Annotated in this window: 51 protein-coding genes and 1 tRNA gene (2 of these 52 cut by a window edge); 14 read left to right on the top strand and 38 right to left on the bottom strand. The window is 41.9% G+C overall.

All coding sequences use genetic code 11. The features are described from left to right. On the bottom strand, positions 1–57 hold the 5' end (the start) of the coding sequence (locus tag ACTJKG_RS09195) for a BlaI/MecI/CopY family transcriptional regulator (RefSeq protein ID WP_172335141.1). The gene continues 321 nt to the left of window position 1, outside the view; the window shows 57 of its 378 coding nt (coding positions 1–57); it begins with the start codon at positions 55–57; the stop codon falls past the left edge of the window. A gap of 187 nt (positions 58–244) precedes the next feature. Between ACTJKG_RS09195 and dprA the strand changes: the two genes are divergently transcribed. Then, on the top strand, positions 245–1,342 hold the full coding sequence (gene dprA, locus ACTJKG_RS09190) for a DNA-processing protein DprA (RefSeq protein WP_172335140.1): 1,098 nt from the start codon (positions 245–247) through the stop codon (positions 1,340–1,342). Between the two features lie 14 nt (positions 1,343–1,356). On the opposite strand, the gene ACTJKG_RS09185 is transcribed toward dprA, so the two are convergent. The 7 genes from ACTJKG_RS09185 to sppA form a co-directional block, all read right to left on the bottom strand. Beyond that, on the bottom strand, positions 1,357–1,833 hold the full coding sequence (locus ACTJKG_RS09185) for a SixA phosphatase family protein (protein WP_172335139.1): 477 nt from the start codon (positions 1,831–1,833) through the stop codon (positions 1,357–1,359). Positions 1,834–1,953: 120 nt separating this feature from the next. Continuing rightward, on the bottom strand, positions 1,954–2,574 hold the full coding sequence (locus ACTJKG_RS09180) for a porin family protein (protein ID WP_440739009.1): 621 nt from the start codon (positions 2,572–2,574) through the stop codon (positions 1,954–1,956). Positions 2,575–2,683: 109 nt separating this feature from the next. Further along, entirely contained in the window at positions 2,684–3,649 is a 966-nt protein-coding gene (locus tag ACTJKG_RS09175) for a glycosyltransferase family 9 protein (protein ID WP_172335137.1), read from the bottom strand. 66 nt (positions 3,650–3,715) lie between these two features. Further along, on the bottom strand, positions 3,716–5,401 hold the full coding sequence (locus ACTJKG_RS09170; RefSeq protein WP_172335136.1) for a DNA polymerase/3'-5' exonuclease PolX: 1,686 nt from the start codon (positions 5,399–5,401) through the stop codon (positions 3,716–3,718). 470 nt (positions 5,402–5,871) lie between these two features. Further along, positions 5,872–6,345 (bottom strand): hypothetical protein, encoded by a 474-nt coding sequence (locus ACTJKG_RS09165; RefSeq protein ID WP_172335135.1) that lies wholly within the window; start codon positions 6,343–6,345, stop codon positions 5,872–5,874. Between the two features lie 101 nt (positions 6,346–6,446). Further along, positions 6,447–7,868 (bottom strand): outer membrane protein assembly factor BamB family protein, encoded by a 1,422-nt coding sequence (locus ACTJKG_RS09160; RefSeq protein WP_172335134.1) that lies wholly within the window; start codon positions 7,866–7,868, stop codon positions 6,447–6,449. A gap of 156 nt (positions 7,869–8,024) precedes the next feature. After that, a complete protein-coding gene (gene sppA / locus ACTJKG_RS09155; RefSeq protein WP_172335133.1) occupies positions 8,025–9,812 on the bottom strand; it encodes a signal peptide peptidase SppA in 1,788 nt (595 codons plus the stop codon). Positions 9,813–9,898: 86 nt separating this feature from the next. Here sppA and folK point away from each other — a divergent pair, with 86 nt between their 5' ends. Both folK and ACTJKG_RS09145 read left to right on the top strand, forming a co-directional pair. After that, the gene (folK, locus tag ACTJKG_RS09150; protein WP_172335132.1) at positions 9,899–10,393 is read left to right on the top strand and encodes a 2-amino-4-hydroxy-6-hydroxymethyldihydropteridine diphosphokinase; all 495 of its coding nucleotides are present in this window, start codon (positions 9,899–9,901) and stop codon (positions 10,391–10,393) included. A gap of 93 nt (positions 10,394–10,486) precedes the next feature. Then, positions 10,487–10,864 carry an Hpt domain-containing protein gene (locus ACTJKG_RS09145; protein WP_172335131.1) on the top strand — a complete coding sequence of 126 codons (378 nt, stop codon included), beginning with the start codon at positions 10,487–10,489 and terminating at the stop codon, positions 10,862–10,864. A 175-nt stretch (positions 10,865–11,039) separates the two neighbouring features. On the opposite strand, the gene purS is transcribed toward ACTJKG_RS09145, so the two are convergent. The 3 genes from purS to rho form a co-directional block, all read right to left on the bottom strand. Continuing rightward, positions 11,040–11,294 (bottom strand): phosphoribosylformylglycinamidine synthase subunit PurS, encoded by a 255-nt coding sequence (purS, locus tag ACTJKG_RS09140; RefSeq protein WP_166093972.1) that lies wholly within the window; start codon positions 11,292–11,294, stop codon positions 11,040–11,042. Further along, the gene (gene pssA / locus ACTJKG_RS09135; RefSeq protein ID WP_172335130.1) at positions 11,275–11,997 is read right to left on the bottom strand and encodes a CDP-diacylglycerol--serine O-phosphatidyltransferase; all 723 of its coding nucleotides are present in this window, start codon (positions 11,995–11,997) and stop codon (positions 11,275–11,277) included. Before pssA ends, purS begins: the two co-directional genes overlap by 20 nt. Positions 11,998–12,200: 203 nt before the next feature. Then, a complete protein-coding gene (gene rho, locus ACTJKG_RS09130) occupies positions 12,201–13,826 on the bottom strand; it encodes a transcription termination factor Rho (protein WP_440739008.1) in 1,626 nt (541 codons plus the stop codon). A 341-nt stretch (positions 13,827–14,167) separates the two neighbouring features. On the opposite strand from rho, the gene pyrF reads away from it, so the two are divergent. From pyrF to ACTJKG_RS09110, 4 genes are all read left to right on the top strand, one after another. Next, positions 14,168–14,998 carry an orotidine-5'-phosphate decarboxylase gene (pyrF, locus tag ACTJKG_RS09125; protein ID WP_172335335.1) on the top strand — a complete coding sequence of 277 codons (831 nt, stop codon included), beginning with the start codon at positions 14,168–14,170 and terminating at the stop codon, positions 14,996–14,998. 214 nt (positions 14,999–15,212) lie between these two features. Further along, positions 15,213–17,186 carry a prolyl oligopeptidase family serine peptidase gene (locus ACTJKG_RS09120; RefSeq protein ID WP_440739007.1) on the top strand — a complete coding sequence of 658 codons (1,974 nt, stop codon included), beginning with the start codon at positions 15,213–15,215 and terminating at the stop codon, positions 17,184–17,186. 70 nt (positions 17,187–17,256) lie between these two features. After that, positions 17,257–19,248 (top strand): prolyl oligopeptidase family serine peptidase, encoded by a 1,992-nt coding sequence (locus tag ACTJKG_RS09115; protein WP_440739006.1) that lies wholly within the window; start codon positions 17,257–17,259, stop codon positions 19,246–19,248. Positions 19,249–19,430: 182 nt separating this feature from the next. Further along, positions 19,431–20,009 carry a C40 family peptidase gene (locus ACTJKG_RS09110; protein WP_440739005.1) on the top strand — a complete coding sequence of 193 codons (579 nt, stop codon included), beginning with the start codon at positions 19,431–19,433 and terminating at the stop codon, positions 20,007–20,009. A gap of 9 nt (positions 20,010–20,018) precedes the next feature. Here ACTJKG_RS09110 and ACTJKG_RS09105 read toward each other — a convergent pair whose 3' ends face one another. Beyond that, the gene (locus tag ACTJKG_RS09105) at positions 20,019–20,774 is read right to left on the bottom strand and encodes a TMEM175 family protein (RefSeq protein WP_172335125.1); all 756 of its coding nucleotides are present in this window, start codon (positions 20,772–20,774) and stop codon (positions 20,019–20,021) included. 45 nt (positions 20,775–20,819) lie between these two features. On the opposite strand from ACTJKG_RS09105, the gene ACTJKG_RS09100 reads away from it, so the two are divergent. Then, the gene (locus tag ACTJKG_RS09100) at positions 20,820–20,948 is read left to right on the top strand and encodes a hypothetical protein (protein ID WP_256367780.1); all 129 of its coding nucleotides are present in this window, start codon (positions 20,820–20,822) and stop codon (positions 20,946–20,948) included. Here ACTJKG_RS09100 and ACTJKG_RS09095 read toward each other — a convergent pair. Both ACTJKG_RS09095 and ACTJKG_RS09090 read right to left on the bottom strand, forming a co-directional pair. Further along, positions 20,935–22,845, bottom strand: coding sequence for a DUF3857 domain-containing protein (locus tag ACTJKG_RS09095; RefSeq protein WP_440739004.1), 1,911 nt, complete (start codon positions 22,843–22,845; stop codon positions 20,935–20,937). The genes ACTJKG_RS09100 and ACTJKG_RS09095 overlap by 14 nt on opposite strands. Next, positions 22,845–24,818 carry a DUF3857 domain-containing protein gene (locus ACTJKG_RS09090; RefSeq protein WP_440739003.1) on the bottom strand — a complete coding sequence of 658 codons (1,974 nt, stop codon included), beginning with the start codon at positions 24,816–24,818 and terminating at the stop codon, positions 22,845–22,847. Before ACTJKG_RS09090 ends, ACTJKG_RS09095 begins: the two co-directional genes overlap by 1 nt. Positions 24,819–24,953: 135 nt before the next feature. On the opposite strand from ACTJKG_RS09090, the gene ACTJKG_RS09085 reads away from it, so the two are divergent. Next, positions 24,954–25,982 carry an exonuclease domain-containing protein gene (locus ACTJKG_RS09085; protein ID WP_440739002.1) on the top strand — a complete coding sequence of 343 codons (1,029 nt, stop codon included), beginning with the start codon at positions 24,954–24,956 and terminating at the stop codon, positions 25,980–25,982. Between the two features lie 143 nt (positions 25,983–26,125). Here the strand turns inward: ACTJKG_RS09085 and queG are convergent, their stop codons facing one another. Next, positions 26,126–27,058 carry a tRNA epoxyqueuosine(34) reductase QueG gene (queG, locus tag ACTJKG_RS09080; RefSeq protein WP_172335121.1) on the bottom strand — a complete coding sequence of 311 codons (933 nt, stop codon included), beginning with the start codon at positions 27,056–27,058 and terminating at the stop codon, positions 26,126–26,128. Between the two features lie 162 nt (positions 27,059–27,220). Between queG and ACTJKG_RS09075 the strand changes: the two genes are divergently transcribed. Beyond that, on the top strand, positions 27,221–27,586 hold the full coding sequence (locus ACTJKG_RS09075) for an STAS/SEC14 domain-containing protein (protein ID WP_440739001.1): 366 nt from the start codon (positions 27,221–27,223) through the stop codon (positions 27,584–27,586). Positions 27,587–27,656: 70 nt separating this feature from the next. Here ACTJKG_RS09075 and ACTJKG_RS09070 read toward each other — a convergent pair whose 3' ends face one another. From ACTJKG_RS09070 to ACTJKG_RS09015, 12 genes are all read right to left on the bottom strand, one after another. Beyond that, the gene (locus ACTJKG_RS09070) at positions 27,657–28,487 is read right to left on the bottom strand and encodes a polysaccharide deacetylase family protein (RefSeq protein WP_440739000.1); all 831 of its coding nucleotides are present in this window, start codon (positions 28,485–28,487) and stop codon (positions 27,657–27,659) included. 29 nt (positions 28,488–28,516) lie between these two features. Beyond that, positions 28,517–29,407 carry a polysaccharide deacetylase family protein gene (locus tag ACTJKG_RS09065; protein WP_172335118.1) on the bottom strand — a complete coding sequence of 297 codons (891 nt, stop codon included), beginning with the start codon at positions 29,405–29,407 and terminating at the stop codon, positions 28,517–28,519. Positions 29,408–29,501: 94 nt separating this feature from the next. Beyond that, positions 29,502–30,680 (bottom strand): Gfo/Idh/MocA family protein, encoded by a 1,179-nt coding sequence (locus ACTJKG_RS09060; RefSeq protein WP_172335117.1) that lies wholly within the window; start codon positions 30,678–30,680, stop codon positions 29,502–29,504. A gap of 27 nt (positions 30,681–30,707) precedes the next feature. Continuing rightward, positions 30,708–31,730 (bottom strand): Holliday junction branch migration DNA helicase RuvB, encoded by a 1,023-nt coding sequence (gene ruvB / locus ACTJKG_RS09055; RefSeq protein ID WP_166094004.1) that lies wholly within the window; start codon positions 31,728–31,730, stop codon positions 30,708–30,710. Between the two features lie 181 nt (positions 31,731–31,911). Continuing rightward, entirely contained in the window at positions 31,912–32,643 is a 732-nt protein-coding gene (locus tag ACTJKG_RS09050; RefSeq protein ID WP_172335116.1) for a polyprenol monophosphomannose synthase, read from the bottom strand. A 114-nt stretch (positions 32,644–32,757) separates the two neighbouring features. Then, positions 32,758–34,245, bottom strand: a complete 1,488-nt coding sequence (locus ACTJKG_RS09045) for a POT-type proton-dependent oligopeptide transporter (RefSeq protein WP_440738999.1) — start codon at positions 34,243–34,245, stop codon at positions 32,758–32,760. 98 nt (positions 34,246–34,343) lie between these two features. Further along, entirely contained in the window at positions 34,344–35,258 is a 915-nt protein-coding gene (locus ACTJKG_RS09040; RefSeq protein WP_440738998.1) for a hypothetical protein, read from the bottom strand. A 97-nt stretch (positions 35,259–35,355) separates the two neighbouring features. Continuing rightward, positions 35,356–36,534, bottom strand: a complete 1,179-nt coding sequence (locus ACTJKG_RS09035) for an acetyl-CoA C-acyltransferase (RefSeq protein ID WP_440738997.1) — start codon at positions 36,532–36,534, stop codon at positions 35,356–35,358. 215 nt (positions 36,535–36,749) lie between these two features. Continuing rightward, on the bottom strand, positions 36,750–37,277 hold the full coding sequence (locus tag ACTJKG_RS09030; protein ID WP_440738996.1) for a hypothetical protein: 528 nt from the start codon (positions 37,275–37,277) through the stop codon (positions 36,750–36,752). 69 nt (positions 37,278–37,346) lie between these two features. Further along, positions 37,347–37,520 carry an Arc family DNA binding domain-containing protein gene (locus ACTJKG_RS09025; RefSeq protein ID WP_172335111.1) on the bottom strand — a complete coding sequence of 58 codons (174 nt, stop codon included), beginning with the start codon at positions 37,518–37,520 and terminating at the stop codon, positions 37,347–37,349. Position 37,521: 1 nt separating this feature from the next. Beyond that, a complete protein-coding gene (locus ACTJKG_RS09020; protein ID WP_440738995.1) occupies positions 37,522–38,058 on the bottom strand; it encodes a hypothetical protein in 537 nt (178 codons plus the stop codon). Between the two features lie 4 nt (positions 38,059–38,062). Beyond that, positions 38,063–38,920 (bottom strand): SPFH domain-containing protein, encoded by an 858-nt coding sequence (locus tag ACTJKG_RS09015; protein WP_172335109.1) that lies wholly within the window; start codon positions 38,918–38,920, stop codon positions 38,063–38,065. Between the two features lie 201 nt (positions 38,921–39,121). Here ACTJKG_RS09015 and ACTJKG_RS09010 point away from each other — a divergent pair, with 201 nt between their 5' ends. Next, a complete protein-coding gene (locus ACTJKG_RS09010) occupies positions 39,122–41,188 on the top strand; it encodes an HD family phosphohydrolase (protein WP_172335108.1) in 2,067 nt (688 codons plus the stop codon). An 82-nt stretch (positions 41,189–41,270) separates the two neighbouring features. Continuing rightward, a tRNA-Ser gene (locus tag ACTJKG_RS09005) sits at positions 41,271–41,357 on the top strand. 103 nt (positions 41,358–41,460) lie between these two features. Here the strand turns inward: ACTJKG_RS09005 and ACTJKG_RS09000 are convergent. The 4 genes from ACTJKG_RS09000 to ACTJKG_RS08985 form a co-directional block, all read right to left on the bottom strand. Then, positions 41,461–43,479 (bottom strand): M13 family metallopeptidase, encoded by a 2,019-nt coding sequence (locus ACTJKG_RS09000; RefSeq protein ID WP_440738994.1) that lies wholly within the window; start codon positions 43,477–43,479, stop codon positions 41,461–41,463. A 469-nt stretch (positions 43,480–43,948) separates the two neighbouring features. Continuing rightward, entirely contained in the window at positions 43,949–45,412 is a 1,464-nt protein-coding gene (locus ACTJKG_RS08995; RefSeq protein ID WP_440738993.1) for a family 43 glycosylhydrolase, read from the bottom strand. 502 nt (positions 45,413–45,914) lie between these two features. Continuing rightward, positions 45,915–47,288 carry a right-handed parallel beta-helix repeat-containing protein gene (locus ACTJKG_RS08990; protein ID WP_440738992.1) on the bottom strand — a complete coding sequence of 458 codons (1,374 nt, stop codon included), beginning with the start codon at positions 47,286–47,288 and terminating at the stop codon, positions 45,915–45,917. Positions 47,289–47,538: 250 nt separating this feature from the next. Next, positions 47,539–48,711: a metallophosphoesterase gene (locus ACTJKG_RS08985; RefSeq protein ID WP_172335104.1), complete on the bottom strand. Its 1,173-nt coding sequence runs from the start codon at positions 48,709–48,711 to the stop codon at positions 47,539–47,541. A gap of 152 nt (positions 48,712–48,863) precedes the next feature. Between ACTJKG_RS08985 and ACTJKG_RS08980 the strand changes: the two genes are divergently transcribed. Together ACTJKG_RS08980 and ACTJKG_RS08975 are read left to right on the top strand one after the other, a co-directional pair. Next, positions 48,864–51,314 (top strand): outer membrane beta-barrel protein, encoded by a 2,451-nt coding sequence (locus tag ACTJKG_RS08980; protein WP_440738991.1) that lies wholly within the window; start codon positions 48,864–48,866, stop codon positions 51,312–51,314. Between the two features lie 95 nt (positions 51,315–51,409). Then, positions 51,410–51,883, top strand: a complete 474-nt coding sequence (locus ACTJKG_RS08975) for a hypothetical protein (protein ID WP_172335102.1) — start codon at positions 51,410–51,412, stop codon at positions 51,881–51,883. A gap of 26 nt (positions 51,884–51,909) precedes the next feature. On the opposite strand, the gene ACTJKG_RS08970 is transcribed toward ACTJKG_RS08975, so the two are convergent. The 7 genes from ACTJKG_RS08970 to ACTJKG_RS08940 all read right to left on the bottom strand — a co-directional run. Continuing rightward, positions 51,910–52,185 carry a DUF4342 domain-containing protein gene (locus tag ACTJKG_RS08970; RefSeq protein WP_172335101.1) on the bottom strand — a complete coding sequence of 92 codons (276 nt, stop codon included), beginning with the start codon at positions 52,183–52,185 and terminating at the stop codon, positions 51,910–51,912. A 98-nt stretch (positions 52,186–52,283) separates the two neighbouring features. Further along, a complete protein-coding gene (locus tag ACTJKG_RS08965; protein WP_440738990.1) occupies positions 52,284–53,276 on the bottom strand; it encodes an NADP-dependent oxidoreductase in 993 nt (330 codons plus the stop codon). Between the two features lie 65 nt (positions 53,277–53,341). Further along, positions 53,342–53,800 (bottom strand): MarR family winged helix-turn-helix transcriptional regulator, encoded by a 459-nt coding sequence (locus ACTJKG_RS08960; RefSeq protein WP_172335099.1) that lies wholly within the window; start codon positions 53,798–53,800, stop codon positions 53,342–53,344. A gap of 68 nt (positions 53,801–53,868) precedes the next feature. Further along, on the bottom strand, positions 53,869–55,509 hold the full coding sequence (locus tag ACTJKG_RS08955; RefSeq protein WP_172335098.1) for a serine hydrolase domain-containing protein: 1,641 nt from the start codon (positions 55,507–55,509) through the stop codon (positions 53,869–53,871). 105 nt (positions 55,510–55,614) lie between these two features. Next, positions 55,615–56,238 (bottom strand): hypothetical protein, encoded by a 624-nt coding sequence (locus ACTJKG_RS08950; RefSeq protein ID WP_172335097.1) that lies wholly within the window; start codon positions 56,236–56,238, stop codon positions 55,615–55,617. 40 nt (positions 56,239–56,278) lie between these two features. Continuing rightward, complete coding sequence (locus ACTJKG_RS08945; protein WP_440738989.1) at positions 56,279–57,196, bottom strand: lysostaphin resistance A-like protein; 918 nt, start codon at positions 57,194–57,196, stop codon at positions 56,279–56,281. Positions 57,197–57,234: 38 nt separating this feature from the next. Then, positions 57,235–57,671 carry the 3' portion of an ABC-F family ATP-binding cassette domain-containing protein gene (locus tag ACTJKG_RS08940; protein WP_440738988.1) on the bottom strand. 1,153 nt of this gene lie beyond the right edge of the window, so only the last 437 of its 1,590 coding nucleotides appear in the window; its start codon lies off the right edge, out of view; its stop codon occupies positions 57,235–57,237.

The raw sequence follows: 57,671 nt of genomic DNA, 5'->3' as shown, positions 1-57,671 counted from the left end.
TTGCCAAAGTATCTGCATTACTTGTTCTTCGGCCTTGGTTAGTTCTTTTAAATTCATGGTAAACTATTTTTATAGTTGGGTTAAATAAAGGTATAAACTATTTTTATAGTTTGCAAACTATTTTTATAGTTTTTTATTTATGCTAATTTTTTTAGGATTATTTTTATACTTTAGGTGTAAATTGAATGACGGACCTCAAAAGAGAATCTAATCGTTTTAGAACCGGAATTTGCAACCTATTCATATGTCATTATTACACAGAATCGCTTTATCATTAGTGAAAAACCTGGGGCCGGTATCGGCCAAATCCTTGATCGCTTATTTAGGCAATGAGCAGGAGGTATTCAGATCCTCCGCAAGGAAAATGACCAGGATACCCGGTATCGGCGATAAAAAAGTTGCCCAATGGGATTTTGATATCGCACTTAAACAAGCAGAAAAGGAGTTGCTATATATTGAGAAACACAATATAGAACCCATATTTTATACCGATAGCAGGTATCCGAAACGACTAAAAAACTGTGGCGATTCGCCTATATTATTATATGCAAAGGGCAATATGGACCTAAATCCGCAGTATGTGATAAGTATTGTAGGTACCCGTAATGCTACTGATTATGGGCGGTTGCTATGTAAACAGCTAATAGAGGAATTACAACAATATAATGTTTTAATAGTAAGTGGTTTAGCATTAGGCATTGATGTAGCTGCCCACAAAGAATGCCTGAAAAATAACATACCCACAGTTGGTGTTTTAGGGCACGGGCTCGACAGACTTTACCCCAGTCAAAACCGGGCGACAGCCGATAAAATGCTGGAGAATGGTGGTTTGCTTAGCGAATATCCATCAGGGACTATACCCGACAGGGAGAATTTTCCGCAACGCAACCGCATCGTAGCGGGTATTGCCGACGCCACCGTGGTGATAGAAGCTGGTATAAAAGGAGGGGCATTGATAACCGCCGAAATTGCTAACTCCTATAACCGGGATGTATTTGCTTTCCCCGGACGCCTGGATGATAAATATTCTGAGGGGTGTAACTTCCTGATACGTAATAATAAAGCGGCTTTATTAACCTGCATGGCTGATCTGGCCTTTAGTTTGGGTTGGGAAAAAGCTGATAAAGCCAAACCCGCTGATCAGTTTGTTTTACCCATTGATCTTTCGAGAGATGAACGCTTGATATTTGACATTTTGCAACAACACCAATCACCATTGGCCATTGATGATCTTACCATAAAAGCCAATATGCCCATGAGTATGTTAGCGATGAATTTATTGAATATGGAAATGCAGGGCTATATCCAATCCTTGCCTGGTAAAACTTATAAAGTAAGTTAGCTTTTTTCCTTAAACTACCCCTTCGGCGAATCATAGAACGACAGATGTCCGTCTTCGCTGCTGATGGAGCGCCAGTCATCATTATCAAAGCTGATCAAAGCGACAGCGCAGGTAGGTACATCCCGTAGCTGGCCTGTCAGATAATGTAATAACTGGCTTATACCTGGGTTATGGCCAACTAAGCCTATGTAGCCATGCTCATTAGGCAGATTATTGACTACGTTTACCAGAGTACGTTCACTCGCCTCGTATATTTTTGTATCGGTTTGGGATGGAGGCAATTGCAAATGCTCAGTAAATATTTGCGCCGTAGTTAAAGTGCGTAGGGCCGGACTGGTTACTACTATTTCCGGAACAATGTTTCTATCTTTTAAAACGTCGGCCATTAATAAGGCATCCTGCATTCCGGATTGTTTTAGTGGGCGATCAAAATCAGCATAACCGCTTTCATGAGTTGCCTTGGCATGGCGAATTAAAATTAGTTTTTTCATGGTTTCAGTATAGGTCTATATATAAAGATAACAGCTAATCTTTAATAAGTTTTTGATATTGTAAATAAAAAAGAGGGTCTGAATAAACCCTCTTTTTTGTCAGTTTTTGGATAGACCGGCTTAAAATGCGTAGCCTATCGAAACACCAAATACGCGGTTTGTAAGTTTAACACCGCTTAAATTGGTAACATTGGTTAAACCCCAATCATAGTTAGCATTGATCAGGAAGCCGGTTTTAAATTTAAAGCCAACAATAGCGTTTACACCGGCATCGGTTCTTTTGAGGTCATCCTCGCCGCTGCCGAATTTAATGTCCCCGGAATTGCCCTGGTCATCCTTAGCTTTACCCGAAATACCCATAGCAAGATAAGGGCCTGCGCCAAAGTAAAAGTCGCCAACAACTGCCGGTACATGATAAACAAGGTTTACAGGCACCTGTAAATAATAAAGTCGCACTTTACCCGATGACACGCTTTCGTCATCAATAGCTGTACTTGATGAACCACCTTTACCAGTAAAGTTTAAGGCCGGCTGAAGGGATAAATTGCCAAATTTAAAATCGACAAAAGCGCCAACATTAAAAGTAGTTAAAGAACCGGAGCTTCCTGAACCACTTATACCATCAATGCTTGCATGGAATTTAGCAAAATTAGCACCACCTTTAATGCCGAATGTTGGTAACTGGGCAAAGGTTACGAGAGATGTACCCGCGAAGAGCAGAGAAAGTAGGAGTTTTTTCATAAAACTGTGATAAGATTAATAATTACCAACAAATGTAAATAAATTAATCAATCACCAAAACATTTTATCTTTCGGGTGCTGTTTTAAGTATTTGATTAATAGGTGTTTATTATTTATTTGAAAATTGAATGATATCATCTTCGGGCATATCATTCATGCATTTGAAATGACCCAGGGGACATTTTTCCAGGCCGAATTTAGAACATGGGCGGCAGGGTAACTCAATACCAGCTACCAGTACATCCTTAACCATATAGGGTTGTACACCCAGAAGATCGGGAACAGTACCTCCCCAAACAGATACGATGGGTTTGTTAAAAGCCTCGGCAATATGGGTAAGTCCGGTATCAAAACCAATGATGCTTTTAGCCTCAGATACCAGGAAAACGGACTCATCAAGCGAGGTAATACCACAGGCATTATAAACTTTAGGGCCAATTGCGCCTGTTATAATCTCGCCATTAGCTTTTACATCATTACCTCCTAATAATACTACTGGTTGGCTCAGTTGCCCGCAAATGCTGATGATCTTATCATTGGGCATACGTTTGGTGAAATGTGTTGCGCCAATTACAAATGCCACATATCCGGCCTGATGCGACGGTGGTAGTAAACTATTTAACTGATGATCGGCCTTAATATAGTAGTCAATAGGTTGTCCGTCATTAACCACGCCTAAGAATTTAACCGCTTTGAGATAGCGATCCACCAAATGAGTAGGGGGTATCAGCTTGAGTTTAAATTTAAGGCTAAGCCATTTTTTTAGGGGCTGTTTTTTATAGGTTGACGACCTGACACCAGTGCGTAATTTGATAATAGCAGTACGCAGATTATTGTGAAGATCAATGATATAATCATATCGTTCAGCTTTTATTTCATCAATAGTTGCTGATAATGTATGTTTTAGCAGCAGAAGTTTATCTACATAAGGGTTATTATCATAAATGTACTGGAAAGCCGGTTTGGTCAAAAAATGGATCTCCGCATCAGGAATCTGCTTTTTGAGACAGCGCACAACCGGGGTAGTATAAATAATATCCCCCATAGAGCTAAAGCGGATCACCAGTATCTTCATTTAATTAGTGCATTAGTGAGTGGTGAGTTGCCAGTAGTGAGTTTTTGACTTTTAACTTTTGATTTTTCACTTGTTCCCCGCCGCTCTCTTTTTCTCAAATACCTTGGTGATCTCTGGTAATGATAAGGCGTTGAGGCACATTTCTTTATACAAACCACCTTTGCGTGCGGCTAAAACACCAAAACGCATATCCAGGAAACCATCCACACGATGGGCATCGGGGTTGATGGACAGCCAAACGCCTTTTTCCAAGGCATATTGGTGCCAGCGCCAGTCGAGGTCGAGCCTTAGCGGGTTGGCATTAATTTCGATCACCACATTGTTAGCCGCACAGGCATCGATTACTTTTTTATAGTTGATAGGATATCCACCACGGCTTAATAATAAGCGGCCGGTAGGGTGACCGAGTATTGTTGTATACGGATTTTCAATAGCTGTTATCAGTCTTGAAGTGGCTTTTTCCTCATCCATTTTAAGTATGGAATGCACGGATGCCACTATGAAATCAAACTTTTGAAGTATTTCGTCTGGATAATCAAGTGAACCATCATACAAAATATCCGATTCGATACCTTTAAATATATGGAAACCATTAAGCTTTTTATTCAAATGATCGATCTCTTCCTGTTGTTGCAAAACACGCTCAATACTCAGGCCTTTTGCATAAAACGCGCTTTTACTATGATCGCACATGCCCAGGTATTCCAGTTTTAGGTTATCGCGGCAATAAAGCGCCATTTCTTCTACTGTGTTTACACCGTCGCTCCAGGTACTGTGATTGTGCAGACTGCCTTTCAGATCATGTGTAATGATCAACGTAGGCAGCTCATTTTTCTCGGCCTTTTCAATAAAGGTAGTACCCTCCCGCAGCTCGGGCTGTATCCAGGCTAAGCCAGCTTTGGTGTAAATGAGTTCCTCGGTTTCAGGTTGTTCCAGGGGCACATTAATACGTTCTAATACGGCCTGAACATGGTCGTCTGTACCCGTGTTGATGAACAATTCTTTAAAATAATCGGCTTTATCAACGCAAACAATATCAACCAGTAAGCCATTTTGAAGTTCGCCTGCTATATGGTTTTCATTCAATGAAACGTTATTCAGGATCTTTGATTCTAACAAAGCATTATAGGCAACTTCCTGGTTTATGCTCCCTACAACTATCACGATTTCGGTGATAATCTCACTTAACCGGCGAAATTCCCCGGCAAAATGTTTCAGCGCATCGGGGAAAATGGCTTTTATTTCGTCCATTAGCTCATTGGCTTCCTGCTCTACCTGGGCAAACAAGAACTTGCCGTTGCTGGCCATCCTGAATTCGATAGCCTTGCGTATTTCTTCCTGGGTTTTAAGGCCAAAGCCTTTGGCTTCAATAAGGCGGTTCTCGTTGCAGGCGTAGAACAATTCACCCGTATTTTCAATGCCCAGGTCTTTCCAAATAATGGCTACTTTTTTGGGGCCGATACCTTTGATCCCCATCATTTCAACCACGCCAGCTGGTGTATTATCCAGTAATTCCCGCATTTCGGCAATGGTACCGGTTTCAAACAGTTCAACGATCTTAGATGCGATGCTTTTACCTATACCATCCACTTTTTCCAATTGCTCCAGCGTTTTACCGGCAATAGGGAAGGGTAGTTTATCAACTTTAAAAGCAGCATTGGCTACCGATTTTATTTTAAAAGGATTGCCCTCATGCAGTTCCATGAGTTGCGATAGTAAGCGAAGCGTACGGGCTATGGGTTTATTTTCCATAATAGAATTGAGATGGTAAAAATACAAAAAGCCATTGGAAATATTGGTTCACTGGTTCATTAGTTCATTTGTTTATTAGTGGTTTATTCCATAGCTACTCGCCGCAAAATACCGCTGAACTAATGAACCGCTGAACTAATGAACCAATACTTTTTAAACCTTAAATTTTAACACTTTTTTGCTCAAAAAGGGGCTAAAAACGGCTCAAAAATATTTTAAAACCCTCATTTTAACACTTTTTAACAAATTTTAACGTGGTTTTTACCGTGTTTTTAAAACTTTAAAAAGTATTAATTTGCTAACTGTCAAATAACTATATGCCAAAGAGCTGATTTTTGTTCTGTATTTCTCTTTAACTAAACAGCCCGGTTTTTCTTTTTGAGGAGAAAAACCGGGCTGTTGTATATACAAAGATACGAATTATTAGTGGAGATATCTACCCGTACCTGAAATAGAAACCTGGTTTGCGGTCAGTTATAATTATATGGGGTGTATATTTTCAAAACCTTTTTTGTCATATTTTTATCCGGCCAAATTTCTATCCGGTAAAAATCTTCTCCTTCATCACCCTCTACCGATGCAAGGTTTGAAGAATAAATCCTCGCCCTGTAAAAACCTGGATCAACTTCAACCTCCAATTGTACCGTCCAATCGGGGCAATTAATAATTTGAATAGTACCAGATTTGACCTCGATACCTGCTTCCACAATATGATCATAGCTATCCGGATCTGTAATATTTACGCTCGTGTTTAAAATTTCCAGTTCTGCTTTAACCGGGCCATAGCATTCAGTTCCAACGCCAAGTACGCCTGTTTCAATCGCTAACCTGTCATTAAAGGCATCGTTAGTCCAAAATGTATCAGAAGCGGTAGCCCCTTCTGAATCTTTATCATAAATATAAAACTGGGAATATGAGGTGTAAAAATCTAATGGGAATTTCATCTTTTTACTCTTTATGCTAAAAATAAAAAAAGCTGCCCATACAAGCAGCTTGAAATTAAAATATAAACTGGATAAGAAAAGTTTTGAAAACTATCAATGCCTTAATAGCCGGCGATAGTTCCGTTTTCGTCAATTATTAATGGTTTTGATGTTGTTATGCTGTTTGCCAACGGAAATTTCCAGCTTTCGTTTCCTGTATTGGCATCCAGTGCATAAAAGAAACGACCGCCGCCGCCACCCGGAAATACGTTTCCGTTGGCAACAGTAGGTATGGCCCCATTGGCGTAGATCTGTTTTTTCCAGATAGCACCTCCTGTGGCAGCATCAACAGCATATACGTTTCCATCATCGCTATTAATAAATAATTTGCCATTAGCATATGTTGGGCCCGATGTGAAGCCCTGATCATTAAGACCTTTCCAGATCTGGCTTCCATCACTTTCTTTGATGGCGTAAAGACTGCCTGGTTTCTTATCGTTATCAATATCATACCAGCTTGCTACGTAAACAACGCCGTTATTGATTATTGGTCTTGAGTGTTCCATCGATATTCCTCCGGTACTGAAACTCCATTTTAACTGGCCATTAGCGGTGTTTACCGCGTATAGATTTCCATTCCTGGCGCCAACAAATACAACACCATTGGATATGACCGGGCTCGATTCAACTATCAGGCTGCCGGTGTAATACATCCATTTAATGCTCCCTGTGGCACCATCAAATGCATAAAGATAGCCATCGGCGCTGCCTATATAAACGATACCATTTTCGGCAACCGGACTTGAGTCGACATTTTGGCTGGTGAGGTATTTCCATTTCAAATTTCCCGAAACGGCATCAACCGCGTATACATAATGATCGTCGCTGCCAAAATACACCGTACCATTGGCAACTACCGGGCTTGAAATGGTAGTGCTTCCGGTTGCAAATTTCCATTTTACAGCACCGGAAAGCGGGTTCAGCGCATATAGGTTATGGTCAACATTGGTAGTATATATGGTACCGTTTACCAATGTTGGCGTTGAATAAGAGAAATTGCCCGGCGAAGCGTATTTCCAAAGCACTGTGCCTTTTTTGGCATTCAGGGCGTAGAAGTTATTATCCTCGCCGCCAAAATAAACAACATTCTTTAACTTATCTAAACGTACCGAGAAGATGTAGGTTTTAGTGATACTGCCTTTTGTAACCGTAAAAGTAACCGGTTTAGAAAAATCTTGCCGCACACCGCTTTTAGGAGTAATGATAGCACCATCGGCTTTAATGTCAGGTATCAGTTTAGTAACATCGGTGGTGGCGGGTAAAGTTATTTTAACACTGTCGCCAACGGTATTAATAATAATATCATCGTTATCAAATAAAGTACTATCTGTTTTTCTGACAGAATAAGTAGCTGTGATTTTGTCTGTGGGCGTCTCCGGATTTTTTGGCGTGGATTCTTTTTTGCATGACATAGCAAAAGAGATGAGTAGTAAAACGGCAACGGTAAAAAGGGTCTTGTTTAAAGGTAGGTAAGGTTTTTTCATTTGTGATAGATAGTTGTTTTTAAAACTGTTTCTTCATCAATATATTGTGGTATTTATAAAATATACGACTAATAATAAATAGGAGGGTTTAACGCAGTTATGAATAAAAAAAGCTGCCCATACAAGCAGCTTTGATTAAAATATAAACTGGAAAACTTATTTTATTTCGATGCTATAAGGCATGCGTGCCTGTGGGGTGCGCATCATTTGGGTAACGCTTTTTATTTGTTCGTAAACTTTGTAATTATCACCCAGTTCCGATTGTAATATCCGGCAGCGTGCCTCGGCGGTTACATCGCCGCTGAGCTGGTTCAGGAAACTTTTTTGCTCGGGGTAGGCTACCAGGTTGTAGTTTTTAATGTTGGCTTTTTTGGCGGCTGATGCTATAGCATCATTGATATTGCCTAAACGATCAACCAGGCCATTTTTTAATGCTTGTTCGCCTGTCCATACCCGGCCCTGGCCTATGCTGTTAATATATTCCTGGGTTTTGTGTCGACCTTCGGCAACTGCTTTGGTAAAATCATCATAACCCCGGTTCACATTATTTTGTAATATCAGCCTTTCTTCGGGAGTTAGGGGGCGGCCAATATTACCCAGGTCGGCATATTTTCCGGTTTTTACACCATCAAAGGTAACACCCAGCTTATCGTTAAAAAGTTTTTGCATGTTGGGCAAAATGGCAAAAATACCTATAGAGCCTGTAATGGTATTGGGTTGTGCTATGATAGAATCGGCCGCGCAGGAAATATAGTAACCGCCGGAGGCCGCCACATCGCCCATCGAAACAATGATGGGTTTTACTTTTTTGGTGAGCATTACCTCGCGCCAGATAACATCCGAAGCCAGTGAACTACCCCCGGGAGAGTTTACACGAAGCACCACTGCTTTTACCTTATCATCAAGCCTTACTTTACGCAAGGCTTTTGATATCCTTTCGGATCCGATAGTGTTATCATCACCTTCGCCGCCCGAAATTTCGCCCGAGGCATAAACAACCGCTATACGGTTTTTAGAAGAAGCGGCATCATCTTTATTATCTTTATCAGAGCTGCTCTTGGTATAGTCGGCCAGTTCAACGCTGTTCAGGTCGTTTTTATTTGGGGTGCCGGTGCGTACTTTCAAATCATTCAGTATCTCGTCTTTGTATTTTAATCCGTCAATCAGCTTTAATTTAACAGCATCCTCTGGTAATTGTACCAGGCCGTTGTTGGCGTAATTAAACAAAGAATCCTTATTGATACCCCTGCTTTTGCTGATGCCGGTTAAAAAATGATCATATAACGACCCCAGATAAGAGGTAACCTGCAGCCGGTTGGCATCGCTCATCTTAGTTAGAAACAGAGGTTCCACAGCACTTTTGAAGGTGCCTACTTTAATAATCTGCACTTCGATGCCCAGTTTATCAAGCGCGCCTTTTAAAAAAGTAACTTCAGAATTAAAGCCCTTGAGCTCAAATATGCCTTTGGGGTTCATATAAACCTTATCGGCCACGGATGCCAGGTAGTAAAAGCCTTGCGTATATATTTCTGAGTAAGCGACAATGAATTTGCCCGACTTTTTAAAATCGATGAGCGCGTTGCGGATCTCTTCGGTAGTAGCCTGGCCCGATACCATATAGCTTTCGTCCAGATAGATGCCTTTGATATTGCTATCGGTTTTTGCCTTTTTTATGTTGGCCAGTATGTCATTAAGTCCGGTTGATTTATCCTTATCTAATCCTAAAATTCCTAAGCCAGCCAGTGGGTTATTGGGGGTACGCTCTGTTATCGGTGCGGTAAATGCCATATGTAACACCGAATTGGGTTCAACATCTACTGTTTTATCACTGCCAGCAGAAGCGATAAGACCACCTATGATAGCAGCTACTATGATAACGATGACGATACTGGAGACTATTACACCAACAATGGTGGCCAGAACGAATTTGAAGAATTGTTTCATTAATGTTATAAATCTTTTTATCTATGCAAACTTAGTAATTAGGTATCGATAATGGTAAGAGCCGTTTCTATAATATTTGTTACAACATGAATAACATTTTTTTGCTTTTAGGTAGTAATCTTGGCGACAGGAAATTGTTTCTGAAACAAGCGATTAACCATATTGAAGCTGAAATCACCCCGGTTGTAAAGTTATCGTCGGTATTTGAAACACAATCATGGGGCAAAACCGATGCGCCCGACTATCTGAACCAGGTAGTGCAGCTGCATACATCATTATCAGCAAGGGAATTATTAGAAAAAATACTGGCTATTGAAATTATGCTGGGGCGTGAGCGTAAAGAAAAGTGGGGGGCACGTACTATTGATATCGATATTTTATTTTATGGTGATGAGATTGTTGATGAACCCGATCTGAAAATTCCGCACCCCGAACTACATAAAAGGCGGTTTACACTGGAGCCATTGGCCGAAATTGCCGCGGCTTTTGTCCACCCGGTGCTGCATAAGGATATTTTACAGCTAAAAAATGAACTTGTAGACGACTTGATTGTAAAAAAATATAAATTAGGTGAGTATTAGGTGAGTGGTTGAATAAGTTTTATATTAGGATGGGAAACCTGTCAACATAATCAACCACTCAATCAACTACTCACAAAGCAACTTTTAACAAATATGGCCGATATTTCACCAAACCAGGATCTTGATCTTTCTTTTTTGTATGAAATTGCCGATGGCAGTACAGAGTTTATTGTGGAGTCGATAGGTATGTTTCTGCAGCAGACCCCGGAATTGCTTGGTGATATTGGAAGTGCCTTAGCCGGCAAAGACTGGAACGCGAGCGGGCAAGCCGCGCATAAGTTAAAGCCCAATCTGGGTTTTTTTGGCATGCCCATAAGCCAGGAAATTATACAGGAGATAGAAATAGCCTGCAAGGAAAGCGCACCCAACGGCGACGAGATTATGAAGAAATTTAACCGGGTAAAGACATTAATAAATGCCAACCTGATAACTCTTCAGCAAATAAAAACCGAAAAAGAAGGGGAACTATAAAGGGAGGCGAAAGGCAAAAGGTTATTTTGAATGCTTAATAGCAAGGTAAAAAGATAAAGGTGAAGGGTAAAAGGTTTGTTTTGAAAATATCGAATTCAAAATAAAAAGTTAGTTAGTCGGCCTAGTGCAGATCAAAAAACCTTTAGCCTTTTACCTTTCAGCTTTTACCTGATAATTATACTGCTTGTACAGTAAAAGTATAGCTTTCCATGATCAGGTTGGCTAGCAGATTTTTGCAGGCCTGATCTACTTTGGCGTGTGCTGTTTCGGCGCTGTCGGCTTCAATTTCGAGGGTAATGTGTTTACCGATGCGTACATTTTGTATTTCGGCTAAACCAAGATTTTTCATGCTTCCGGTTACTGCTTTTCCTTGAGGATCAAGAATTTCTTTTTTGGGCATTACGTCTATTTCAGCCTGGAACTTTGTCATTTGTGAATTTAAATTGAATTAAAGATAAAGTGATGTATATAAATATCACCACCGGAACTGCCACAAATTTAAAAAATAGAATCAGTATTGCCGAAAACAAGAGCAGTAAATAACGGAAAATGTTTTTATTAAAGTCGCGATTCTTGAATTTAAGCGACATCAGCGGTATTTCGGATACCAGCAATACACACATTACTACTACTAAAACAGTAAGCACGTAAGGGTTCAGTATATAAACATCCAAACCGTGATATTGCTGCATAATTAATGGCAACGACGCAATAAATATAGCATTGGCTGGTGTTGGCAGGCCAATAAAACTATCAGACTGGCGGGTATCATTGTTGAATTTAGCCAGGCGTAAAGCCGAAAATACCGTTATTAAAAATGCGACATAACACAAATAAGGGCTTATGTGGTCAATTTGCGGTGCTTTTAAATATAACTCATATAATATGGCCGATGGTAAAAAACCAAAGCTTACCATATCGGCAAGTGAATCCAGATCTTTTCCTATAAATGAATAGGAGTTAAGAACCCTCGAAGCCAGTCCGTCAAAAAAATCGAATATAGAAGAAAGAAAGATAGCGTAGGCAGCTATGATGAGGTTGCCCTGAAAAGCAAATACTATTCCTATACAGCCGCTAAACAGGTTGGCACAGGTAATGGCATTGGGGAGATGTTTCTTAACGCGCTTCTTCATTATCAGGCCATGAAGTTATCAGGATTTTATTAAGTATTTATGAAGTTACAGATAATAATTTTATTTGCGGAATCAAGTATCAAGTAGTTAGTATCAAGTATCAAGATTTTTTAAATCATTATCGCCTTTCGGGAAACTGTCTTGATACTTGATACTAACTACTTGATACCGTCCATATCTATAACTTCATAAATGCTAAAATATTACGAGTTCATGGAAATCAAAAACTCTTCGTTGGTTTTGGTGCCTTTTATCTGGGCCTGTAAAAACTCCATTGATTCCTGTGAATTCATATCGGCAAGGTGGTTACGTAGTATCCAGATGCGTTGCAGGGTTTCACGATCAAGCAGCAAGTCGTCGCGGCGTGTGCTTGACGCGGTAATATCGATAGCCGGGAATATACGTTTGTTTGAAAGCTTACGATCCAGTTGTAACTCCATGTTGCCTGTACCTTTAAACTCTTCAAAGATAACCTCATCCATTTTTGAACCGGTTTCGGTAAGTGCTGTAGCAATGATGGTTAATGAACCGCCATCCTCGATGTTACGGGCGGCACCAAAAAAGCGTTTAGGTTTGTGTAGCGCATTGGCATCAACACCACCAGATAATATTTTACCGGATGCAGGAGCAACGGTGTTATAAGCACGCGCTAAACGGGTGATAGAATCAAGCAGGATCACCACATCATGACCGCACTCTACCATGCGTTTTGCTTTTTCCAATACGATGTTGGCAATTTTTACGTGACGCTCGGCAGGTTCATCAAAAGTTGATGAAACCACTTCGGCGCGTACGCTGCGGGCCATATCGGTTACCTCCTCAGGGCGTTCATCTATCAGTAATATGATCAGGTAAACTTCTGGGTGATTTTTAGCTATAGCGTTTGCCACATCTTTTAACAACATGGTTTTACCGGTTTTTGGCTGGGCCACAATTAAACCGCGCTGACCTTTACCAATTGGCGAAAACAGGTCCATGATGCGGGTTGAATAGTTGCCGGCATCTGTAAACAGGCTCAGTTTTTCTGACGGGAAAAGCGGCGTAAGGTGATCAAATGGCACACGGTCACGTACTTCGGCCGGGATACGGCCATTAATCGCTTCTACACGTACCAGCGGGAAATATTTTTCGCCCTCTTTTGGCGGACGGATGCTACCACGAACAGTATCTCCGGTTTTAAGGCCAAATAATTTTATTTGTGATTGTGATACATAAATATCATCGGGAGAGGTAAGGTAGTTATAATCTGACGAGCGTAAGAAACCATAACCATCGGGCATAATTTCCAGTACGCCTTCATTAACGATTACATTATCAAAATCAAGGTTAATGGCAGGTTCCTGGCTTTTTTGCTGGGTTTGATTGCCATTACCATTGGCACGCCTGTCAAATTTTTGCGGGCGGCCTTCAGTAGCGGGCTCTTCGCTTCTGGTTGCACTTTCGCCTGGCTGAACCAGTGAAGCATCCTCGGCAACTGCTACTGCAGGTATTTCGTTCTCGGTTTCTTCAGCTGGTTCTTCATCCTGTACATCAAACAGGTTGGTGTCATCTAAAGGTACCTCAACGCGTGGTTGTGTTTTTGGTTTTAACACACGGGTTCTTTTGCGTGTTTTATCTCCTGTTTCGGCGGCCGGGGCGTTAGTAGGAGTATAGTTTGACTCAACAATGTTTTGTTGGGCTCGGGCAGCCTCAATAAGCTGTTGTTGTTCAATGATGCGGGATATTAGCTGTGGCTTTCTGAGCTCGTCGGCCTCGGCAATACCTAAATTTTTTGCAATTTCGCGCAACTCAGAAACGAGTTTGTCGTTCAATTCTATTTTATCAGACATGATATGAATTATAGTTCAATGGGATTTTTAATGTTGTAATTTGTTTTCTTGACGGTAATAAAGCCCCATGCGCATTTGGTGGTTAAACATGAAGAATTATTAAAAGAAATTATCTTGAAACTTTGTATAAGTAAACATCCAAATCCAGGTAAATATTGTTGTAATAAATAACGTGGGGTTTTAAATTGTTTCTTTAGTGCAAGAAAAATTCAAAGGAAAACGCTGCAATTGTAATCAATTAATTTATAATTTCAAATTAATTGAAATAAATATCTCATAATTGACCATATATAAGCTAAATTTTTAGTTTTTTTGACATTCAAAATAGTAAAGCATTAATGATTTCACGCGCCCGGTTAATAGAACAGATCAAACAAAAAAAATCATTTTTATGTGTTGGTTTGGATACTGATATTAATAAGATCCCCGAATTTTTAAAAGATTACCCCGATCCGATACTGGAATTTAATAAAAGGATCATTGATGCCACTAAAGATCTTTGCGTATCCTACAAACCCAATGCCGCGTTTTATGAGGCCTATGGTATAAAAGGGTTGCAGAGCCTCATTGATACCTGGAAATATTTACCCACGGATACTTTAAATATAATAGATGCCAAACGGGGCGATATCGGTAATACCTCAGATAAATATGCGCAGGCTTTTTTTGATGAAAAAGCATCGGGTATGAGCTTTGATGCCATCACCATTACACCTTATATGGGTAACGACAGCGTAACCCCGTACCTGGCTTATGAAGGTAAATGGATCATTTTGCTGGCGCTTACCTCATCTGTAGGCAGCAAGGATTTTCAATATCTGCAAACCGGCGATGGCTATCTGTACGAAACCGTGATACAAAAAGCTAACACCTGGGCCGGTGCCGACAGGATCATGTATGTAGTTGGTGCCACCAAAAGCACAGAATTTACCAATATCCGCAAATATGCGCCTGATAATTTTTTACTGGTGCCAGGAGTTGGCGCGCAGGGCGGTAGCCTGGAGGATGTTTGCCGTTATGGTATCACGAAGGATTGCGGTTTGTTGGTAAATGCGTCCCGCTCTATTATCTATGCCGGAAACGGAAAAGATTTTGCCGATGCCGCCCGTGCCGAAGCACAACGTATGCAGCAACAAATGCAGATAGAGCTGGAGAAAGCAGGAGTGATATAAGGTTGTCTGAACTCGAATTTATCGAATTTTTGAATTACTGGAATCTTTTACCTTATACGTATCATAATTCTGTTAATCCAAAAATTCGATAAATTCGGGTTCAGATAAATTATGCTTTGGTCAGAATCATGTAAATCATTAAATCCTGATAATTATGGTTCAGACAATTGTTCGGCATAATTACTAAATTACGTCCGCTATATGGCTATACCGTATGAAAACAACCTTCTTATCCCTTGTTGCCCTGTCTATTTCCTTTTGCGCGTTTGCCCAACAGGGAAAAAAGCCCCTGAAGCCCATTGATTTTTACCGCATACCCGCCGTGAGCGATCCGCAGCTTGCTCCCGATGGCAAGTGGGTAGCTTATACAGTATCAACCGTTGATACGGCTAAGGATAAACGTGTATCGCACCTTTGGATGCAAAGCTGGGATGGCAAAGAGTCTATAGAGCTGACGCATGGCGACGAAGCCGCTTCATCACCCAGGTGGAGTCCCGATGGTAAATACCTGGCTTTTCTTTCGTCGCGCGATTCCAAAAATGGGTCGCAGCTTTGGCTGATAGACCGCAGGGGAGGTGAAGGCTTTAAGCTCACTGATGTAAAAGGCAGCCTGGGCGAGTATGCCTGGTCGCCAGATAGTAAGAAAATAGTGATGGTGATAGGCGATCCCGAAAACAAAGGCAAGGAAGAACCTAAAACCCCCAAACCAATTGTGATCGACCGTTATCATTTTAAGCAGGATGTGGAAGGTTATTTACAACAATTGCATGATCATTTATACTTGATTGACGTAAATACTAAAAAATTAGATACCCTCACCAAAGGCGATAAGGATGAAAACTCGCCGGTATGGTCGCCGGATAGCCGGACAATAGCCTTCGTAAGTAACCGTACCGTTGATCCGGATAAAAACCAGAATAAGGATATTTTTACTATCGATGCTCACCCTAATTCTACCATGTTACAGCTAACAGATTGGAAAGGGCGCGATAGCAATCCACAATGGAGCCCCGATGGCCGGTATATCTCATACCTGCGCAGCACAAGCGATGCCGATTATATGATGTATGATCAAAATGTGATATGCATCATGGATGCCGTCGGCTCCAACAACCGGGTACTGACAGCACAGCTCGACCGACCTGTTTCTGCTCAAACCTGGGCCAGGGACAATAAAAATATCTCATTTTTAGTAACTGATGACAGGCAGCGTTACCTGGCCAGTATCAATATCAACAATGGCAAAATAGCAACCATAAGTAAAGGAATGTTCGGTATTACCGATATCAATACCAATTTATCCGGCAATTGGGTAGTAAGCAAAAGTGATCCCTATACGCCCGCTGAGATATTTGCTTTAGAAGGTGAAAAGCTTCGCCGTTTAACCTTTCATCATCAGAATTGGTTAAATACGGTAAAGCTGGCCCATGTATCCGGTTTTCAATCGCGCAGTGCCGATGGTACGGAGGTATCAGGTATATTGTTTACACCAGATAGCGTTGCCGGTAAAAAATGGCCATTGATATTATTTATACACGGCGGTCCGGTAGGGCAGGATGAATACACCTTTGATGCCACCCGGCAAATGCTTGCCGCGGCCGGATACGCGGTCGCCGCTGTGAATTATCGCGGCAGCAATGGCAGGGGTTTAGATTATTGTAAAGCCATATACGCCGACTGGGGCAATAAAGAAGTAAAAGATCTGTTGGGTGCTGTTGATCACCTGGAAAGAATGGGCATTGCCGATCCCGATCATTTAGGCATTGGCGGATGGAGCTATGGCGGTATCCTTACCGATTATACCATCGCTTCTGATACCCGTTTTAAAGCGGCTGCCAGTGGTGCAGGCAGCGCGTTGCAGCTATCGGTTTACGGAACCGACCAGTATGTATTGCAGTATGAAAATGAAATTGGCCAGCCCTGGAAAACCGCTGATAAATGGATCCAGATATCGTATCCGTTTTTTCATGCCGATAAAATAAAAACGCCGGTGATGTTTATGTCGGGTTTGAGGGATTTTAATGTGCCTACCGTTGGCAGCGAACAAATGTACCAGGCGCTGAGATCGCAGGGCATACCAACAGAATTGATATTGTACCCTAACCAGTTTCACGGTCTTACCAAGCCAAGCTACCTGGTAGATAGGCTGCAGCGCTATGTAGACTGGTATAATAAATATTTGAAATAGGTCCCCCTGCCCCCTGAAGGGAGAGTTTTGATTTGCAATACGATATTGAAGTATCCGAATAGTTGATATAATGAATACGAAGACTTTATTATTTATTTTAGTTGGGCTCTGCAGCAACGCTTTGGCCCAAACGGTTAAAAAGCCGTTTAAACCAACCGATTTTTATCATATCCCCACTTTGGATGAGCCGCAGCTTTCGCCCGATGGTAAATGGATAGCCTATAGTTTGGCCGAGGTTGATTCGGCTAAGGACAAAAGGGTATCACACATCTGGATGCAGAGTTATGATGGCAAACAATCTATTCAGCTTACTTTTGGCGATGACCCGGCTTCGACACCAAAATGGAGCCCCGATGGTAAATATGTATCCTTTATATCCGAAAAAGATTCCAAAAACGGCGGACAAGTTTGGCTAATGGATCGCAGGGGCGGCGAAGGGCATAAGCTAACCGATATGAAAGGGGAATTGCAGGATTATGTATGGTCGCCGGATAGTAAAAGATTGGCACTTACCATTAAAGATCCTGAAAATGGTGGTAAACCCGAACCCAAAACGATCGCTCCCATCAAAATAGACCGTTATCATTTTAAGCAGGATATTGAGGGCTATCTGCAGCACAGACATACGCACCTGTATGTTTATGATATCGACACTAAAAAGTTGGATACCCTAACCCGGCGCGATATGGATGATGATTCGCCGGTTTGGAGCCCGAATGGTAAAACCATAGCTTTTGTAAGTAACCATACCGATGATCCGGATAAAAACGAAAACTCAGACATTTTTACCATTGAAGCCAAAAGCGGAGCAGAAGCCCAGCAACTGACCACTTTTACCGGGCACGATATTAAACCACTATGGAGCCCCGATGGTAAGTATATCGCTTATCTGCGCTCAACCAGCGATGCCGATTATTTTATTTACCAGCATGATGTGCTTTGTATTATGGATGCTGATGGTAAAAATAATAAGATACTTACCGCGCAACTGGACAGGCCGGTGAGCAACCATGCCTGGAGTAAGGATAGTAAGAACATCATTTACCTGGTAAGTAATGATCGGATCCGGTACGTGGCCCAGTATAATCTGTTGCTCCGTAAATCTACTATAATTAATAAAGGTAACCAATGCAGTTTTGAAACTCTGATAGCGCATTCGCCGGGCAATTGGATAGCTAAGATGACCAATCCGTATATGCCGCATGAATTGGTGGCTATTGAAAACGGAAAGATCCGCCGGCTTACTTTTCATCAGGATAAATGGCTTAGCAAGGTGAAGCTGGCTTATGTAAAAGGTTTCCAATCGTTCAGCAGCGATGGTACGCTGGTATCGGGGATATTGTATACTCCGGATAGTTTAGTAACCCAAAAACTGCCTTTTATCTTATACATACACGGCGGCCCAACAGATCAGGATGAGTTTGAGTTTGATGCCACCAGGCAAGTATTAGCGAGTTCTGGTTATGCCGTTGCCGCAGTTAATTATAGGGGGAGTACAGGCCGTGGATTGGAGTACACCAAGGCCATTTATGCCGATTGGGGCAATAAGGAAGTGAAAGATCTGCTGGGTGCGGTTGATGAATTGGTGAAAACAGGCATTGCCGACCCGCAACGACTGGGGATAGGCGGCTGGAGTTATGGGGGCATATTAACAGATTATACCATAGCTACCGATCCCCGTTTTAAAGCCGCGGCAAGCGGGGCGGGCAGTGCCTTGCAACTATCCATTTATGGCAGCGACCAATGGGTGGTTCAGTATGATAACGAGTTGGGTGTTCCGTGGAAGAATGCCGATAAATATATTAAACTATCGTATCCGTTTTTTCATGCCGATAAGATCAAGACCCCAACTCTGTTTATGTCGGGTTTAAAGGATTTCAATGTGCCAACCTCTGGTGGCGAGCAGATGTATGAGGCACTCCGTTCGCAGGGCATACCAACGGAGCTGGTGCTTTACCCGGGACAATATCATGGCATCAGTATACCGAGTTACCAGGTAGACAGGGTGCAGCGTTATATTGATTGGTTCGGGAAGTATTTAACCCCCCAGCCCCGATTTTAGATGTGGGTCTGAGATGTGCGGATATGTAAATGTGCGGATGTGCAAATTGAAAAATTAAATCATCAATAAATTATCCTCATCTGCACCCCCGCACATTTACATATCTGCACATCTGAGGCCCATTGTTAATATGTTAAAAATATCCGTATTAAATAACTATTGGTTAAGTATAATTTTACTTCATGACTAAACACCGCCATCTGTTTTACCTGTTTGCCATGTTTTTTGTGCCGCTGGTACTAACATCCTGCCATTCGCGTAAGGCAGCAATGAAAGGGCAGCCCGGCGAAATTGTGAAACCGAAGACCGAAATGGCCGATAAGTATTCACAAATTATGGGCGTGGGTAGGAGTGATATTCAAAATGGCAGGTTATATACATTCATTGATCAGTGGATGGGGGTTCCCTATAAATTTGGTGGCCTGGATCAGAATGGTGTTGATTGTTCCGGGCTTGTTTTTTTACTGGAACAGCAGGTTTATGGTATTACCATCCCGAGGATGACCAGCAAGCAAATCACCGTGATCAAACGTAAATACGAAGAGGATCTGAAAGAAGGAGATCTGGTTTTCTTTGATTTTGATGGCAAACAGTTTAGCCATGTGGGCGTATACCTGCAAAATGGATACGTAGTGCATGCCAGTTCCAGGCGAGGAGTGATCATCGTTCGCCTGCGCGATCCTTCCATGTATAAATATTTTTCGCGTGCGGGTTCTATTATAGCAGATACGAGCGTTACCGACGCCAGTGCGGGTAAATAATCAGTCGGTTTAAGATTTTCTTTTGGTTATGCTTTTCTTCTTAACCGGTTGTGCCGCGGTTTTTCTGCGGGATCTGAGGAGCCGGAAGAGTATAGGTGCAGAATTGTTTTGATCCGGATAGTATTTCCTGTTCAACCCGGCTACCAGTATGCCATACACACCTACAAAGTACAATAATATTTGCGAATCTAATTTAAGCCAGATGATGAGTGCCATACATGCAAAACCCAAAGGCACGATAACAAAATTCAGACGTTGTACCTTCCATCTCAGTACAGCTTCCATATTATTGGTATTTAAGCATAATGAGGCTTTATTTATAATGAGATAATAGCCGATCATGGTTTGCGAGAGATTCACCAGGAATATAATGCCGATATAGGAAAATAGCCCCCAGCTGTACTTTATAATGTCAAAGCCTGCGGTTACAAAAGTTACCGCGAATGGAAACATGGAGACACAAAAGAGAAAGAGCAAGTTCAGGATGATGAGGTTAAGATTGTAATCTTTCAGAAAACTGAATAGCTGTAAATGCCTGTACCAGTAATTACCGATTAAAGCAAAACTAAATGCGTATCCTAAAAATTTGGGTACCAGTTCTTTAAAAGCCTCATTTATTTGTTGGGCATTGGAATGATGCAAACCTTCGGGCAATTTTATCTCCAAAACCATAATGGTAATGATGATAGCGAATACGGCATCGCTAAAAAGTATAACACGCTCTAACTGAAATTCTTTTTTTATTTCGTTTTCTTCATTTACCATATCTGTATCCCGTAGTTTTAATTTAATTGGTAATTTTGCCGCATTATGTCAGATCAAAAAGAGAATTACTCCTTCTGGACTAAATATAAGCGTTTTGCAGGTAACGAAATTTTGCTTTACCTGGTGATGATCATCGGCATTATACTCGGTATTGTGATATTTAGTTACCTTTAACCAGGGTTACATTATTATCGTCACTCTCTACAATAGCCTGGTAAAAATCTATCAGATCCTGATAAATATCCTTACTGTAAGTTCCGTCAATAAGCTGCACACGGCGTTTATAAACCAATTCGTTTTCCTTTACGGTTATAGTTGCCGAAAATTTGCCAAATGGCTTGTTAATGGAAACATCGGTTGGCCGCAGGTCTACGTGATAACCTGCCGGTAGGGCATAAACTATCTCGTCTTCGTCGGTATAACCCCGGTTAATGTACACCTCGTTACGCCGGTTCCGAACCTCACGCGGAACGGTGTGGGCTCTATTGGTGGCATTGGCCAGGAAGGTTATTTTACCATCATTTACAGAACCATACTCACCGGCGCTCAGTTTAATGGTTTCGGTAGTTACGGGTTGCAGGCTCTTATCTTGTTTAAAATCGGCCTTTTCAATATTCATATTGTTGATGGCATATTCTTTTTGCAGGTTTTTTACCCGCTCTTTGGGGGCCTCTTCAATTATACCTTCCCGGTTATCATATTGAGTGCCTTTAAAAACGGTTTGCATCTGGCCCGATAAATTGCCTTGCGCATCTAAAATGAAAGAGGCTTTACGCTCCTGCAGATTATTTTGAGCAGTGTATTTGGGGGTATGCAACAATTTGCCACCCTCTGGTGTACAGGCTAATACGTTACGATCGTCGGTAAAATCACTCAGGAAGCCAAAAGGTATTTTCTGGCTGGTACATTCTAAAAAAGTAGTATCATTTTTAAAAGGCAGGCATAAAATAACATGGTTGAACTGATCCATGCTGGCAAAATCATTTAAGGGGCTCTTTTTGGTACTGCCCGCTTTTACAATACAGTAATAGGAGTCGATGTTTACCGTTTTGAGCAGGGCCTGGGTATAATTTACCAGAGCTTTGCAATCGCCATAGTTTTGTTGATCTACATCGGCAGCCAAAAAGGGTTGATAGCCACCAATACCCACCTGTACGCTGATGTAATGGGTTTTATCCTGCATATACTCGTATATCTTTTTGGCTTTCAATTTAGGGTCTGTAATGCCATCGGTGAGCTGTTTCATGTATGCTGCTGTAGTAGCAGGTACCTGTAAACGGCTAACCAGTAGTTTATCATACATCCATTTTCCCATCTCTTTCCAATTGCTGAATGCGCCGGTAACTCCTTCATAGCTGAATTTTTGGGGAGCTATCCTAACGCTGCTTAGATATTTATCAGCATTAGGGCTATAAGGTTCATCCTTAACGGCTTTTAAGTTATTGATTTGCCAGGTATAGGTTTTATAGCCATCCTTGTTTGTACCTATGGCTACTTTGGTGGGTATATTGGTCTCTTTATACCGGATACCAAAATCGGGTTTGCAGCTAAAAGTGTATGAACTTTTTTCAACGGCTTGCCCGGTGGTGGAGTTAGGCTCCCAGCTCTCAAAGAAAAGCGATTGTTTTGATTTTACTTCATATTCATAAACAATGGTGTAGGGGTAATCGGTTACCGCGGGGTTGTAATGTTTAACCTTCAGATCCCAGAATAACGAAAACCCGTCATGAGCGTTTACATCTTCAAAATCACTTTCCGAAAACTTTTTAACCGGTTTGCCAAGCTGGTTGTAAACTATGCCTTTAATGCCTTTTATGATATTGGTTTTATCATGCCAAACCACTATGTCTGCTATATTATTGCCATTTTTATTTAAAATAGTAACCGCGGTTTTGATGTGATAAAGTGTATTATCATAATCCTTTACCTCAACGTTCACTTCGTTATTACGCACCACCGCGCTGGCATAGGGCAACAGATCTTTGGAAATCAGTGAAACATCATAGTTATCCTGTGCCCCGGCAGCCAGGCTTATGATCAGTAAAAAAAATAGTAATAAACCTGCTCTCATTATTTTTTCTTGAAAACCATGTCCGTTTTCTCGGTAAGGACAATCTTGTTATATAATTCTTTGAGATAAGGATATTCTTCGGGGAAATAAATAGCCTTGGTAAACCGTGTGATATTTGAAAAGGAAAACTCGTTATCGTGGCTATCAAAATTAGTGGCAAACATACCGCCGTTATTGGGTAAGGCAAAAGCCACTACCTGGGGTGGGGTTTCAATGGCATATTGCGCAGGCAGGTGCATATTTAATACCATCCTGTTGTCGCTCGCCATACCCCAGTCAACCGGGTAGTCACGTTCGGCAAGTTTAAAGGGATTGGTAGTTCTTTTTTCCCAAAAGAAAGGATTAAATACCAGGCGGGCCTTGTTCATATTTTCAAAAGCATCTATTTCAACTTCAAGTATTTCGCCCAGCGGTTGATTAAGGCTATCCAAATTGCTGATATTTGATTTTAATATCTTGATTTTGGGCAATTTCGCGTCAAGATCCTCTATATATTCATCAACCGAGTTGAATTTTTTGATCGCTTTACGATGTGTATATGCATTATAGCCATTATAATAATTGGTGATGGTGCCTTTGATCTTCCCGTTATCAAGCAAGGTAAGATCGAGTGTGTGGATCTCACTGGTTTTTTGTAACGAACTTAGTTCAACCCAGTATGATGGTTTGTCAAGACTTATCACCCGGCCTTTATCATTCAAGCATTTAAGTTGAAGCAACCCGAAAGACAACAGAGGATCAGTAGCATCCAGATAATAGGATTTTCCATCAATATTGGCTTTAGCTATTACATAGTTAAAATCACTTATTACAGGATAAAGCGTATTGATATTACCATGTTCGCGGGTTGATAACAGCACGGCTTCGGTATTAACACCAGCGGCATTTAAGGCAGTGATCAAGGTTAGGTTGATATCAGCTATACTGCCTGTGTGGGCATCCATGGCGCGTTTAATACCATCGGGACTATAAATTCCCCAATAGTCGTTCCATTTATACCATTTTTGCAGATAGGCATATATGGCTGTGGCCTTGTCCATTTCGGTGGTTTTACCGGCTATTACCGCTGCCATGCGCTCTTTCATCAGGTCTTTTCGCTTTAGCTGTGATCCAAACGCGTCTTCGATCTTAAGCTGGCGGTCTATATCTTTCCATTCCTTACTCACCAAAGTTTTAACACTGGTATAAGGGTTTGTCCACTCTACTAATTCAAAATATATGGCCGATAAAAAATTCTTTGGCGAGGTCATGTAATCCTCGGCCACAAAAGCCGGAATATCTTTCATGGCATAAGTCAGGTGAGAGCAATCGCTTTTTGACCCGTGCGAGGTAAAGCATTCGCGTTCCAGTTCGGAGGTGGTTTTTGTGAGTTTATACGGGCCTCTTAGTGAGGCATTGAACGTCCAGAAACCAGGGATATGCACTTCGTACTGGGAGTAGATCTTGGGTATCTCGTCCTGGAATTCCCATTTACGGAAGCTGTCCCAATAAGGCGATATCAATGTATACCTAAACTCAATAACACAGCCGTTACGCAGGCCAGGCAGGGCGAATTTAACGGTACTACCATATTTATAGTCTTTTGTCTTGAATACCTTTTTAGGGTCAAGCTCAATTTTTTGCATTAGTCCATTGTCATCCTTATAATAAGTAGTACCGGTTATATCCGTCACTTCTTCGGATACATCGTCACTATTGTGTATAGGGATCTCGATAGTGCCATTAGAGAAACCCTTATTGTCGAGTATTTTTATTTTGGCGTGGTATTTATAAATAAGCCTGATGTGGTCGTCACCGGCGATATCGATCCTCGAATTGCCAAATTCATTTAAGTACACGGCGTGTGCAGCGGTATCTTTATCATACCGTTGCATGTCTACTTCTTCCTGTACAAAACCTTCTTTAAAGTCTTGTGCCGAAGCAAGGTGTTGTAAACCAATGAATAAAAGGGTAATAAGTAAAAGTTTCTTCATGTGCTATTGTGATAAAATAGGAAGGTATTAAATTAAAAATAAAACGTTTATATTAAATAAATTAAAAAATTTATTCTGCTAATTCTTTTTAGGACATTTGCGACCTTTGTACTATCTACCATTGATACTTTTAAAATGAAATTAAATTTAAAACGCCCTCTTGCTTTTTTCGACCTGGAAACAACGGGTACCAATATTGGCGCCGACCGTATAGTTGAAATCTCTGTAATAAAACTAAACCCGGATGGGAGCGAGGAGGTAAAAACCTGGCGCGTTAACCCTGGAATGCCTATTCCCCTGGAGTCGTCGCTGGTACATGGTATCTATGATGAGCACATCAAGGATGAATTGTTATTTAAAGAGATAGGGCAGGCCGTAGCTGAATTTATTGGCGACAGCGATCTGGCGGGTTATAACTCCAATAAATTTGATATCCCCATGCTGATGGAGGAGTTTTTACGTGCTGGGGTACTGTTTAATCTTGATGAACGTCATTTTGTAGATGTGCAAAATATATTTCACCAGATGGAGCAGCGTACATTAAAGGCCGCCTATCAGTTTTACTGTAATAAAGTTATTGAGAATGCTCACTCTGCCGAAGCGGATACCCGCGCCACCATGGAGGTATTACTGGCACAAATAGAGCGTTATGAAAATGTTCAGTGGGAGGATAAAAAAGGAAATGTTACTGTACCGGTTGTGGGTAATGTAGAGGCGCTGCATAATTTTACCAATTTAAGCAAACCGGTTGATTTTGCTGGTCGTATGGTTTTTAATGACCAGGGCGAAGAGTTGATCAACTTTGGTAAACACAAAGGTAAACGCGTTGAGGACGTATTTAATGTAGAACCAAGCTATTATTCCTGGATGATGCAGGGCGATTTTCCGCTGTACACCAAACGCAAACTCGAGGAGATTTATACCCGTTGGAATGGTAAAAAAGCGGCGGAACGCCAGGCTAAAGCGGCAAATCAGCCAAAATCAGAGCAACAAACCCCTAAAGCGGATACCCCAAGAACCGATTACCCTAAAAAAGAATTTACCAAGCCCGATCATACCCGTACACAATATCCTCCTAAACCTTTTAAAAAGAAGGAGGAACCCGCTAAGCCCGTTGATGACGATATGCTGCAGCAATTAGCTTTGAAGTTTAAAAAGGGATAAGCTGTCTGAATCAGAATTCACAGAATTAGAGGATTTTCAGAATTAGAAATACAGAAGTCTCCTACAAATTTAATTTATAGGAGACTTTTTTTGTCACATTCAATATGTTTTATAATTCTGTGAATCCTGATTCAGACAAATTACTATTTACTCAAAAAATCAATATTTCGTTTGAGTCCGGTGAACTTGGTACGCTTTACAGCTGAGTTTTTAAATACTTTTTGAAAAACGTCCTGGGTTATTTCCTGCCAGTCATCGGCTTTAAGGTGCAATAGTTCGGGGTGAGGGGTAAAGGCTGGCTCATTGTTCAATATCGAGAACCTGTTCCAGGGGCATACATCCTGGCAAATATCACAACCAAACATCCAGTTATCCATTTTGCCTTTAAATTCGGCCGGTATCTCATTCTTTAGCTCAATAGTGAGGTATGAGATGCAGCGGCTGCCATCAACCACATATGGGCCAACAATGGCATCAGTAGGGCAGGCATCGATACAATTGGTACAGGTACCGCAATGATCCATCGTCGGGGCTATATCATATTCCAGTTCCAGGTCGATGATCAGCTCTGCCAGGAAAAAGAACGAGCCAACTTTCTTATTCAACAAGTTGGAATTTTTGCCTATCCAGCCCATGCCTGCCTTTTTGGCCCATGCCCGGTCTAAAACCGGGGCCGAATCAACAAATACACGCCCGCCAACTTCGCCTATCTTTTCGTTGATGATCTGTAAAAGCTGGCGTAATTTGTCTTTGATGATGGTATGGTAATCCAAACCATAAGCGTATTTGGATATTTTGGGAGCGTTGGGATCTTGTTGTTTATTATCGGTATAATAATTAACTCCTAATGATATCACCGATTTGGCTCCGTCGACCAGCAAACGCGGGTCGAGCCGCTTATCAAAATGGTTTTCCATGTATTGCATTTCGCCATGCATGTTCTTTTTTAACCAGGTTTCTAAGCGGGGAGCTTCCTCTTCAAGAAATTCAGCTTTGGAAATACCACAAAACAGAAAGCCAAGCTTTTGTGCTTCGCTTTTAATCAGTTGACTATATGTTGTCCTGTTTTGTGTCATTTGATGCAAAGATACTATAAAATAAAATTCATAAATCAGCAAGGATTTACCCATCTATTCAGCATCAGAGACAGATGCTTATCGCATTTTTAATAAAAAGTGTAGTTTTTTTAATTATTGGTGTGGTATTTGTAACTAATCGTTATAAAATATTACAAATAGATGCTTGAACACATGAATTATCTGCCTTCACATGTGTTAGGCATGCATGCAGTTGGCGACGTAACTATTAACGATTATCAGAAGGCCCTTTTACCACTGCTTCAGGAGCAGGTGAAAAAAACTGGGAAGATCAATTTTTTATTAGTTCTGGAAACCAATATTCAGAATTTTACGGCTGGGGCCTGGTGTGGCAATGTGCAGATAGGCCTTAAATTTTTTATGCGGTGGAACAGATTGGCCATAGTAACCGATCAAAAAGGAGTGAAAGAATTCAGCCACCTGTTTAAATACATTATTCCGGGCCAATATAAAGGCTACTCCTTAGAACAGCTGGATGAGGCGGTGAAATGGGTTACGGGGAAATAGCGTCAATATAAAAGTCTTTAGCCTTAAATCAATACCTTTTTTTTAAGGAGATCAGTTGAAAAACTGTCTATTAAAAATCACGATTTATATTACCCATCAGATTTTTAGCATTCCAATGCCCGCTATCAATGATCCTCCTGATGGTCATTAGAGGATCGCCGGGATAACGTTTCGTGGAGAGTTGAAAAGCAGCCTTAAACCCTCTTTTATGCAGTTCTGGCAGCCCTTTTTTATCCCATAATCCAAAAGGGTAGGCAAAATACTTAACCGGTTTGCCTGTTATTTCCTCTAGTTTTTTTGTAGGCTTATCCAACTGAATCTCCCAGTCTTTACCGCTAAGTTTGGTAAACGGATGATGATCCCAGGTGTGGCTTCCTATAATATTGCCTTCATCAGATAATTGTTTGATCTGGGCCTTGGTCATATAATGCGGCCGGCCGATAGATACCGTCATGATAAAATATACAGCCTTGAAACCGTATTTCTTCAGCTCAGGTGCAGCTATAGTGAACTGATCAAGGTCGGTATCGTCAAAAGTGAACATAATGGGTTTAGATGGCAGCGGCGCACCTGTGGTGAGATAATCATATAACTGATCGGGCAGGATACTGTGATATCCCTGGTCGGCCAGCATCTTGATATGCTCTTTAAATGCCGCTATTTGTACAATATCATCTTTTGCGCTTTTAGAATCTGTAGAGCGCCAATCCCTTATCTGGTGATAGCATAAAACGGGGATCTGCTTGCGTTTCATAATAGCAGCAGTATCAACAGGTGGTGTGCCTGTTGATACTGCTGGTTTTGCAGCCGACTGTAGAACTACCGCAGCTTTATGAGTTGAGTTTGACTGACATGCTATAATGCCCGAAGCAAGTAGCAGAAACAGGGGTTTTAATAACATGTTGATAAGGTTGGTTTAGGGCAGGGCGACTAAAAGCTATTTCTTACGCTATTGCTGAAAGTTTTAGTGGTCCAGTAGCCGCTGTCTAATATACGTCTAACGGTCATCAACGGATAATCCGGATCGCGTTTATCGGCCAATTGGAATGCTATTTTGAAGCCTTTTTTCTGGATCTCTGGTAAAACCGGTTTTTTCCAGATACCGAAAGGATAGGCGAAATAATCTATTTTTTTACCGGTAATTTCTTCCAGTTTTTTGGTAGGCTTGTCTATCTGGGTAACCCAATCGTCAACCGGACGGGTAGTTACTTTACCATTTTTACCGATGATCTTCAGGGTTGAGTTATGAGAGTATTTATCAACCCGGTGATGATCCCAGGTATGTGAACCGATCACATTACCTTCATCAGAAAGCTTTTTAACCATATCGGCAGTCATATAATGCGGGCGACCGATAGATACCGTCATCACAAAATAAACTGCCTTAAACCCGTATTTTTTTAGTGTTGGGTTGGCGATAGTGAACTGGTCCAGATCGGTATCATCAAACGTCAACATAATAGGTTTTTTAGGCAAGGGGGCACCGGTTGTCAGGTAGGCGTACAACTGATCGGGCAGGATAGTATGGTACCCACTGTCGGCCAGCATTTTGATGTGTTCTTTAAAAGCAGCTATTTGTACAATATAATCCTTGGCATTTTTTGAATCAGTCGCTTTCCAGTCGCGTATCTGGTGATAGCAAACAACAGGCACCTGTTTGCGGGCCATAATTGCGGCGTTATCAATTTTACCGCCGATTGGAGCGGTAGGATTACTTACGTTTTTATCAGCAGCCGCAGCTGTTTTATCGGTAGGTTTAGACTGGCATGACATTGCGCCTAATGCACAAACGGTTAACCACACAAAAGCTTTTTTTAACATATGACAGTAATGATTTTAGATTATAACTAACGGCGAAATTAATATTATAAATGTGCAGGTTTGCAATTTTATAAATAAATTATTTAACCAGCTATTACAAAACTATCCTTTTACCTTCTTTAATGGATCTTTTGGCGGCATCCAATATCTGCATCACGATCATGTTATATTTTAATGATGAGCGGTCATTGCGTACCTTGATAGGGTTTTTAAGCGCTGCGGTAAAGTAGGGTACAGGTGCACTCTCCATTAAGGCAAGCGGCGGCGCTTTAAATTCTTTTACATCGTTGTTAATACGTACCTGAACCTTATCCGGATCAAAGGTATGGATGTAACCTTTAGCCCCGAATATTTCCATATCCTTAATGCTGAATGGCCAGTTCCATGATGCTTCGATCATGCCGGTTGCATTGGCATATTCTACTATAATAGTGGCATCATCCTCAACTTTTGGATATACCGATGGCTTGTAATGGCGGGCTATGGCCGTAACCGCGATGGGGCGCTGACCCTGCATGAACCAGGTCATCATGTCGGCGCCGTAGCACCCAAAATCGTTTAGTGCGCCTGCTCCGTTAAGCTCAGGATCGGTTAGCCAGCTTAAAAAATCCTCACTACAACCAATCTCCCGAGGGCCCTGGTGACCATCATGGAAAACCATTTTACGGATAACGCCTATGCTATCGGTTTTTACCGTGTTATAAGCACTTTGTACCGACGGGTACCAGGTGGTTTCATAATTGGTGAGCAGGTTGATATAATATTTAAGTGCCAAAAATTCCATGCGTTTGGCTTGATCCAAGGTAGCTGCCAAGGGTTTTTCGACCATTACGGAGATACCCAGTGGTGCGCAGGTTTCCACAACGTCAATATGTTTGCCAACGGCGTTGTAACCCAGCACAATGGTTGGTTTACGTTTCTGGCACATGGTTTTCAGGTCCTCAAAAAATAATGAATCTGGCAGGTTATATATTTTACCAAATTTTTGCCAAAGCTTTTTATCAGGTTCGGCTATGCCCACAATGTTCACATTGCCATGGCGGTACTCATTTAATATCAGGTGTATATGGTCATGATTCAATCCGGCAATACCCACTTTGGTGCCGGTAGCTATTCGCCGCGTGGCAAGGCTATCTGCTGCTTTGATTTTAGCCAGAGAGTCGGCTTGGGTAGTCTGGGCTTGGGTATTAAAGGAGTAAAGTGTGCAAATAACAATAATTGCTAAAAGCATTTTGCAATGAAAACTAAAGCTTTGTTTGGGTTGTGTTCTCATGGTTTAATATGGTAATTTGGTGGTTTACTAAAATAATGACGGGTTGCCGCCCAGTTTTATTTTGCCTAAATGTTTATAGGCACTTTCTGTAGCTTCGCGCCCGCGGGCGGTACGCATCAAAAAGCCTTCCTGTATCAAAAAAGGTTCGTATACTTCTTCAATAGTGCCTTCATCTTCGCCAACGGCCGTAGCAATGGTTTTTAAACCTACCGGGCCTCCTTTAAACTTATCAATAATGGTAACGAGTATCTTGTTATCCATCTCATCCAAACCATGTTCATCTACATTCAGGGCGTTCAGGGCATATTGTGCTATATCGGTATCGATATTGCCGGTGCCTTTGATCTGGGCAAAATCACGTGTGCGGCGTAGCAAAGCATTGGCAATACGCGGGGTGCCACGGCTGCGGCGGGCAATTTCGTAAGCGCCCTCGTCTGTAATAGGGGTTTTGAGGATAGATGCAGAGCGCAATACAATAGTTGTAAGCAGCTTGGCATCATAATATTCCAAACGCGAATTAATGCCAAACCTGGCCCTTAGTGGTGCAGTAAGCAAACCCGAACGTGTGGTAGCACCCACGAGAGTAAATGGATTGAGCGATATCTGCACCGAACGGGCATTAGGGCCGCTCTCCAGCATAATATCGATTTTAAAATCCTCCATGGCCGAGTATAAATACTCCTCAACCAACGGACTTAAACGATGTATTTCGTCAATAAACAGGATATCGCCGGTTTCCAGGTTGGTCAGCAATCCGGCAAGATCGCCGGGTTTGTCCAGTACGGGGCCCGAGGTGATCTTTATGCCCACGCTCATTTCGTTGGCGATGATATGTGATAGGGTAGTTTTGCCTAAACCCGGAGGGCCATGTAATAAAACATGGTCAAGCGCCTCGCCGCGCTGGCGGGCGGCCTGTACAAAAACTTTTAAATTGGCTAATATTTTATGCTGACCGGTAAAATCCTCAAATTGCTGCGGACGCAATACCCGCTCAATATCGCGCTCGGTATTGGTTAATCTTTCTGCTCCGGGGTCAAGATGCTCGTTCATTGCCAACGAAATTAGCTTTTTTATTTCGGAATTCGGATTTTCGATTTCGGATTTAAAGAATTTTTATCGGGATTGTTACAGTGCCATTATATGGTTGGACTTATAATGATGTGGCGATCAAAATTGAAAATAGTAGATCAAAATAAATCCGAAATCGAACATCCCAATTCCAAAATCAATATCATCCTTCAGGGTACTTCCTGAAAATACTGTTGATCTTCATTTGGATCACCCCAAAAAACGCTTCTTTAAATATGCCGGTCGACATTTTGGAAGTGCCTGCGGTGCGATCGGTGAAGATGATGGGGACTTCAACCAGTTTAAATCCGTGTTTAATACTGGTATATTTCATCTCTATCTGGAAAGCGTAACCTACAAATTTGATCTTATCAAGGCGTACGGTTTCCAGCACTTTACGTTTATAACACATAAAGCCGGCTGTAGAATCGCGTACGTCAATACCTGTGATGAATCGTACATATACCGATGCGAAATAGCTCATCAGTACGCGGCTCATAGGCCAGTTCACCACGTTTACACCATTACTGTATCGCGAACCGATAGCAGCATCCGCACCGTCGATACAGGCCTGACGAAGTTTGAGCAGATCTTCGGGATTATGCGAAAAATCGGCATCCATTTCAAAAATATAGTCGTAATGGCGCGCGATGGCCCACTTAAAGCCATGTATATAGGCTGTGCCAAGGCCTTGTTTACCCGCTCGTTCTTCTATAAAAAGACGCTCGGGGAAGGAGTTCATTAATTCCTTAACGATGAGGTTGGTACCATCTGGTGATCCATCATCAATAATAAGTAAATGAAAATCATGAGGCAGGGAAAACACTTTGCGAATCATTCGCTCAATATTTTCCTTTTCATTATAGGTGGGTATTATAACAATGCTATCCGGCACTTAAAAAATATCAGGTAAACAAAAGGCAAAAATAATTGATTTAAACCCGGTTTTAAAATAAATAAAGCAGTTAAATAATATTGTTACTTAACTGCTTTATCATATGGTTAAAAATTATAAGTTAGTACTATCAGCAATAACCTGATTATCTACATAAGGATCTGTAATGTAGTTGCGCTCTTTTAACCGTGGTGCAACAAAAAGAAATACCAGGATAAATACGCCAATGAAAATAACAAAGAACCATTCATAGTTTGCGCCTTTAAGGTTACGTGCCCACCAGCCGCCGTCTTCTATTAAGCCATTAACAAGCGCGGTAATCAAATTACCGAACGATACGACCAGGAACCAGATACCGGTCATGGTACTTTTCATTGATTTTGGCGAGTGTGTATAAGCATATTCCAGACCGGTGATAGATACGAGGACTTCGGCTGCCGAAAGTATCATAAACGCAAACACTTGCCACCAGATGGTAGGTTTACCGCCATGATCCAGACTGGTGTGTATTACGCCGATTACCACGAATGATAAAGCGGTTAAAATAAGGCCGACACCAAGTCTGCGAAGCGGGGTTGTTTTCAGGCCGATCTTGTCGAACCATGGATATACTACATAGTTGAAAAATGGAATGAACAGCAGCAGGAATACTGTATTAACAGTTGATAACTGACCAGGCAGTACTGTGAATGAGGTAAAACCCAGGTTAATTACACGGTCCATTCTATCGGCATATAAGGTCCACTCAGATAAGCATTGATCCCAAACAGCCCAAAATGCCAGTGCGAAAAAGAATACCGACATCACCCGGTATACTGCCTTCACACCTTCAACGCGTTCGGGATCATAGGAATCTTTGGCAACATCAAGCATGGATTGACCAGGTTTGCGCTGACCTAAATGCGTTAGGGCATACCAGGTTATAAATACCAGGTTATTGCGATTAACGCCTTGTGGAGGAACCTTTACGTATTTTTTACGGCCCGAAAAAAATATGATGGTAGCCAGCGCCATAAGCAAACCGGGGATACCAAAAGCCCACCTGGGGCCAAAGTGCTCATAAGTCCATGGGATGGCAACGGTTGAAATCATTGAACCGGCATTGATACTGAAATAAAACCAGCCGTAAACTTTCGAAAGCAGATCCTGGTTGGTAGCATCAAACTGATCGCCCACGTTAGCAGACACGCATGACTTAATACCGCCGGCGCCGATGGCTACCACAAGTAAGCCTAATTCAAAGCCGCCAAGGCCACCATCAAACATGGCCAGCATTAAATGCCCCAAACAGTAGATCATCGATACATATAATATCAATTTATATTTGCCGGTAAACCAGTCGGCTATCATACCGCCTACAAACGGCAAAGCATAGGCTACCATCACAAACAGGTGGTGAAGCTTATTGGCTTTAGCGTTGGCCACGTCGTTTAAAGTGTCGATATGGTTGGGATTAAAAAATTGGTTTACCAAAAAAAGCGTCAATACGGAACGCATGCCATAGAAGCTGAAACGCTCCGCAGCTTCGTTCCCGATAATATAGGGAACGCTCTTGGGAAATCTTGATTTTGGAGTAGCCTTTACGGCTGGGCTTTCTTGCATTATTATGTTTTGTTAAAAATAGTATAAATATTGTAAATCAGAATTTTATACTTAAAAGTGTTACAAATGATGGGTTAATTATTTCGATATATAAATTATTAGTTGGAGTGTATCAAAGTCTTGTCTTTCGCGGCCTGTTTTTTAGGGTCTACGTATTCTGCATCACTATTACTGGGGATGTTGCGCATATCCAGATTTTCTACATACGCCCAGTGGCCATCTTTTAGCTTATAGCCATCGTAGGTGAGGTCGGGGCCAAAAGTTTCGGGTTGGTCTTTCATCTTTTTATCAGGCGGAGCCAGGTGGTCAAACACGATGAGGTTTTGATCAGATACATATCGCAACAGCATAGATACCTGGCGGGCATATTCAAATATTACCCTTTTGCGGCTTTTTCCATTACCCTCAAAAACGGGCATACCAAATGAAGGCTTTTCGCCATTATTAAATGACAATACCTCCAAAACTTTTTTAGTTGATTTTACGGTATTGCCCTTCCAGCCCAGTAACACATAATATGGTTTTTGCGCGTACACCGGGATGATTTTATAATACTGTGCTCCATACCATTTGCGGTTATCGGTTACCGAGTCCTCCGGGTTTTTAAGCAGGGGGGAGTAATCCTCTAACGGGAACATTTTAAGCGGCCCGCCGCTATTAAGCTGAATAGTGCCATAGAAGCGGTAACTGCCATCCTGGTTCATCACATGCCAGCTCATGATCCGGAAACGATTATCGGGCGAATTGAGGATGCTTATGCTTTTAACCGAATCAAAAGGAAAAAGGAACGAATTATTGATCTTGAGTGCACTTACCAGAGTTTTGATAAACTGGTAATTGGCATTTTTGCGTTCCAGGTCGTTTTCATCATTTACCATTTTTTTACCCAGCGAGGCAAGGCTATCCTGGTAAATATGTAATTGTTTTATGCGTGAACCCTCGTCTGCCTGCCCAAAAACATGGCCGCAAATAAGTAGGGAGGTTACGAACAGAAACATGCGCCTGGCTACCATACCGGGTATTTAAAAATTAACATGATGTTGCCGCTAAATTAAATAATTTATCCTAATAGCCGTTGTAACTTATAGTTGAACAGCCGGTTTGTTTAATTTAACGTAAATTTTCAATAACCATTGCGCTGGCGCCACCGCCACCATTACAAATTCCGGCAGCGCCGTATTTGCCTTTATTTTGCTGTAAAACAGAAAGTAAGGTAACTATGATGCGAGCTCCTGAAGCACCCAGTGGGTGACCCAATGAAACCGCGCCACCATTAACATTAACCTTAGCCGGATCGAGCTTTAAAAGCTGGTTGTTGGCTATGGATACTACAGAGAATGCTTCATTAATCTCAAAAAAGTCTATCTGATCTGCTGATAAGCCCGCGCGGTGTAAAGCCAGTGGGATAGCTTTAGATGGGGCAGTGGTAAACCATTCCGGGGCTTGCTGTGCATCGGCATGGGCTATAATTTTGGCTAATGGCTTAATGCCCAGTTCATCTGCTTTTTCTTTGCTCATAAGCACTAAAGCGGCTGCGCCATCATTTAAGGTAGATGCATTGGCGGCCGTTACGGTGCCATCTTTTTTGAATACAGGTTTTAATGTTGGTATTTTTTCAAACTTTACTGCTTTGGGTTCTTCGTCTTCGGCAAATGAAGTGGTATCGCCTTTTTTATCTTTAAGTTCAACGGGAGTTATTTCATCGTAGAATTTGCCTGCAGCTTGTGCTTTTTGGGCACGATTGTAGGATTCAATGGCGAAGGCATCCTGCTCCACGCGACTGATGTTGCAGTCAACAGCACACAGTTCGGCCGCTGAGCCCATGTGGTAATCATTGTAAACATCCCACAGGCCATCTTTTACCAGTCCGTCGGTAATTTGGCCATTGCCCAGGCGATAGCCATTGCGGGCTTTATCCAGGTAATAGGGTGCATTGCTCATGCTTTCCATACCGCCGGCAACCACGATATCATTTTGACCTATGGCGATGCTTTGCGCGGCCAGCATAATAGCTTTCATGCCCGATGCGCATACTTTATTTACGGTAGTAGCGGGTAAATAGGGCAACCCGGCAAATATAGCTGCCTGGGTAGCTGGTGCCTGCCCCAAATTGGCCGACATAACATTACCCATATAAACTTCCTGTATCTGGTCGGGCTTGAGGCCCGATTTTTCGATTGCTGATTTGATGGCTAAAGCACCCAGTTGCGTGGCGCTTAAGGCGGCTAAACTACCTCCGAAACTGCCGATAGGCGTGCGTGTGGCAGCTACTATTACTACTTCTTTCATGTGTCCCTCATTAAATTGGTGTGGCAAATTTAATTATTTTGACGAAAGGGAAAAGCTATGCATGCATAATAATTTATAATAGGTCGGGATGTTAAATTAAGGGATATTTTTAGCGTATTGATTTTTAGAACAGGGAGTAGGGGTTTTCTTATTTATGCAAACTACACCAGTTCGTGCGAAGGAGGCTTAAATGGAAGAGAATGAACGATGTGAACTTAAAAAGAATGGGTTCGGGAATTTCTTCTTAGCAATATCAGCATGTGTTCTGCCAGAAAACATAATAAGGCGATGGTGTCTGCAGGCATGTCCTTCCTGATAATGGTGATGGTATCGGTTAAAGAAAACACTGGACTTTTTATATGAATTAAGCGGCCTAATTCAGCCGATATCCATTCACATTCGCTTGAAAACGCAGCCACATCAGAAAATGTGGCTTTAAGTCCATTGGTCATTATCAGTACCGGAGGATTTGATAAATAGCCGTAACCTCTAATAACATTGCCTAATAGGTTATTGCTTTCATCATATATCAGCACCTCTCTTTTGCCGATGGGCTCAAAATCATAATCAAATTTCCAGCTTTTACCCGCTATATAAGCGGTACCCATTTCCAGCTCCAGGCTATCATAAATAAGTTTTCCGAAGTTAGCTGTATGATCAGTTAAAAGATATTCCGGATCAAACAGACTTTCTTTAATTAAGTATAATGTACCTGTTGTTTGACCAATTTTCTGAAACTCCATTATTCTATTACTTTTCGCATAAGTTCAATTGTTGAGCCAGAAAATCCTTGCCCTTTGTTTCCAAAATGATTACTCAGGAGAATCCTTTTTTTTCTTTGCGTTTTTTTTGCGCACAAGCAGGGCTTGTTGCAGCAGATATTCTACCTGTCCATTAGTGCTCCGGAATTCCTCGGCCGCCCAGGTTTCTATCTCCTTCAACATATCCGGATTAATGCGTAATATAAATGCTTTCTTTTCGGCCATATCAACCTCCTCCTGCTGCTGCCGCTGCCTGTTTCCGCCTTAGCAAAATCAGGTTTATACCTAATAAAGTTAACAGTGGCAGGTCGTCTGTGCGTTTTAATGCATCGGGTTCAATAAATACTTTAAAAAGTGTTTTTAATTTCCATACTTCTGCTTTGATATTCAGCAAGTCGGTACCCTGTGAACTGATTAAACTAAAGGTACGCGTAAAGAGCTTTTTATTTAAATAAACAGCCTCGAACCCATTGTTCAAACTCAGTTTTATTTTGCCCGACCACACTTCGGGTATTACTGTGCCCGCTTCCATTCCATCGGTATCATAGATGAGCATTACCCGGCTAAATAAGCCCTTGCGTTTGATGATCCATGTTTTTTTATCCGCCTCCAGAATCATGGCGGGCTTCCACACGCCTTCATACCTCAGTTTACCATAGCAAAACAGACCATCGCTGAGTTCAAACCAGGGACGCCAGAACCCATGCCGTATTACCGATAGCTCATTAGTACGCAGCTGATCAAAGCTTCTGTAATCGTTCATATGATCAATGATATAATGTACCTGTGTTCACTACCGGGTTAACGGCTTTGTCGCCGCAAAGCACTACCAGCAGGTTGCTTACCATAGCGGCTTTACGCTCTTCATCCAGCTCCACAATATTTTTTTCTGATAGTTTGTTCAGGGCCATTTCAACCATGCCCACGGCGCCTTCTACAATGAGCTTACGGGCAGCTATAATGGCCGATGCCTGCTGAACCTGCAACATAGAGTGCGCTATTTCGGGCGCATAGGCCAGGTGCGATATACGCGCCTCCAGTACTTCAATACCAGCACGCTCCAATCTTTCGTTCAGTTCTTTCTCCAGCATCTGGCTTACCTGCTCGGCGCCGCCGCGCAGGGTAATGGTAGCGTTTTCATCTTCCAGGTTATCATAGGGAAAGGAGTTGGCCAGGTGGCGTACAGCAGCTTCACTCTGGATATTTACGTATTGAATATAGTTTTCAACTGCGAACACAGCTGCGGCGGTATCTTTGATCTGCCATACAATTACCGCGGCAATTTCAATGGGGTTACCTATACTGTCATTTACCTTGAGTTGCTGGCCGTTAAGGTTAAAGGCCCTTAATGATACTTTCTTTTTGGCGGTGAACGGATTCACCCAAAAAAAGCCGTCTTTTTTCACACTGCCGGTATACTGTCCAAAAAGCGTGAGTACTTTTGATTCATTCGGGTTGACGATGATTAAGCCGGGAAGCACAAATATAAAGTCGACCACGATCAGGATAGGTGCTAAAAATACCTGTTCAAAGGAAAATAAAACAGCGGCAACAACTAATAAGACCAGGAACAGCGCAAACGCGGTGAAGCCTGATGGCGGATTGATAATTTTTTCTGATTGCATGATAAGATGATTTTAAAATGATATCATAAAGATATCAAATTTAAAATGATAAATGCAAATTTAGTATCAAGTAGCGAGTATCAAGTATCAAGATTTTGCAATGCCGGATGCCACGTTTGAGTTGTCGTGATACTTGATACTAGCTACTTGATACTATAGATAACAGAAACTTATATTATTTTTGAGCGGTTATTTAATTAAATGGCAAAACTATCCACTTCGCGCCAAAAGGCATTAATGCGTAAATACTCCCGCAATGTTAAGTTTTTAATGATGCTGATGAGTATTGGCCTTATTGTGTTTTTTTTACCCAAGCAGGCAAAATTTAGCTATGAATACGAAAAGGGACGTATCTGGAATCAGAAGGACCTGGCATCGCCCTATAACTTCGCCATTCTGAAAACACAGCAGGAAATTAAAAATGACCAAAAAACGGCCCGCGAGAGTATCCCACCCATTTATCAGTTAGATGCCGCTGTTGAAAACCAGCAGCTGGAGGGTTTTAAAAGCGATATAGAAATAAAATGGCATAACTCAGGTATAAGCGATAAATTGAAGCCCAGGTATATCAATACGGGTGCCGACCTGTTACAGGAAATATATGAAACTGGTATTTTGAAACTTAACCCGCAATACCAGGTAAGTTCAGAAAACTACCCGCTTACGGTTTTAAACAAAAATGTGGCCTCGGCTAAAAATACCAACGAGCTTTTTACCAAAGAAAAAGCGCTGGCCTATTGCGATAAAACACTAAGTAAATATACCGATCTGGATAAAGCCTTTTTGTTGGATATGCTGCAAAATCGCCTGCAAACCAATTTGAGCTATGATAATAACCTAACCTCGCGTCTAGTAAATGAGGCTGTTGATGGCCTGTCTATTACCCGGGGCATGGTTCAGAAGGGGGAGATCATTGTATATAAAGGTTCGGTGATCAATGATGATGTTTTTCAGAAACTGGAATCATATAAACAAGCCTTTGAGGATAATGCCCGTACCAACGGCAACCGTAAACTGGTATTGCTGGGTCAGTTTTTACTGGTAGCGGTAACCATATCGTTGCTGATGATATTCCTGCGCCTTTTCCGTAAGGATATTTATGCCGACAACCGCCTGGTAAGCCTGATATTGCTGGTTATGACGGCTATGCTGGCCGCGCTTTCGCTGGCTATTAAGCTTCAGCTGCCCAATTTATACTATATCCCTTACTGTATAGTACCTATTATTATCCGCATTTTGTTTGATACCAGGCTGGCCCTCAATATACACCTGCTGGTGGTATTAATAGCCGGTTTTTTTGTGCCTAATAGCTTTGAGTTTGCCTATTATGAGATAACCGCGGGTATGGTATCCATCTATAGTATTAAAAACCTGCTGCGCCGCGAGCAATACTTTATTTCGGCCGGTATGATCATTTTAACCTACCTGATAGCTTTTTTGGGTATCACCTTTACCAAGGAGGGGACTTTTGTTGATATCGACTGGATGGACTTTTTGCCATTTGTGGTAAGTGTTTCGCTCACCCTGCTGGCTTATCCGGCTATTATCATTTTCGAAAAAATATTTGGCCTTACCTCTGATATTACGCTTATTGAGCTTACCAATACCAACGCGCCGCTATTGCGCGAACTGGCCTTTAACGCTCCCGGAACTTTTCAGCATTCATTGCAGGTGGCCAACCTGGCCGAGAATGCCATATACAACATTGGCGGCAATGCATTGTTGGTAAGGGCAGGGGCGCTGTACCATGATATTGGTAAAATGGAAAACCCGCTGTTTTTTATCGAGAACCAAAGCTCGGGCTTTAATCCACATGATAAGCTGCCTTATGAAGAAAGCGCTCAGATCATCATCAGGCACGTAAGCAAGGGCATTGAAATGGCGCGTAAGGCCAACCTGCCCGAGGTGATCATTGATTTTATACGTACCCACCATGGTAATACCCGGGTTGATTATTTTTACCAGTCGTCATTAAAAAATTTCCCCGAAAAATTCATCAACGAGAACATTTTCAGGTACCCGGGACCTATTCCTTTCACCAAAGAAGCGGGTGTTTTGATGCTGGCCGATTCGGTGGAGGCCGCTTCGCGCTCATTAAAAGAGCCCGATGAAGAATCGATCAGTATTTTGGTTGACAGGATAGTGAAGTATAAGCTTGATCAGAACCAGTTGAAAGACAGTAATATAACTTTAAAAGATATTGAAACCATCAAAACTATTTTTAAGCGGATGCTGGGAAGTATTTATCATGTGCGGATAGATTATTAAAAATATAACTTTTTTTTTGACGGGAGGCTTGAATTACTATATTTGCAATCCCGAAAAACGGGGAACATATTGAAAAGAACACGGTGAGGTGCCTGAGAGGCCGAAAGGATCAGTTTGCTAAACTGACGTACGGGAAACTGTACCGAGGGTTCGAATCCCTCCCTCACCGCTGAAAACTGAAAAAGTCCCGACAATTAATTGTCGGGACTTTTTTGTTATGTTATTGTATTGTGATAATACCTATTATAGGCCGAACATAATAATAGCCTTTACTACCAGATCTTTATTCGCTGATCTTCGGACTTATAATTTTTATCGCCGGGTTGTACATTGAATGCTTTATAAAACGGGCCGAAATTCATCAGGGGGCCATTTACACGCCACATGGCTGGCGAATGTGGATTGGTGTTCACGTAAGTACGCAGAAACGCGTCTCTGGTTTTTACCCGCCATATCCTGGCAACAGATAGAAAAAAGCGTTGATCAGGTGTAAAGCCATCAATTTTATCAGAACCTTTTCCCTGTTCGGTCATCTTAAATGCATCGTAGGCTATGGCCACGCCACCGTTATCGGCGGTGTTTTCGCCCAGGGTGAGGGCTCCTTTTATATGAACGGTATCCAAAACGGTAAATGAACTATATAAGTTAACTACCTGTTTTGTTTTCTCTCTGAACTTTTGGTAATCTTCCTTTGTCCACCAGTTTTTTACGTTGCCATCTTTATCAAACTGTGCACCCTGGTCGTCAAAGGCGTGCGTCATCTCGTGGCCAATCACCATCCCTATGCCGCCGTAATTGATGGCATCGTCTGCCGCAAAATCAAAATAAGGGAATTGCAAAATACCGGCCGGAAAAACAACCTCATTAAACGATGGATTATAGTAAGCAGTAACTGTTGATGGCGTTGTGCCCCATTCTGTTTTATCAACTGGTTTGTTTAATTTTGCCAATTGAAACTGATAGTCGTTTTGGTTAAGCGCGAGTACATTTTCAAAGTATTTGGTTCTGTTTATCTGTACTTTATCATAATTCTGCCATTTATCGGGGTAGCCTATTTTTTTGGTGATGGCGTACAACTTTTCTTTTGCTTTTTGTTTGGTGCTGTCACTCATCCAATCCAAATGATTGATCCTGTTTTCGAATGATTTTTGGAGGTTGTTTACCAATACCAGCACCCGTTTTTTGGCGTCCTCATTAAAATACCTTTTTACATATAGTTGCCCCAAAGCCTGCCCTAAAAAATTGTCGACGTTTTCAGTCATGATCTGTCTGCGTGATCTTTGCGTGGTCTGGCCTGATAGCACTTTATTAAATCCAAATGAAGCATCCACAAATGGTTTGCTAAGTGTTTCGGCGTAGTTTTCGAGGGTACTGGCTTTTAAGTAAATTTTCCAGTCATTTAAATCAATGGATTTAACCAGTACGTTTAACTTATCATAATAGGCGGTTTGAGCCATGTCAACAGAGTCGGTTTTTGCACCCAGGTTAGCAAGTATGGTAGTCCAATTTAAATTAGGCTGTATTTTGGTGATGCTTGTTATGGCTGTTTTATGATAATTTGCATTAATGTCCCTAAGCTCAACATTGTTTTTATGCGATGCCGCGATTTGTTTTTCGATGCTGTAAACAATTTCCGCATTCTTCGCGGCGGTGGCAGGAGTACTCCCTGTTAACTGAAATAAGGTATTGATGTATTTTTTATAAGCTTGTTGAATATGGAGCGTGGATGAATCTGTTTTAAAATAATAATCCCTATCAGGCAAACCGATACCTGTTTGGTAAACATGGGCTATGTTAATGCCGCTGTTCTTATTGTCGGGAGAAATACCAAAGCTAAGAACCGAGTGGTTGCCTGTTTTTAGTTCAGTTGATACAAACTCAATGAGCGATGGCGTGTTATTAATGGCATCAATGCGCGTAAGTATCGGCTTTATGGGCTGGTATCCACGATTGTTAATGGTGGCAATATCCATGCCCGAAGCATAAAAATCACCGACTTTTTGGCCAATGCTTCCCATCACGTTTTTGGTTTTTGAAACACTATCCAGGATATTTTGCAACAATTGTTTTTGCGGGATGTTGAGGAAACTATAAGAACCTACACCTGACTGATCGTTGGCGATTTTTGCGGTGTCGTACCAGCGTCCGTTAACAAAGCGGAAAAAATTGTCGCCAGGTTTTATCAAGGAGTCAATTCCGGCTACGTCAACAAATTTTTTTTTGTGATCATCGGGATTATTCCATGCACAAAAAAAGACTAACGCTAAAAGCAAGTAAAGTAATTTATTCATAAAAGCAGATTTGCTTAAAGGTAATGATTTTTTTGCGATGCAATAGCAGGCTATGAAAGGGAGGAATTGTGTAATACCGGATCAAAACAAAAAATTAATGCAATAACATTTAGAAGAAGATCTTCAACTACCAAAATTCAGCTATAACATGGTTCTGATAATTAGTATCAAGGTTTACTTCAATTAATAAATAGTTATGTTCTTCTCCGTATCTCCAGAAAGCGATTCCGGGAGGATATGTAAAAACCGAGGCTGCATCATTTGATTTATGATACAGCCTCTTTTTCTTTTGGATACTCGGGTGAATGGTGGAGAGTACTTTTGTACAGGCGATTCTCAGAGCCTCCATTTTACAAATAAAACTACCTCGTTAACTTTAAGGAACTTTTTCAGTGCCTTCTAATATTACCGGGAGCTTTTTTACTTTTCCATCTCCCTTAGCTCTTAGTTGAAAATAGGTTGATTAAACTCAGGGAGCTTCAAATTTCCAAAACTGAGGATCCGCGCCGTTCCATGTCCATGACCTTACGTCGGTGCCTGGGGTGGGGTCGCCGTTAATGATATCGAGTACGTTATTACCGGCTTTAGCCATAATGCGGTACCATCCTCCGCCTAATGATTCAATGCGCCACTGCTGGCAATCGTTAGGGAAAACATCCCAAACCTGGATATTTGCACCACGGTCAATGGTACAGGCATCCAGATCCAATGATTTGTGTGTGGGCAATTGCGATATGATCTTGTAAAAGCCGTTGTTTTGATAAGTGAGGTTCCATTTTTGCCCATCGCAAGTGGTACGGGTCCAGGTTCGTACATCGGCGTTACCCGTGGCGCATCCGGCAATATCAAGATATAGGCCAGCGCCTGTGGTGGTATTTATTTTTGACCTTATAGCATACTGACCATCTGGTATAGGGTTAGGTACATAACAGGGTGTTGTGCCCGATGATTGTGTTACACCCGAAGTAGTGATGTTGATAGGCATAATATTACCTGCCGAATCAAAAAATAATCTGTCAATAGCCACCTGGCGCTCATCTACGTTGGTACTGGTGCGCCGGTGATAAACAAAAAAATACTCATCACTGCAGCCCGGCTTTCTCAATACCGCGTTGTGCCCCGGGCCTTTTATATTGTTGATGGGCGATGTGATACGGCCTTTGGTGTTCCATGGCCCCATTGGGCTTGATGATGTGGCATATTCTACATGATAATCATCATTGCGATAATCATTAACAGAATACATCAGGTAATAAGTGCTGTTCCGTTTTATTACGTATGAGGCCTCAAAATAATTAGATGGTTTATTGTGCCCCCTGGTTCCGGCCAGAGATATCATATCGGTATTGAGCTGCTGGATATTGAGGGTTGTGTTTCCCCAGTAGAGGTATGCCTGTCCGTCGGTATCTATAAACGCCATCGGGTCTATCGGGTCGGTACCGTCTCCCGTTGCCAGGGCGCTGCCTTTATCAACAAACGGGCCGGTTGGACTGGTACTTACCGCTACACCTATCTTTTTAGCGGCGGTAAAATAAAAATAATACTTTCCGTTACGCGCGCATACAGATGGTGCCCAGCCGTCGGTGTGCGCCCAGCTTACGTTGGCCAGGTCTAAAACAATGCCTTCATCGGTCCAGTTTAATAAATCGGTTGACGAGTAGGCATGAAACTGACTGGTATTTGGCCCTGTGGCGGTGGTGTAAATGTAATATTTGCCATTGGCATAAATAATATCCGGATCGGCTGTTGGAACGGGTAAAACAGGGTTACCGCTCATTTGGTCAATAGCATCTGTATGCTTACCACGGGAATTTTTTAAAGAGTCTGTTTGTAAAGCAGATGTGCCCCCTTTTTTGGTGCATCCGGCAAAATTGCATGCCATCAATACAGCGAGGGTCAGCAACCCGGCTGCTTTTGTAAATTGGTTTCTCATAGGTTTTTAGATTGATATTCATTAATTGGTTTATGGAGAGAGTGATAGGTATTAGCAAAAATCTGATCGATGATGCCTGGCAGAACAACGTTTATAAGCGCGATCAATAGGTCGGACATATGCTGCTGCATATCCAATATCTTATTGTATTAACCATCTTTATCAGACTGGCCGACGAATCTATATTTTAAAATATTAGGAGGTGTATCCCGAAAAGCGATCAGGTACGCTTTATAATTGTGTTACCAAAATACACGTTCCTGTTTAATGCTGCCTGCGCAGATCATATCATTGTTTAGTTAAATCGTCTCATTTTTGGGTGAGAGTACTATTTTCAGATCTTCTGTAAATGAGTGTATTATGCGAAATGTGCTGAATGGGTGAAAAAGACTCGCTAATCATTTAGTCCTTTGCTGACGCACGCGTGCCGTATTATAACAGGCTACAAGCATGCGCCAGAAATCATTGTTTAGGGAACCAGCGACGATTATGTGAGATAATATCAATATTTGGCAGCGCCTATATCAAAAGTACTCACAAGTGGGCGTGGATTGCTAAAATAATCAAAACTTACACCGTAAGCGCTGGTGTTTTGTCCCGCCTTAATCAGGGGCGATGACGATAATAGATGGAAATCACCTCCATTATAATTTACATATTTGATATTAGCAACATTGGTAGTAATGTAATTATTTGAGGCTGTAAGTTTAACGCTGCTGCTCTTTTTGATGATAGCAAGGCTTGCTCCTTCCGGTTGTACAATAACGTTATTGATAACTGTATTCATGGGGATAGTTTCTGAATTTAGTTTTATACCACCCAGTTTAGAAGCGATAATAGCATTATTAACAAACTGAAAGTAGGGGCCCGGTGTGTATCTTGAATCGGCAAAAATGCCATAACCCTTTGAATTCAGGATATAGTTATTAAACACCTGGTTGTTTCCCAGGCCCAGAACAATAATGCCGTTACCGGGCGCATTACTGATCAGGTTGTTATAACACTTGCCCCCGGTTCCTTCGCCTATTTGTATGCCATTATCCTGGTATGCCGAAAAAGGGCTCATGCCTGAGTTAATAATCATATTATTATAGATCTCGCACCCCGAAACAGCGCTGCCCACCTGGATTCCTTCAGAACCGGTAGAATCAACAAAGTTGGCGTATATTTTAGCATTTACGATATCGTGAGGGAAAACCGTACCGCAGGAGAGTGATACCCCGTCGGCATAAAAAGAATTGCCTATGTAAAGACCCTCACCACCCGTTTTATGAACGTAATTGTTGTGAACAAATATATTTTTCATGGTAAAATGCCCACGCCATGTTGCTGCATCACAGGATGGATCTGTTTTTGCCATAATACCTGCAAAACCGCTGTTACAAACTTCAACCCCGGCAATCTCAAAATCTGTGCTCAGGTCGTCCATAGTCATACCGATGTTGCCGCCATTTACAACCAAACCGTTCTTGATCGACGCAGTGCCTTGACCAATTACTTTAAAATTGCTGCAGTTTTGTGTTTTAAATCCGTATGAAGCCGTAACCGATGTTGATATAATTGCTTTACCGCCTTGATTGGTAATAATAATAGGAGCTGCTGTTGTTCCTTTGAGGTTTTTAAACAGCAACGATCCTCTTGTTCCGGCAGGTATAAATATAGTAGCCCCTGGGGGTATATTAGTGCCATCGACCATCCAATCCGAAGGTTTAACCGTGTAGGTAAAGGTAGAAACCGCTTGAGCTTGTACGTTGGAGGAAGTAGCAGCTGTAGAAGGGCTTACAGGTTTTTCAACATTGTTCTTAGTACACATCGCGAAGGACGATATAGCCAACACTCCGGCTATTATGCGAATCCAATGATTTTTATTTTTCATGCATGAAATTTCAAGGACGCAGTGAAATGCATAGGGTTTATATATCAAGTTTCTTAGGGGCTTGTATAGTGGTTTTTTATACGGTTTTTTTGGGATATTGTTACTTTACCGTTTAAAAATTCCTGTATGTTTTAGGTTTAATAAGTTTCCTTATAGATAATGGTTATCTAATTGATTTAGTCCGAAAAATTTAAAAAAAAAGAGCCCGCTAATCAGTAATTAGCAGGCTCTTTTTATACCATTTATGCTGTTAAACTAATGATTTTCGTTTTAAAGTAAGTACAGCTATCTCGGGCCAGATGCCTATTCTGCCTTTCAATCCCAGGAAGCCAAAGCCCCGGTTCACATAAAGGTAAAGCCCACTTTTTTGATAAAGGCCCGCCCACTGTTTATAAACATACTTGATAGGGCTCCATTTAAAGCCAAATAGCTCAAAGCCAAACTGCGCGCCATGCGTATGACCCGACAAGGTAAGGTGGATAGGCTGGTGGTGACCAAGTGTTACGGCATCCCAGTGCGAGGGGTCATGCGACATCAGGATCTTAAAAGCCTTGTCAGGCACACTGGCGGTTGCTTTTTTAAGATCGCCGTATTTATGAAAGCCGCCCTTGCCCCAGTTTTCAACCCCAATAAGCGCGATGGCCTGGTTGTCTTTTTGAATAGGGGTGGCTTCGTTCAGTAATAGTTTAAACCCGATTTCCTGGTGCACCTGTTTCAGGCGGTTAAGGTTGGCCTGCTGATCAGCCTCATTTTCCCATCTTATATAGTCGCCATAATCGTGATTGCCCAATACCGAATATTTGCCGTAAGGCGCTTCCAGCCCGGCAAATGCCGGTATCCAAGGATCCATTTCGGTTGCCTGGTTATTCACCAGGTCGCCGGTAAATAATATCATATCGCTTTGTTGCGCATTAACCAGGTCGAGCCCTTTTTGTACGCCCTTAGCATCGCTAAAACTGCCTGAATGCACGTCGGATAATTGTGTGATCGTAAAACCATCAAATTGCTCCGGAAGATCGTCAAAAAAGAGCGTTTCCCGGCGTACCTTATAGTAATGGCGCCCGCGTGTGATACCAAACAGCAGAATCCCGAAAAACATAACCGCTATAACCAATGCCAACTCACTCACGGCATAACTGCGCGGGGGGAAGCCACGGAACAGGCGGGTGAAATCTTCCAGTACCAATATGATGGAACTTACCAGCTTGGGGATAAATGATAACAGCATCAGGGCCATAAGCCATGATACCAATTTGGTATTGCGGGTAAAAGCACTGAATATGATGGTACCTGCCAGTAATGCATCAAACAACCAATAAGCCAGGTATACTGATGTATTGACGGTAAGCGTGGCAACTGCCGAAAAAAAGTAAATGTCAATAAGGAGCCATAACAGGATGATGGCAGAAATTCGTGTCTTCATATACGGCTATGACGAACATCCTCCTAAAAGATTTTAAAAGAATTGGCATGATGGCAATTGGATGACAAAAGGGCTTTGCATGTAACAAAAATGTTATATTAGAAACTATAGCGATCAAGTAACGATATTGGTTTAATCGCTGTCTTATAGCTATGAAACTATTGTACTCGTCTTTTTTAACCTTATTCACGTTATTTCTATTCAATGTTGCCAATGCTCAGACAAAAGATGGCAAAATTTCAGGGACCGTTTTAGATGATGCTAAGAAACCGCTTGATGGGGCTACTGTAATTTTACTTATAGCAAAAGACTCGGTGGTTGCAGGTACCAAACTGGCCAATCCCGATGGCAGTTTCGCTTTTCAAAACTTAAAGGACAATAGTTATATCATCAAGATTACTTACATAGGTTATAAAAATTATAAAAGCGGTGTGGTATTAATTAGCGGGCAAAAGCCGGTTAATCTGTCTCCCTTTATTTTATCATCGGTAGGCAAAAAACTGGATGAAGTAAACGTTACCGCCAAAAAATCATTTGTACAGCAAAAGATTGACCGTACGGTAGTTAACGTTGGAGCGCTGATATCCAACACCGGTGCCAATGCTTTGGAGGTATTGGCGAAGAGCCCCGGTGTGCAGATAGATGCCGATGGTAATATTACTTTTAAAGGCAAAAGCGGTGTAATGGTGATGATAGATGATAAGCCTACTTATCTTTCGGCCGCTAACCTGGCCACCTACCTGCGTTCGCTGCCATCATCGGCACTGGATCAGATAGAGCTGATGGATAACCCACCCGCCAAGTATGATGCCGCTGGAAATGCCGGTGTGATCAACATCAAAACAAAGAAAAATAACACCAGAGGATTTAATGCTGTAGTATCGGCAAACCTGGCCCAGGGTTTTTACGGTAGGATGGATGAAAGCATCAACTTTAATTACCGTATAGATAAGGTTAACTTTTTTGCCAACGTTGCTTATAACAAACAAAAAACCTTCAGAAGGCTCGAAATAGACCGCAATTATTTGGATGGTAGCGGCGATATTGAGTCTTCTTTAAAAGATATTTCCTATTTCAGGCCATCCAGCAACAACACCAATATTAAAGCAGGCTTAGATTATTTTATATCACCAAAAACAACATGGGGCGTTGTATTTACGGGCAACATATCCCGCGATCATGACAGCAGTCCGGTATACAGTTTGCTATATGATAAAACCGGTGGCCTGGATTCAACTGTTAACTCTCTCAATACATCAAAAAATAAATTCGACAGCAAAGGTATCAACCTCAATTTTACTCATAAGTTTGATAGCACAGGCAGAGCGCTTACCTTCGATCTGGATTATATTCATGACGTATCAGGCAGTAACCAGCTGTTTGTAAACAATACTTTTTTACCCGATGGCAGTTTAACCAACACACAAATCATAAGCGATAATTTGCCATCTACCATCAATATTTACTCGGCAAAGGTTGATTATACGCATCCGCTTAAAGGCAAGGCAAAACTGGAGGCCGGTGTTAAAAGCAGCTATGTGAATACAGATAATGCCGCTAATTATTTTAATGTGATTGATGGTGTAAGCACTATCGACTATAATAATACTAACCGGTTTTTATACAAAGAGAACATAAATGCCGGGTATGTTAACTTCAATAAAACTTTTGGCCGGTTCTCGGTGCAAACCGGCCTGCGCTTAGAGAATACCAACGGCGATGGGCACCAGCTGGGGAACGCACAAAAGCCCGATTCGTCATTTGTTAAGCATTACACTAACCTTTTCCCAACGGCTTATTTGTCTTATAACCTGGATACTGCGGGTCATAACGTATTGGTTGCTTCTTATGGCCGCAGAATAGGCCGACCGAGCTATGGGAGTTTAAATCCATTTACATTTTTTGTAGATAAGTTTACATACTTTTCCGGTAACCCCTTTCTGAAGCCGCAGTTTACGGATAATTATAAACTGGCTTATAGCTTCAGGAGTTTATTTACCGTAGCCCTTACTTATAACCACACCACCGATGTTCAAAATGAAACCATTCATAAGGATGGTAATGTGTTTGTGAGTACCACCGGTAATATAGGGCAACAAAAAACATGGGACTTTTCGGTCAACAGTAATCTTCAGCCTACTAAATGGTGGTCGGTTAACCTGTATGCCGAAGTATTTAACAATACCTACCAGGGGCAATTTTACAATGGCTACCTGCATCAGTCAAAAACTACTTTTAGCGCCAACGGAAATAACCAGTTTACCATATCAAAAACATGGAGCGCCGAGCTAAGCGGTTGGTTTAATGGCAGTGGTACTTATGGGCAGTTTGTTTCGATACCCACAGGTATGCTGAATGCTGCTGTTCAGAAAAAAATACTGAACAACAAGGGTTCTATTAAGTTCAATGTGCGCGATGTATTAAAAACATTTAGCCCAAGCGGCACCATTACCAATATTACCGATGCTACTGCAACCTACCACAACTTTGTAGATACACAGGTGGCAACCCTTACCTTTACTTATAGTTTTGGTAAATTAACCAATGTGCCGCATAAACGGGATACCGGTGGCGCCGATAGTGAACAGGGCAGGGCGCATTGATTTTACCCTTGCTTTCAGGACTCTTCCTGTAAAACGTCAACTTCCATTATTTACAGAAAGTAAAATAATCGTAAATTATTGCGAAGTTTGTAGTGATGACGGAATTGAACGAATACGAGTGCGAAATGCTGGATGCGATGCTGGAGGCCTTTGGTATACCAGACAGCCTGACGCGCACGCAATTGCTCAAACTTTTTGATGGCGACGAGGCCACCGCTTTTGCCATGGTACAAATATTAACATGGGAGGGGCTGATCAAAGAATCGGGCAGTCATGGCGATTATGAATTGCCCGAAAAACTGATACTGAAGCCAAAAGGCGAGAAGTTTCTTAAAGACGGTGGCTTTAGTAAACGTTACCAGTTGGAGCAACAAAAACCGGTAGAGGTTGGTGGCACGCTGGTTAAACTACAGCAGCAAAATATGCGCCTGCAAACCGAAAAGCTGGCCAACCAGTCTGAAATTTCCCGGCTCGAAAAGCAGGTCAATAGCTATAAAACCCGCCAATATATTTGGTGGGCATTAATCGTTGTTGCCTTAATCCTGGGCTACTGGCTGGGTCATAAGTAAGCGCGTTCACCCGGGAATTAATATCTTTATTCAGTAGGTTCAACACCTTTTTCGGTATTGTCGTCATCCTCTCTTTCAACGGTAATGGTGCATTCGGTTACCAGGGCAGCCAGTGTACCTACAGCCGCGAATACCGGCGCCAGTATAGCACCCAGCAGGCCCACACTTAATGGAAAGCTCATCAGCTCTTTACCATGTTTATCATTGATAGAGATGCGGCTCACGTTACCTTCATGAACCAGCTCTTTTATTTTTCCCAGCAGGGCCTCGCCACTGATGGAAAATGTTTCTTTTTTACCCATTGCAGAATTTTGTGATTTGCTTATTGGATGGTGATCAATGGGTTTTGTTACAGAACCGGGTCAGAACTAATTTCAGCCCGACTTAGATCTGTATACCATTAAATCTTTACGATCATCTTACCTTCATTCCTGCCTTCAAACAAACCAATAAAAGCCTCGGGAAGGCGGTCAAAGCCTTCCAGGATAGTTTCTGAATAAGTTATTTTTCCCTCCTTTAGCCAGGAAGACAGCCGGGCGGTACCTTTCAGAAATCTGGGCGCATAGTCGGCTATAAGAAAGCCCTGAATGGTAAGGAATTTATAAACCACCAGCGGCAATAAGCTGGGGCTCATTGGTTCTACCGTATCGTTGTAGTTGGATATAGAACCGCAAACCGGTATGCGGCCATAGTTGTTCATATGGGCAATTACCGCATCAGAAACAGGGCCGCCAACATTATCAAAATAGATGTCAACACCATTGGGGCATGCTTTAGCTATCGCAGCCTTCATATCCGGAGTTGTTTTATAGTTGATAGCCTCATCAAAACCGAATTTGGTTTTTAACAGCTCCACTTTTTCGTCTGTTCCGGCAGTGCCAATTACCCTGCAGCCCATCAGTTTGCCTATTTGCCCGGCTATACTCCCCACGGCGCCTGCCGCGCCCGAAACAACCAGGGTTTCCCCGGCTTTGGGTTTACCAATATCCAGCAAAGCAAAATAGGCCGACAAGCCTGTTATCCCTAAAACCCCTAAATAAGCGCTCAATGGTGCATCGGTTTGTTCAACCTTGACAAGCCCTTCGCCGTTTGATACCAGATATTCCTTCCAATCAAGATAATGGCTCACATGCTCACCCACGGAAAAATTTTCATTTTTTGATTCCATAACCTCGGCAATAATTTTTGACGATAGGGGAGCACCCAATTCAAAACGTGGTGTTTTGGTGCCCGACATTTTGCCCCGCAGATACGGATCTACCGAAACATATACCGTTTTTAGCAAAATTTCACCATGGCCAATTTGAGGTATGGGTTCAGTTATCAATTTAAAATCACTTGCTGTTGGCATTCCTGATGGCCGGTTGTTTAATATAATTGCTTTGTTGTTCATGATGATATGGGATAATTTATAAGTCATGGATTTATATTCCATGGATTATATTTGATTAAATTTTTTTACTTCCTTGTTTTTTCTAAAAGATCATTGAGCAGATCTGCCTCTTTATCATTCAGCCCGTAGTGGATCTGGTCAAAAAGCTCACGGCCTTTAACCGCTGCCTTTTCTCCATCAGGGGTTAATTTGATGTATACCACCCGCTGATCCGAAAGAGCCCTGTCCTTCTGAATAAAACCCTTGTCCATCAGTTTATTCAGCATCCGGGATACGTTCGGCATCCGGTCAATCAATCGCTCCCTGATCAGGTTTACGTTTGCGGTATGATTGGGCTGGCCCTTTAAAATGGTTAACACGTTCAGTTGCTGTAAAGACAGATCGATAGGCTTTAGCGCGACGGCAATTTCATTCAGGAGCCAGTTGGCGGTGAAAATGATATTCATGCCCGCCCTATGCTGGGGTGCATTGAATTGCTGCTGTTTGATCTCATCTTCTATTTTCACACCACAAATATATACCATGGATGATAATTTTTATCAGATCCATTACGATTATTACTCAAGGCCGACGGAAGTTCCGGCTAATCCGTCTATTGTACCTTAGTAAAGGTGATATTTCTTGCCCGGTTAACAGATATTTTAAACCCGTTAATTTTATCGCTGGCGTCCCTTGTAAAATATATATCAGCACCTCCATCGTCGCTTTTAAAGCCGTCGTAATAAGTTGGATTAATAGATTGATCGTTTACCGGGTCGATATGGAGTGTGAGTTTATCGTTTTTGATTATAACTGCATACCTACTTTCTGTTTCGGACGAATAATATGTGCCGGTATAGGCTTTGAGATAAGCCTCACCATTGCCTGGTTCTTTTACTTTTTTGTAAATGGTAGTGTCCTTTGTTTTTGAGATGTGGATAAAACCTTTATCATTAAATATCGCCTGTTCCCCATTAACACTAAAAGAATTGCGCCCAACAGGCCGGAATTTAAAGCGGGCAGTGCACAACGTATCATTTTTCAGCATCAACTGCAGACCACTGCCGTTTTTGGAGTTTTGATACCATCCTGTAAATGCTTTTAACTGATCGGCTGAAATAGGGTAGGTTTTAGTAGGTGTAGCTTTTGGCGATGCGTGTTTTTCATTATCCGGAACTAAGAGAGCCTCCACCCGTCGAACCAGACCAAAGTCGGCATTGGACACGTTGCTTAAAAAAGCGACCGACAGATGCAGCTGAGGATAGTGAAACAACAACGAACGGTAACCCGCCGTAGCGCCATCATGCACAATATAATCCCATCCACGGTTTTTTTGTATAAACAAGCCCATCCCGTAAGCATTTTCTGCGCCACTATTCAGATGATCAACAGCTATTTGTTGTGGTAGCAGGGAAGGGCTGCCAAATTTGCCTCCCCAGTAATACGCGTTCCATTTTAACAGATCTTCGGCGGTAGTCAACAAGCCGCCGTTGCCATAGGCATATTCATTGGGCATATCGGTTTCGTAGCCGATATCTGTTGTATGATAAGCCATGGCCCGGTTAGCAACGATGCGTTTAAAATTGTCGCGCCATTGAGTATGGGTCATCCCGGCGGGCTCGAAAATATATTTACGGGTAAACTCAGCCAGTTCCATGCCGGTGATACGTTTAACGATCAATGCCTGCAGATTAAAATTTGAATTGCTGTAAATAAATTCATCACCGGGTTTATTATTCAGGGCTTTTTGATGCGATACAATATATAATACATCATCATTGCTGTATGTTTTTGTCGATCGTGGCCAGCCGGCCACATCCATCACAGAGCCCCAATCGCGCAACCCGCTGGTATGATGAAGTAAGTTGCTTATCCTGATCACCGTGCCGTAATCGGGTATTTCGGGCAGGTATTTGCGGATATCATCATCAAGCGAAAGCTTACCCTGTTGCGCCAGCAGCAAAATAGCCGCTGCAGTAAATTGTTTAGATACTGATCCGGCCTCGGTTACGGATGTTGTGGTTAAGGGAACCTGGTGTTCCAGATCGGCCATTCCCCATGCCTTGGAATAAATAACCACCCCATTCCTGCTGATAGCCAGTTCGTAGCCCGGGTTTTGAGGCTGACAAGCGCTGAATATTTTATCTATTTGCGCCAGCGTATCCTGCAAGGTTTGGGCCTGTGCAAAGGAGAAAACAAATAAAAAGGCGATAAAGAAAAGCAGTTTTTTTATGCAAAATGCGGAGTGGTTCATTTTGTATTCAGTTTTGTATAGATGACACTAATTTATTGTACTTTGTTGCAGGTGGGGTTAAATTTAATGCTCCCTTGCCACTCGCGATAATAGCAGTCTAATCCTTTAAATTTTTAATTCAGTGCGGGTATATTGTTCCCACTCATCTAATACCGCTTTTCGGTCATCGCTCCAAAGTAACCTTTCGGTATTGTTATAGGTTTGGCTTACATGCTGGCCACTTAGATCCTCGTTTTTTCTGATATAGGCCAATAGATTTTTTAATTCTTTGTCTGCTCTTTTTGATCCCGAATAAGCCAACGAATAGGCCACTGCTTCAAAATAGCGGAAAGTATTTTTTTTATCCCATCTGTAATACTTGTAAAAATCGGCAGCATTATTTATCCGGGACAAAAACTTCTTTTCGGCCTGGTTCATTACCGCTGCGAGTTGCTGGCTAAGCTGTTCAACCTGGGCCGCGTCATAATCCCACCGCTGGCGTTTGTTCGGAGGGCGTAGCGTATCACCAAAAGATAAACCCAGGTAACTTTTGGGAACATATAGCGGGCAAACAAAGGCAGTCAGATCAAATATGTCATTACCATAAGCTGAGCTGTCAAAGCAAAACCCTTTTAATATACCCGATGTGATCTCTGAATAAACAAGAGAACTCTTGTATTGCCATTTATCTGTGTGTAATTGCTGCTTTAAATGATTATTAAAAATCGATTTGAAAATGGCGCCTTTCATGTTATCATAATCGATTAGTCAGCATACATTTAAATTTAGGTTAGCCTATGGATGGCTCGGGATTTTGGAGACTATCCTGATCCAATATGACTTCCGGCTGGTAGGAAATAGCAGAAACTTTTTTATGGATGATCATACACCCGCTAATAAAAATGAGCACTGCAAGCACACATAGTATGATATAGTAGGGCTCGCCCAGTAAGGATAAGAAATCTTGCTTGCTCTTCGGCAAAAATAATAGCACGGCTGCTGTACTGTTAATTGTGGCATGTATGATCATTCCCGGAATAACAGATCGTGTTTTGTAGAAAACCCAACCCATGAATAATCCTCCAAAAAAAGCCGGTATGGCCTGCCATGGGTTCATGTGTATAGCCGCAAAAAACAGGGCCGAGATCAGGATAGCTTTTTGAGGTGCATAGTTTTTTAACAGACCATTTAAAATTACACCGCGACAGAGTACTTCTTCTATAACCGGGGCCGCGATAGTTAATGTTATAATAGAAAAAACATCTTTTTTGATCATATTTTCAAAAAACTTCTCCACGGAGTCGGGCATAGGTAATAGATCTGATACCCGCTCTAATCCAACAATTAGTGCCAACGCACTCATGATCAATACTGGCACCAACCAACCTGGTATTTTATTAAAACTGTTATGGAAAGGAGAAATCCCTTGTTTTTTGCTTTTTTTGATCGCGTATCGGATAGCCAATAATAACCCCGTGGTATAAGACAGTAGCTCTATGAACGATTTGAGTACGGGTGATTTAAAGCCCCAATATTTAAGCGCTTCCAATAAAATGCCACCTAATATCCCACCAACCAACATAAAACCGATGGTTACAAAAAATAGTGTAAAAATCGATCTTACATCGGGGTAAGCAAATTGGAGAAGAATTGGTCTGTCTGTAACAGGATGGTTAACTAAAGGGTTTTCTGGTTCAGGCTGGTTCATATACCAATATTATGAAAAAATTATAGCATATAATATAGTTAGCCTAATTCAACAGCGCGTTCTGCATTTACCTGTTTTAAAAAATATTCATCGTGTGATATAATTAAAAGTGTGCCTTTGTACTCGTTGATAGCGTTGGTTAATATTTCGATGTTTTGAATATCCAGGTTATTGGTGGGTTCGTCCAGCACCATAACATCAGGTGCCTGGATGCTGATGGTTAGGGAGCAAAGCATCAGGCGCATTTTTTCGCCGCCACTTAAAGCTTTGCAAGGTTTGTCCCAATATTCCTTGGTAAATAAAAAACGATTAAGGCGTATCTTGATGTCATGCTCTTGCAAGGCGCCCGAGTTGAATTGCTGTGCCTGTTCGTAAACGCTGATGGTATTATCGATGAGCGAATAGTCCTGGTCGATGTAAATGGTTTTTACCGTGGCTCTGTCAAGTGTTCCCGAGGTAGGCTGCAGCTCTCCCA

This window comes from Mucilaginibacter sp. 22184 (assembly GCF_052045695.1).
In the GTDB taxonomy this organism is placed as follows: Bacteria; Bacteroidota; Bacteroidia; order Sphingobacteriales; family Sphingobacteriaceae; genus Mucilaginibacter.
Note: the sequence above shows the minus strand (reverse complement) of the source record. Positions and strands in the feature narration are given on the sequence as shown.

Excerpts from the sequence above, each read along its gene's own strand:
- dprA (WP_172335140.1), top strand. The coding sequence starts at position 245 with ATGTCATTATTACACAGAATCGCTTTATCATTAGTGAAAAACCTGGGG.
- ACTJKG_RS09185 (WP_172335139.1), bottom strand. The coding sequence starts at position 1,833 with ATGAAAAAACTAATTTTAATTCGCCATGCCAAGGCAACTCATGAAAGC.
- ACTJKG_RS09180 (WP_440739009.1), bottom strand. The coding sequence starts at position 2,574 with ATGAAAAAACTCCTACTTTCTCTGCTCTTCGCGGGTACATCTCTCGTA.
- ACTJKG_RS09175 (WP_172335137.1), bottom strand. The coding sequence starts at position 3,649 with ATGAAGATACTGGTGATCCGCTTTAGCTCTATGGGGGATATTATTTAT.
- ACTJKG_RS09170 (WP_172335136.1), bottom strand. The coding sequence starts at position 5,401 with ATGGAAAATAAACCCATAGCCCGTACGCTTCGCTTACTATCGCAACTC.
- ACTJKG_RS09165 (WP_172335135.1), bottom strand. The coding sequence starts at position 6,345 with ATGAAATTCCCATTAGATTTTTACACCTCATATTCCCAGTTTTATATT.
- ACTJKG_RS09160 (WP_172335134.1), bottom strand. The coding sequence starts at position 7,868 with ATGAAAAAACCTTACCTACCTTTAAACAAGACCCTTTTTACCGTTGCC.
- sppA (WP_172335133.1), bottom strand. The coding sequence starts at position 9,812 with ATGAAACAATTCTTCAAATTCGTTCTGGCCACCATTGTTGGTGTAATA.
- folK (WP_172335132.1), top strand. The coding sequence starts at position 9,899 with ATGAATAACATTTTTTTGCTTTTAGGTAGTAATCTTGGCGACAGGAAA.
- ACTJKG_RS09145 (WP_172335131.1), top strand. The coding sequence starts at position 10,487 with ATGGCCGATATTTCACCAAACCAGGATCTTGATCTTTCTTTTTTGTAT.
- purS (WP_166093972.1), bottom strand. The coding sequence starts at position 11,294 with ATGACAAAGTTCCAGGCTGAAATAGACGTAATGCCCAAAAAAGAAATT.
- pssA (WP_172335130.1), bottom strand. The coding sequence starts at position 11,997 with ATGAAGAAGCGCGTTAAGAAACATCTCCCCAATGCCATTACCTGTGCC.
- rho (WP_440739008.1), bottom strand. The coding sequence starts at position 13,826 with ATGTCTGATAAAATAGAATTGAACGACAAACTCGTTTCTGAGTTGCGC.
- ACTJKG_RS09120 (WP_440739007.1), top strand. The coding sequence starts at position 15,213 with ATGAAAACAACCTTCTTATCCCTTGTTGCCCTGTCTATTTCCTTTTGC.
- ACTJKG_RS09115 (WP_440739006.1), top strand. The coding sequence starts at position 17,257 with ATGAATACGAAGACTTTATTATTTATTTTAGTTGGGCTCTGCAGCAAC.
- ACTJKG_RS09110 (WP_440739005.1), top strand. The coding sequence starts at position 19,431 with ATGACTAAACACCGCCATCTGTTTTACCTGTTTGCCATGTTTTTTGTG.
- ACTJKG_RS09105 (WP_172335125.1), bottom strand. The coding sequence starts at position 20,774 with ATGGTAAATGAAGAAAACGAAATAAAAAAAGAATTTCAGTTAGAGCGT.
- ACTJKG_RS09100 (WP_256367780.1), top strand. The coding sequence starts at position 20,820 with ATGTCAGATCAAAAAGAGAATTACTCCTTCTGGACTAAATATAAGCGT.
- ACTJKG_RS09095 (WP_440739004.1), bottom strand. The coding sequence starts at position 22,845 with ATGAGAGCAGGTTTATTACTATTTTTTTTACTGATCATAAGCCTGGCT.
- ACTJKG_RS09090 (WP_440739003.1), bottom strand. The coding sequence starts at position 24,818 with ATGAAGAAACTTTTACTTATTACCCTTTTATTCATTGGTTTACAACAC.
- ACTJKG_RS09085 (WP_440739002.1), top strand. The coding sequence starts at position 24,954 with ATGAAATTAAATTTAAAACGCCCTCTTGCTTTTTTCGACCTGGAAACA.
- queG (WP_172335121.1), bottom strand. The coding sequence starts at position 27,058 with ATGACACAAAACAGGACAACATATAGTCAACTGATTAAAAGCGAAGCA.
- ACTJKG_RS09075 (WP_440739001.1), top strand. The coding sequence starts at position 27,221 with ATGCTTGAACACATGAATTATCTGCCTTCACATGTGTTAGGCATGCAT.
- ACTJKG_RS09070 (WP_440739000.1), bottom strand. The coding sequence starts at position 28,487 with ATGTTATTAAAACCCCTGTTTCTGCTACTTGCTTCGGGCATTATAGCA.
- ACTJKG_RS09065 (WP_172335118.1), bottom strand. The coding sequence starts at position 29,407 with ATGTTAAAAAAAGCTTTTGTGTGGTTAACCGTTTGTGCATTAGGCGCA.
- ACTJKG_RS09060 (WP_172335117.1), bottom strand. The coding sequence starts at position 30,680 with ATGAGAACACAACCCAAACAAAGCTTTAGTTTTCATTGCAAAATGCTT.
- ruvB (WP_166094004.1), bottom strand. The coding sequence starts at position 31,730 with ATGAACGAGCATCTTGACCCCGGAGCAGAAAGATTAACCAATACCGAG.
- ACTJKG_RS09045 (WP_440738999.1), bottom strand. The coding sequence starts at position 34,245 with ATGCAAGAAAGCCCAGCCGTAAAGGCTACTCCAAAATCAAGATTTCCC.
- ACTJKG_RS09040 (WP_440738998.1), bottom strand. The coding sequence starts at position 35,258 with ATGGTAGCCAGGCGCATGTTTCTGTTCGTAACCTCCCTACTTATTTGC.
- ACTJKG_RS09035 (WP_440738997.1), bottom strand. The coding sequence starts at position 36,534 with ATGAAAGAAGTAGTAATAGTAGCTGCCACACGCACGCCTATCGGCAGT.
- ACTJKG_RS09030 (WP_440738996.1), bottom strand. The coding sequence starts at position 37,277 with ATGGAGTTTCAGAAAATTGGTCAAACAACAGGTACATTATACTTAATT.
- ACTJKG_RS09025 (WP_172335111.1), bottom strand. The coding sequence starts at position 37,520 with ATGGCCGAAAAGAAAGCATTTATATTACGCATTAATCCGGATATGTTG.
- ACTJKG_RS09020 (WP_440738995.1), bottom strand. The coding sequence starts at position 38,058 with ATGAACGATTACAGAAGCTTTGATCAGCTGCGTACTAATGAGCTATCG.
- ACTJKG_RS09015 (WP_172335109.1), bottom strand. The coding sequence starts at position 38,920 with ATGCAATCAGAAAAAATTATCAATCCGCCATCAGGCTTCACCGCGTTT.
- ACTJKG_RS09010 (WP_172335108.1), top strand. The coding sequence starts at position 39,122 with ATGGCAAAACTATCCACTTCGCGCCAAAAGGCATTAATGCGTAAATAC.
- ACTJKG_RS09000 (WP_440738994.1), bottom strand. The coding sequence starts at position 43,479 with ATGAATAAATTACTTTACTTGCTTTTAGCGTTAGTCTTTTTTTGTGCA.
- ACTJKG_RS08995 (WP_440738993.1), bottom strand. The coding sequence starts at position 45,412 with ATGAGAAACCAATTTACAAAAGCAGCCGGGTTGCTGACCCTCGCTGTA.
- ACTJKG_RS08990 (WP_440738992.1), bottom strand. The coding sequence starts at position 47,288 with ATGAAAAATAAAAATCATTGGATTCGCATAATAGCCGGAGTGTTGGCT.
- ACTJKG_RS08985 (WP_172335104.1), bottom strand. The coding sequence starts at position 48,711 with ATGAAGACACGAATTTCTGCCATCATCCTGTTATGGCTCCTTATTGAC.
- ACTJKG_RS08980 (WP_440738991.1), top strand. The coding sequence starts at position 48,864 with ATGAAACTATTGTACTCGTCTTTTTTAACCTTATTCACGTTATTTCTA.
- ACTJKG_RS08975 (WP_172335102.1), top strand. The coding sequence starts at position 51,410 with ATGACGGAATTGAACGAATACGAGTGCGAAATGCTGGATGCGATGCTG.
- ACTJKG_RS08970 (WP_172335101.1), bottom strand. The coding sequence starts at position 52,185 with ATGGGTAAAAAAGAAACATTTTCCATCAGTGGCGAGGCCCTGCTGGGA.
- ACTJKG_RS08965 (WP_440738990.1), bottom strand. The coding sequence starts at position 53,276 with ATGAACAACAAAGCAATTATATTAAACAACCGGCCATCAGGAATGCCA.
- ACTJKG_RS08960 (WP_172335099.1), bottom strand. The coding sequence starts at position 53,800 with ATGGTATATATTTGTGGTGTGAAAATAGAAGATGAGATCAAACAGCAG.
- ACTJKG_RS08955 (WP_172335098.1), bottom strand. The coding sequence starts at position 55,509 with ATGAACCACTCCGCATTTTGCATAAAAAAACTGCTTTTCTTTATCGCC.
- ACTJKG_RS08950 (WP_172335097.1), bottom strand. The coding sequence starts at position 56,238 with ATGAAAGGCGCCATTTTCAAATCGATTTTTAATAATCATTTAAAGCAG.
- ACTJKG_RS08945 (WP_440738989.1), bottom strand. The coding sequence starts at position 57,196 with ATGAACCAGCCTGAACCAGAAAACCCTTTAGTTAACCATCCTGTTACA.